Origin of the sequence: Rhodococcus sp. 06-1460-1B, from assembly GCF_002258475.1 — a bacterium.
GTDB classification, from domain to species: domain Bacteria; phylum Actinomycetota; class Actinomycetes; order Mycobacteriales; family Mycobacteriaceae; genus Rhodococcoides; species Rhodococcoides fascians.
Genome location: NZ_NOYS01000044.1, coordinates 1 through 52,484, shown reverse-complemented (window position 1 = coordinate 52,484; position 52,484 = coordinate 1). Strand labels below are relative to the sequence as shown.

44 protein-coding genes and 1 pseudogene are annotated in these 52,484 nt (G+C 63.5%); 25 read left to right on the top strand and 20 right to left on the bottom strand.

Annotation, left to right across the window (positions count from 1 at the left end; genetic code table 11):
• Positions 1–340 precede the first annotated feature (340 nt).
• Genes CH268_RS27020 through CH268_RS27010 form a run of 3 tightly spaced genes read right to left on the bottom strand, consistent with a single transcriptional unit; the run spans position 341 to position 2,555 of the window.
• Entirely contained in the window at positions 341–742 is a 402-nt protein-coding gene (locus CH268_RS27020) for a RidA family protein (RefSeq protein WP_032372898.1), read from the bottom strand.
• The gene (locus tag CH268_RS27015) at positions 739–1,536 is read right to left on the bottom strand and encodes an IclR family transcriptional regulator (protein WP_052056490.1); all 798 of its coding nucleotides are present in this window, start codon (positions 1,534–1,536) and stop codon (positions 739–741) included. Before CH268_RS27015 ends, CH268_RS27020 begins: the two co-directional genes overlap by 4 nt.
• A complete protein-coding gene (locus CH268_RS27010; protein WP_094666404.1) occupies positions 1,533–2,555 on the bottom strand; it encodes a sugar kinase in 1,023 nt (340 codons plus the stop codon). The genes CH268_RS27015 and CH268_RS27010 overlap by 4 nt, the downstream gene beginning before the upstream one ends.
• Before the next feature lie 114 nt (positions 2,556–2,669).
• Here CH268_RS27010 and CH268_RS27005 point away from each other — a divergent pair, with 114 nt between their 5' ends.
• Genes CH268_RS27005 through CH268_RS26990 form a run of 4 tightly spaced genes read left to right on the top strand, consistent with a single transcriptional unit; the run spans position 2,670 to position 7,654 of the window.
• Complete coding sequence (locus CH268_RS27005) at positions 2,670–3,953, top strand: alanine racemase (protein ID WP_094666402.1); 1,284 nt, start codon at positions 2,670–2,672, stop codon at positions 3,951–3,953.
• A gap of 13 nt (positions 3,954–3,966) precedes the next feature.
• Entirely contained in the window at positions 3,967–5,580 is a 1,614-nt protein-coding gene (locus CH268_RS27000; protein ID WP_094666401.1) for an N-acyl-D-amino-acid deacylase family protein, read from the top strand.
• A complete protein-coding gene (locus tag CH268_RS26995; protein WP_094666399.1) occupies positions 5,577–6,215 on the top strand; it encodes a bifunctional 4-hydroxy-2-oxoglutarate aldolase/2-dehydro-3-deoxy-phosphogluconate aldolase in 639 nt (212 codons plus the stop codon). The genes CH268_RS27000 and CH268_RS26995 overlap by 4 nt, the downstream gene beginning before the upstream one ends.
• Complete coding sequence (locus CH268_RS26990) at positions 6,212–7,654, top strand: GntP family permease (protein ID WP_094666397.1); 1,443 nt, start codon at positions 6,212–6,214, stop codon at positions 7,652–7,654. Before CH268_RS26995 ends, CH268_RS26990 begins: the two co-directional genes overlap by 4 nt.
• Here CH268_RS26990 and CH268_RS26985 read toward each other — a convergent pair.
• Together CH268_RS26985 and CH268_RS26980 are read right to left on the bottom strand one after the other, a co-directional pair.
• Entirely contained in the window at positions 7,571–8,797 is a 1,227-nt protein-coding gene (locus CH268_RS26985) for a hypothetical protein (protein WP_094666416.1), read from the bottom strand. The two genes, CH268_RS26990 and CH268_RS26985, sit on opposite strands and share 84 nt — an antisense overlap.
• 58 nt (positions 8,798–8,855) lie before the next feature.
• The gene (locus CH268_RS26980) at positions 8,856–10,037 is read right to left on the bottom strand and encodes an NAD(P)/FAD-dependent oxidoreductase (protein ID WP_094666396.1); all 1,182 of its coding nucleotides are present in this window, start codon (positions 10,035–10,037) and stop codon (positions 8,856–8,858) included.
• 267 nt (positions 10,038–10,304) lie between these two features.
• On the opposite strand from CH268_RS26980, the gene CH268_RS26975 reads away from it, so the two are divergent.
• Together CH268_RS26975 and CH268_RS26970 are read left to right on the top strand one after the other, a co-directional pair.
• Complete coding sequence (locus tag CH268_RS26975) at positions 10,305–10,574, top strand: hypothetical protein (protein ID WP_032364406.1); 270 nt, start codon at positions 10,305–10,307, stop codon at positions 10,572–10,574.
• 166 nt (positions 10,575–10,740) lie between these two features.
• Positions 10,741–11,148 carry a VOC family protein gene (locus CH268_RS26970; protein WP_032372903.1) on the top strand — a complete coding sequence of 136 codons (408 nt, stop codon included), beginning with the start codon at positions 10,741–10,743 and terminating at the stop codon, positions 11,146–11,148.
• A 6-nt stretch (positions 11,149–11,154) separates the two neighbouring features.
• Here CH268_RS26970 and CH268_RS26965 read toward each other — a convergent pair whose 3' ends face one another.
• Complete coding sequence (locus CH268_RS26965) at positions 11,155–12,129, bottom strand: sigma-70 family RNA polymerase sigma factor (RefSeq protein WP_032383227.1); 975 nt, start codon at positions 12,127–12,129, stop codon at positions 11,155–11,157.
• Between the two features lie 90 nt (positions 12,130–12,219).
• Here CH268_RS26965 and CH268_RS26960 point away from each other — a divergent pair, with 90 nt between their 5' ends.
• The 4 genes and pseudogenes from CH268_RS26960 to CH268_RS26945 all read left to right on the top strand — a co-directional run bounded on the left by CH268_RS26960 (position 12,220) and on the right by CH268_RS26945 (position 16,926).
• Entirely contained in the window at positions 12,220–13,200 is a 981-nt protein-coding gene (locus CH268_RS26960) for a GTP pyrophosphokinase (RefSeq protein WP_027497694.1), read from the top strand.
• A gap of 50 nt (positions 13,201–13,250) precedes the next feature.
• The gene (locus CH268_RS26955) at positions 13,251–14,723 is read left to right on the top strand and encodes a DUF2079 domain-containing protein (RefSeq protein ID WP_176458072.1); all 1,473 of its coding nucleotides are present in this window, start codon (positions 13,251–13,253) and stop codon (positions 14,721–14,723) included.
• 138 nt (positions 14,724–14,861) lie between these two features.
• Positions 14,862–16,004: pseudogene (locus CH268_RS26950) on the top strand (sulfite reductase subunit alpha); the annotation flags it as partial.
• A gap of 79 nt (positions 16,005–16,083) precedes the next feature.
• The gene (locus tag CH268_RS26945; protein WP_094666392.1) at positions 16,084–16,926 is read left to right on the top strand and encodes a TY-Chap domain-containing protein; all 843 of its coding nucleotides are present in this window, start codon (positions 16,084–16,086) and stop codon (positions 16,924–16,926) included.
• Between the two features lie 4 nt (positions 16,927–16,930).
• On the opposite strand, the gene recD is transcribed toward CH268_RS26945, so the two are convergent.
• Genes recD through recC form a run of 3 tightly spaced genes read right to left on the bottom strand, consistent with a single transcriptional unit; the run spans position 16,931 to position 25,397 of the window.
• A complete protein-coding gene (recD, locus tag CH268_RS26940) occupies positions 16,931–18,793 on the bottom strand; it encodes an exodeoxyribonuclease V subunit alpha (RefSeq protein WP_094666390.1) in 1,863 nt (620 codons plus the stop codon).
• Complete coding sequence (locus CH268_RS26935) at positions 18,790–22,122, bottom strand: UvrD-helicase domain-containing protein (protein WP_094666388.1); 3,333 nt, start codon at positions 22,120–22,122, stop codon at positions 18,790–18,792. The genes recD and CH268_RS26935 overlap by 4 nt, the downstream gene beginning before the upstream one ends.
• Positions 22,119–25,397 carry an exodeoxyribonuclease V subunit gamma gene (recC, locus tag CH268_RS26930; RefSeq protein ID WP_094666386.1) on the bottom strand — a complete coding sequence of 1,093 codons (3,279 nt, stop codon included), beginning with the start codon at positions 25,395–25,397 and terminating at the stop codon, positions 22,119–22,121. Before recC ends, CH268_RS26935 begins: the two co-directional genes overlap by 4 nt.
• Positions 25,398–25,546: 149 nt before the next feature.
• Here recC and CH268_RS26925 point away from each other — a divergent pair, with 149 nt between their 5' ends.
• Both CH268_RS26925 and CH268_RS26920 read left to right on the top strand, forming a co-directional pair.
• Complete coding sequence (locus CH268_RS26925; protein ID WP_094666412.1) at positions 25,547–25,897, top strand: VOC family protein; 351 nt, start codon at positions 25,547–25,549, stop codon at positions 25,895–25,897.
• Positions 25,898–26,062: 165 nt separating this feature from the next.
• Positions 26,063–26,761, top strand: a complete 699-nt coding sequence (locus tag CH268_RS26920) for an excalibur calcium-binding domain-containing protein (protein WP_094666410.1) — start codon at positions 26,063–26,065, stop codon at positions 26,759–26,761.
• Here CH268_RS26920 and CH268_RS26915 read toward each other — a convergent pair.
• Positions 26,758–27,267 carry an O-acetyl-ADP-ribose deacetylase gene (locus CH268_RS26915; protein ID WP_094666384.1) on the bottom strand — a complete coding sequence of 170 codons (510 nt, stop codon included), beginning with the start codon at positions 27,265–27,267 and terminating at the stop codon, positions 26,758–26,760. The two genes, CH268_RS26920 and CH268_RS26915, sit on opposite strands and share 4 nt — an antisense overlap.
• The gene (locus CH268_RS26910) at positions 27,264–28,190 is read right to left on the bottom strand and encodes an ADP-ribosylglycohydrolase family protein (RefSeq protein WP_094666383.1); all 927 of its coding nucleotides are present in this window, start codon (positions 28,188–28,190) and stop codon (positions 27,264–27,266) included. Before CH268_RS26910 ends, CH268_RS26915 begins: the two co-directional genes overlap by 4 nt.
• 62 nt (positions 28,191–28,252) lie before the next feature.
• On the opposite strand from CH268_RS26910, the gene CH268_RS26905 reads away from it, so the two are divergent.
• The 8 genes from CH268_RS26905 (at position 28,253) to CH268_RS26870 (ending at position 38,325) form a co-directional block, all read left to right on the top strand.
• Entirely contained in the window at positions 28,253–28,927 is a 675-nt protein-coding gene (locus CH268_RS26905; RefSeq protein ID WP_094666382.1) for an NUDIX hydrolase, read from the top strand.
• A gap of 48 nt (positions 28,928–28,975) precedes the next feature.
• The gene (locus CH268_RS26900; protein ID WP_094666381.1) at positions 28,976–30,136 is read left to right on the top strand and encodes a hypothetical protein; all 1,161 of its coding nucleotides are present in this window, start codon (positions 28,976–28,978) and stop codon (positions 30,134–30,136) included.
• A gap of 91 nt (positions 30,137–30,227) precedes the next feature.
• Entirely contained in the window at positions 30,228–31,526 is a 1,299-nt protein-coding gene (locus CH268_RS26895; protein WP_094666380.1) for a T3SS (YopN, CesT) and YbjN peptide-binding chaperone 1, read from the top strand.
• 91 nt (positions 31,527–31,617) lie between these two features.
• A complete protein-coding gene (locus tag CH268_RS26890; protein ID WP_032364396.1) occupies positions 31,618–32,637 on the top strand; it encodes an AurF N-oxygenase family protein in 1,020 nt (339 codons plus the stop codon).
• A 61-nt stretch (positions 32,638–32,698) separates the two neighbouring features.
• Entirely contained in the window at positions 32,699–34,297 is a 1,599-nt protein-coding gene (locus CH268_RS26885) for an FAD-dependent oxidoreductase (RefSeq protein WP_094666379.1), read from the top strand.
• Between the two features lie 174 nt (positions 34,298–34,471).
• Complete coding sequence (locus CH268_RS26880; RefSeq protein WP_094666408.1) at positions 34,472–35,281, top strand: hypothetical protein; 810 nt, start codon at positions 34,472–34,474, stop codon at positions 35,279–35,281.
• A 714-nt stretch (positions 35,282–35,995) separates the two neighbouring features.
• Positions 35,996–36,688, top strand: coding sequence for a DUF2786 domain-containing protein (locus tag CH268_RS28050; protein ID WP_176458071.1), 693 nt, complete (start codon positions 35,996–35,998; stop codon positions 36,686–36,688).
• Positions 36,689–36,708: 20 nt separating this feature from the next.
• Positions 36,709–38,325 (top strand): AMP-binding protein, encoded by a 1,617-nt coding sequence (locus tag CH268_RS26870; protein ID WP_048319965.1) that lies wholly within the window; start codon positions 36,709–36,711, stop codon positions 38,323–38,325.
• Between the two features lie 9 nt (positions 38,326–38,334).
• Here CH268_RS26870 and CH268_RS26865 read toward each other — a convergent pair whose 3' ends face one another.
• Positions 38,335–39,930 carry an ABC-F family ATP-binding cassette domain-containing protein gene (locus tag CH268_RS26865; RefSeq protein ID WP_176458070.1) on the bottom strand — a complete coding sequence of 532 codons (1,596 nt, stop codon included), beginning with the start codon at positions 39,928–39,930 and terminating at the stop codon, positions 38,335–38,337.
• A gap of 190 nt (positions 39,931–40,120) precedes the next feature.
• On the bottom strand, positions 40,121–40,798 hold the full coding sequence (locus CH268_RS26860; RefSeq protein WP_094666377.1) for a SanA/YdcF family protein: 678 nt from the start codon (positions 40,796–40,798) through the stop codon (positions 40,121–40,123).
• A 314-nt stretch (positions 40,799–41,112) separates the two neighbouring features.
• Between CH268_RS26860 and CH268_RS26855 the strand changes: the two genes are divergently transcribed.
• On the top strand, positions 41,113–42,486 hold the full coding sequence (locus CH268_RS26855; RefSeq protein WP_027497711.1) for a dicarboxylate/amino acid:cation symporter: 1,374 nt from the start codon (positions 41,113–41,115) through the stop codon (positions 42,484–42,486).
• Positions 42,487–42,546: 60 nt separating this feature from the next.
• On the opposite strand, the gene CH268_RS26850 is transcribed toward CH268_RS26855, so the two are convergent.
• From CH268_RS26850 to CH268_RS26835, 4 genes are all read right to left on the bottom strand, one after another.
• Complete coding sequence (locus CH268_RS26850) at positions 42,547–42,942, bottom strand: hypothetical protein (RefSeq protein ID WP_094666376.1); 396 nt, start codon at positions 42,940–42,942, stop codon at positions 42,547–42,549.
• Between the two features lie 13 nt (positions 42,943–42,955).
• Positions 42,956–43,513: a DUF3558 domain-containing protein gene (locus tag CH268_RS26845; protein WP_255182519.1), complete on the bottom strand. Its 558-nt coding sequence runs from the start codon at positions 43,511–43,513 to the stop codon at positions 42,956–42,958.
• A 73-nt stretch (positions 43,514–43,586) separates the two neighbouring features.
• Positions 43,587–44,276 (bottom strand): DUF998 domain-containing protein, encoded by a 690-nt coding sequence (locus tag CH268_RS26840; RefSeq protein ID WP_255182518.1) that lies wholly within the window; start codon positions 44,274–44,276, stop codon positions 43,587–43,589.
• A 137-nt stretch (positions 44,277–44,413) separates the two neighbouring features.
• Positions 44,414–45,163: a superoxide dismutase gene (locus tag CH268_RS26835; protein ID WP_255182517.1), complete on the bottom strand. Its 750-nt coding sequence runs from the start codon at positions 45,161–45,163 to the stop codon at positions 44,414–44,416.
• Between the two features lie 360 nt (positions 45,164–45,523).
• Between CH268_RS26835 and CH268_RS26830 the strand changes: the two genes are divergently transcribed.
• Positions 45,524–46,177 (top strand): DedA family protein, encoded by a 654-nt coding sequence (locus CH268_RS26830; protein ID WP_094666372.1) that lies wholly within the window; start codon positions 45,524–45,526, stop codon positions 46,175–46,177.
• Positions 46,178–46,180: 3 nt separating this feature from the next.
• Here CH268_RS26830 and CH268_RS26825 read toward each other — a convergent pair whose 3' ends face one another.
• Positions 46,181–46,441 carry a LuxR C-terminal-related transcriptional regulator gene (locus CH268_RS26825; RefSeq protein ID WP_027497717.1) on the bottom strand — a complete coding sequence of 87 codons (261 nt, stop codon included), beginning with the start codon at positions 46,439–46,441 and terminating at the stop codon, positions 46,181–46,183.
• 174 nt (positions 46,442–46,615) lie between these two features.
• Between CH268_RS26825 and CH268_RS26820 the strand changes: the two genes are divergently transcribed.
• Entirely contained in the window at positions 46,616–47,860 is a 1,245-nt protein-coding gene (locus CH268_RS26820) for a TetR family transcriptional regulator C-terminal domain-containing protein (protein ID WP_094666371.1), read from the top strand.
• Positions 47,861–47,878: 18 nt separating this feature from the next.
• Here CH268_RS26820 and CH268_RS26815 read toward each other — a convergent pair whose 3' ends face one another.
• Entirely contained in the window at positions 47,879–49,090 is a 1,212-nt protein-coding gene (locus tag CH268_RS26815) for a Fic family protein (RefSeq protein ID WP_094666370.1), read from the bottom strand.
• 132 nt (positions 49,091–49,222) lie between these two features.
• Between CH268_RS26815 and CH268_RS26810 the strand changes: the two genes are divergently transcribed.
• The gene (locus CH268_RS26810; RefSeq protein WP_094666369.1) at positions 49,223–50,443 is read left to right on the top strand and encodes a hypothetical protein; all 1,221 of its coding nucleotides are present in this window, start codon (positions 49,223–49,225) and stop codon (positions 50,441–50,443) included.
• The gene (locus tag CH268_RS26805) at positions 50,440–51,831 is read left to right on the top strand and encodes an outer membrane protein assembly factor BamB family protein (protein ID WP_094666368.1); all 1,392 of its coding nucleotides are present in this window, start codon (positions 50,440–50,442) and stop codon (positions 51,829–51,831) included. Before CH268_RS26810 ends, CH268_RS26805 begins: the two co-directional genes overlap by 4 nt.
• Position 51,832: 1 nt before the next feature.
• Here the strand turns inward: CH268_RS26805 and CH268_RS26800 are convergent, their stop codons facing one another.
• Positions 51,833–52,336, bottom strand: coding sequence for a hypothetical protein (locus tag CH268_RS26800; protein WP_255182516.1), 504 nt, complete (start codon positions 52,334–52,336; stop codon positions 51,833–51,835).
• Positions 52,337–52,484: the final 148 nt, after the last annotated feature.

Genomic DNA, 52,484 nt, shown 5'->3' with positions numbered 1-52,484 from the left:
AAGCGGATGGCTGATACATCGAATGCTTTCACCAAATAAAATTCGGCACTGACATTCATCGACACACTGTTGAGTTCTCAAAGAACACGCACACACCATGGTTACCGTGTGAACGGCAACGTCCGGGGCTTACACGCTCGAACCCCAGACATGGCTGATAACCTCTGCCTTGTCTGGGTTGTTCAGGACGTACTCCGTACAACCTCGTTGTCCCGGTTTGTGAAGACCGGGTCGGTGTCCGTGTCGCTCTGACTCGACAAAAGTTACGCGAAGACCAACGCTTACGCAAATCGCCTGGTCAGATGTAATTTTCGTGTGAACATCTAGGTCGGGCGTGCAGTCAGACGACGGCGATGGCGTCTATCTCGACCAACATCTCCTCGCGCGGGAGTCCCGTGAACACGGTCGTGCGGCTCGGCAGCACGTCGCCTGTCGTGTGCGCCGAGACGAACTCGCCATAGGCGTCGTTCATGATCGAGAAGTCCTCACGCTTGGTCAGGTACACGCGCAGCATGACGACGTCGTCGAACGTCGCGCCGCCGGCTTCCACGATTGCCTTGACGTTCTCCAAGGTTCGAGTGGTCTGCGCGGCGACGTCACCTGGGAACAGGTATTCGCTCGTCGCCGGATCCACCGGGCCCTGACCGGAAACCTGCACGAACGGCCCTTTCCGCACCCCCTGGGAGAAGGTGTGTGCCGGGGCCGGGGCACCGGTGGTGCGGATTTCGATCTTTTCGCTCATGATTTTCCTTCCATCGAACTGTCGTTTGTCAGTGAGCGGTCATGTCGATCGGGCGGCCGCCAGCCCAGTCCTTCGGAAATTGCCGCTGCCGTGCCGCGCACTGCGGGCAGCGCAGCCAGTACCTGCTGATGGTCGAGCAACATGTCCGGTACCGACATGGACACCGCGGCCACCACGTCTCCGGTCCCGTTGCGCACCGCGCAGCCGATGCAATTGACGAAAGACTCGTGTTCTTCACGGTCCTCCGCAAAACCCTGCTGGTCCACGAGCTCGAGCTCGCGCAGGTACTGCTCCGGTGTGCTGATCGTGCGTTCCGTGAACGGCGTGTACGTGATGCGTCGAGCGATCTCTTCTCGTTCGGCGCGCGGGCGGCCTGCGACCAGTATCTTTCCCACCGCGGTGCAGTGCAGCGGTGCCGGCCGGCCGACGCGTGAGTACATCCGCACGCTCTGCTGTGCGTCGAACTTGTCGATGTAGATGACCTCCCCCGCCTCGTACGTGGCCAGGTGCACCGTCTGGCCCGTGTCGGAGTTCAGTGCAGCGAGATGCGGTCGCGCGACGGTGCGCACGTCTCGCTGCTCGAGCGCGTGATTTGCGAGCTCGAACAGCCTCGAACCGAGTTGGTACCGGTGATCTGCTCCATGGCTGACAAACCTGTCCGATTCCATGGTCCGAAGCAGTCGCAGCACCGTCGTCTTGTGTACACCGAGGACTGCGGCGAGTTCGTCGAGTGACTTCGATCCGTCCCCGAGCAAACCCAGGATCGTAAGCGCCCTCGACAAGCTCTGGCTCACAACGCCGCCTCGGTGTGCACCGCTGCCACGGCCGCGTAGTCGAGTGTCGCCCACGCATTGTCGTCGATTCCGGCCAGTGCTGCCAGTTCGTCGTGCGGCAGGACTTTCGCAACATCACCGTGGCCGGTCAATGCGCCTGCGGCACAGAGATGTCCGAATCGCACACGCTGCGCCGCGCTGTATCCCATCAGGAACGCGGCCAGAAAGCCGCCGGCGAAAGCGTCACCTGCACCGATCTTTTCGACGACGTCGAGTGTCAATGCGGGGACGTCGACTCGCGCGACTCCCTCGAATGCCGTCACCGTGTGCGCATCGTTCTTGATCACCAGATGACGGGGCTCGGGAAACATCTCGCGTAGTTCCACTGGACTCGAGGTCCCGAACACCGAAGCGGCCTCGTCGGCACCCATCGACACGATGTCGCTACCGCGGACGTGCTCACCGAGGACGCGGGCCGCGTCGTCCGAACGCCCGGCCCACAAGGCCGGCCGATAGTTGAGATCGAAGCTGATAGTGGACGGGCCGGCCATCAGGCTTCGCGTCAATTGTTCCGCAGTGGGTGAGATGGCGACGGTGATGCCGGTGAAATGGACGATGTCGGCGCAGTCGATCGCCGCTCGCACCTCGTCGTGAATATCGTTGGGCGAGAGCGCAGTAGCAGCCGAAAGAGACCGGTAGTACGTCATCGCGCTGTCTCCCAGAGGCAGGTCGTGACGGTGATCGGACCCCGATCCGCGCTCCTTGATGTAGAGGCCCGTCGGCCGCCCGTTATCGACGATCACGCCCGCCGTGTCCACACCAGCAGCGTCGAGTTCCGCGACCAGATATCGGCCGAACCCGTCGTCACCCACCCGCGAGACCCACGCAGCCTCGATTCCCAGTTGGACGAGGACACGAGCCACGTTGGCTTCCGCACCTCCAGCCGTCCGATGGAACGTCTCCGACCGTTCCAGTGGGCCAGGGTCCGCGACGAGGACAGCGAGGCCTTCGCCTACACACACCACCCGGGGGGCTGCCATGTCCGTCTCCTCGAACTCTTGCGGGAATGCATCGTTGGATGCAGACTACAAATGAAAGACACGATACGCAACCGTCGTTGCATATAGCGCAACGCAGAACTCGAGGAGACTGACGTGATCGACACTGCCGGAGTCGAGGCGCTGAGTCGACGACTCCTGGGGCCCGAACACAAATCGCTTCCAGCGAGATCGTGGGGACAGAGCGCCGAGAGCTTTCTGGCCACCGCGCCGCGGCTGTCGGAGTTCACCACCCCAGTACTCACCCTCGACAGGACACGCATCGCATCGAACGTCGATGTGATGGCGCAGTGGACCGAGAAGGCGGGCGTCCTCCTGGCACCCCACGGCAAAACGACCATGGCTCCCCAACTGTGGAAGCAGCAACTGGATGCGGGCTGCTGGGCCATCACCCTCGCTACCGGTTGGCAAGTTCAGGTGGCACGCGCATTCGGTGTGGAGAGAATCGTTCTCGCCAATGCCGAAGTCGATCCTGTTGCTCTGAACTGGGTTGCCGCCGAACTGGACTCGCATCCCGAGTTCGAGTTCTACTGCTGGGCGGACAGCGTCGCCACGGTGCGAGAGATGAACCGCATCCTTGCCGACCACGGCGATCGACCGGTGTCCGTCGTCGTCGAACTCGGCGGCGAGCACGGACGAACCGGCGCGCGAACGACCGAGGAGGCCGTCGCAGTAGGACGGGAGATCGCCGCGTCACCACGCCTCGCACTGGCCGGTGTGGGCGGCTACGAGGGTGCCCTGAGCCACGACCGTTCCGAGGCCGGTCTCGCGGCAGTACGCACCTACCTCGACACTCTCGCCGCACTGCATCGCACCTTCGATGCCGAAGGACTGTACGGCGATCACGCCATTGTGACCGCAGGCGGGAGCGCGTACCAGGATCTGGTGGTCGAACGCCTGCATTCTCTGACCTCGGGCAACGGCGTGCGCACCGACGTCGTGCTCCGATCCGGGGCCTATGTGGCGCACGACGACGGCTTCTATTCGCAGATCTCACCGCTGACTCCCGCCCGAACCGAGACGCCGTTGGTTTCTGCGATGCACGGATGGGCGCGAGTGGTGTCACGCCCCGAGCCCGGCCTCGCATTGCTGGACGCAGGTAAGCGCGACTTTCCTTTCGACGAAGGAATGCCCGTCCCGCAACGTGTTCGAGGTAATGAAGTCCTGGATCCGGCCGCGGAGGTGACGGCACTCAACGACCAGCATGCTTTTCTTCGACTACCGGCAGACGACGCCGGCACACTTCCGGTGGGGGCGGTGCTGCGGCTCGGCCTCTCGCACCCCTGCACTGCGTTCGACAAATGGCGTCTGATCCCCGTCGTGGACGACTCGGACAGCGACGACCCACTCGTGGTCGATCTGATACACACCTTTTTCTAGGAAGCAGAACTTGATGGCGGACACACTATTTCGCGGGTTCGACGTCATCGACGGCACCGGTTCCGCGCGGCTGCGTCGGGACGTTCTCGTCCGTGATGGCACCATTGCAGCACTCGTCGAGCCCGGAAGCCTTTCCAGTGCAGACAGAATCGTCGATGCAGCACCAGGTCACGTCCTGTCCCCCGGCTTCATCGACATGCATGCGCACTCCGATCTGGGGTTGCTGACCGATCCTGGGCACTTCGCCAAGATCAGCCAGGGTGTCACCACCGAGGTGATCGGACAGGACGGCATCGCGTACGCGCCCATCGACGATGCGACGTTGGACGTCATCCGGCGACAGATCGCCGGGTGGAACGGCAATCCCGTCGATCTGGACTTCTCCTGGCGAACGGTTGCCGAGTATCTCGCCCGACTCGACCGAGGCATCACCCCGAACGCCGCATATCTGGTTCCGCAGGGAACGCTGCGCTACCTGGCCGTCGGTGCCGATCGACGTCCCGCAACGCCGTCCGAGATCACCCACATGCAGGAGTTGCTGGCGCAGGGCCTGCAGGACGGTGCCGTCGGAATGTCGAGCGGACTCACCTACACACCCGGAATGTATGCTGGCACAAGCGAATTACGAGCACTGTGTGAGGTAGTGGCAGACTTCGGCGGGTTCTATGCTCCCCACACCCGGTCGTACGGCGCGGGTGCACTCGACGCCTACCAGGAGATGCTCGATCTCTCCAGAGAAACCGGATGCGCCCTGCATCTGACCCACGCAACGATGAACTTCGGTGTCAATCGTGGGCGGGCACGCGAATTTCTCGATCTTGTCGACTCCGCGATCGCCGACGGCTGCGACGTCACGCTCGATACGTATCCGTACCTCCCCGGGGCCACGACTCTGTCTGCGCTGCTGCCGAGTTGGGCGATGTCGGGTGGGCCGGACCGAGCGCTGGAACGACTCGACGATCCGGCCGAGCGTCGCCGCATAGCGCAGGACGTCGATGTCGACGGCTCGGACGGCTGCCACGGAGTCACCGTCGAGTGGGAGACGATTCAGCTCAGCGGAGTATCGAACCCGGAACTCGACCGGTACGTCGGTCGCACGATGGCCGACATATCGGCGGACGAAGGGCTCGAGCCGGTCGACGTGTTCTTCGACTTTCTACGCCGCGACGCTCTGGCCACGACCATCCTGCAGCACGTCGGGCACGAGGAGAACGTTCGCGAGATCATGCAGCATCCGCGCCACATGGGCGGCAGTGACGCCATTCTCGTAGGCGAAAAGCCACATCCGCGTGCGTGGGGAACGTTCCCCCGCTATCTGGGCCACTACGTGCGGGACGAGCGACTGCTCTCACTCGAGGAGTGCATCAATCACCTCACGGGTCGTCCGGCTGCACGGTTACGACTGCGCAGGCGCGGCACGATCGCCGTGGGTCATGCTGCCGATCTCGTGGTGTTCGACCCGGACACCGTTCGAGACACCGCCACGTTCGAGGAGCCCAAACAGCAGGCCGAGGGAATCAGCCACGTGATGGTCAACGGCTCGTTCGCGATAGACGATTTCCTTCCCACCCACTCCTTGGCAGGCCATGCCCTGCGTATGGACTCAGCCAGAAAGCAGACGTCGTGAATGCACTGACGGCAATTCTCGAAGACCGCGCACTCGCTGTGGTGCGCGCGCCGCGCATCTCGGATCCCGCCGCACTCGCACACGCCCTGGCCGGCGGCGGAATTCGCGCCGTGGAGCTCACGTTCACCACGCCGGGAGTCCTCGACCTCATCCGCGCCGCATCCGATGCGGGTGCCATCGTGGGGGCCGGAACGGTCCTCACAGCCGATCAAGCCCGGGCCGCCCTGGACTCGGGTGCCAGTTTCGTCGTGACACCCGGGCTGCGGTCAGACGTCGCCGCCGTGGTGACCGCCGCGCGCATACCGCTGATGATGGGGGCACTCACCCCGTCCGAGGTGATGACCGCGCTCGACCTCGGTGCAGACGCGGTGAAGATTTTCCCGGCGCGCACCGTCGGACCGGCCTATTTCAAGGATCTGCTCGGTCCGTTCCCGGATGCACGTCTCGTCCCGTCCGGCGGCGTCAACGCCGCAAATGCCGCGCACTTTCTGGCAGCCGGAGCAGTGGCTGTAACTGCCGGCACGGATGTGGTGCCGCCGAATTCTGTTGCTACCGCTCAGTGGGACGACATCGCAGCACGGGCCCGGGCATTCGTCCACGCCATCGAAACCGCCAACGAGAAAGAACTGTCATGAATTCTGCCGTCGACTGGCTGAGAACCTCGACACCCGGCCTTCTGGTGCTGTGCGGTATAGCAATCGCCGTGTTGCTCGTCGTGATCATCAAGATCAAACTGGAACCGTTCGTCGCACTGCTCATCGTCGGACTCGGCCTGGCCCTGGCTGCCGGTCTTCCGGTCAATCAAATCGTCGGAACCGCGATCAAGAGCAACGAGTCGTTGCTCGAGACCGGCTTCGGCGGAATTCTCGGGCATATCGCCGTCATCATCGGCCTCGGCACCGTACTGGGGGCCATACTCGAAAAGTCTGGCGGCGCACAGGCGTTGACCGCCAAGTTGCTCGGAATCTTCGGTGAGCGCGGCGCACCCGTCGCGATGGGCCTGCTCGGATTGATCTTCGGTATCCCGGTGTTCTTCGACATCGGCATCTTCGTGCTCGCCCCGCTGGTGTACGTCGCCGCGCGCCAAGGCGGAAAGTCGCTGGTGCTGTACGCGTTGCCGATGCTCGCCGGCTTGTCGATGACGCACGCATTCTTGCCGCCGCACCCCGGGCCGGTGGCACTCGGTGGACTGCTCGAGGTCAATCTCGGTTGGCTGATCCTGTTCGGCTTCATCTGTGGCATACCCGGATTCATCGCTGCGGGCCTGGTATGGGGAAACTGGATCGGTAAGCGCGTCATCGTCGAGGTTCCGGACGACTTCATCAACGATGGGGACGACTCGCCCCGCGACTCGAACGGTGGCGCCGGTGCCGTCACCACTGCACGACCGGTAGTCACGACGCCTCCCTCGGTGGGCACCATCGGCGCGATCATCGCAGTGCCGCTGGTCCTCATCCTCGGTGCCACCTTCGGCAGCATCCTCCTCGACCCGGGCAATCTGCTCGAGGTGCTGACATTCTTCGGCACTCCGGCCGTCGCACTTCTCATTGCCGTGCTGATCGCGTTCTACGTTCTGGGTATACGCCGCGGGTCCACCGTTCAGGAGCTGAGCAAGCTCACAGGTGAGTCGTTGCGCCCGGTGGGCATGCTGTTGCTCGTCGTCGGCGCGGGCGCTTTCTTCGGAAAGGTCATCTCTGCCACCGGGATCGGCACTGCACTGGCCGACACCATGGCGGCGGCAGGTCTACCGATCATCGTCCTGGCGTACATCATCAGTTGTGCACTGCGTGTCGCACAGGGTTCGGCCACCGTCGCGATCGTCACCACCGGTGGCATCGTGGGCCCACTCGTCGCAGCGCAGGACTATTCGGCCCCCGCCGTCGCATTGATCGCCATGTCCATCGCAGCGGGCTCGATCATCGCGAGCCACGTCAACGACGGAGGCTTCTGGATCATCTCGAAGTTCTTCAACCTCACCGTCAAGCAGACGCTACAGACGTGGACCGTCCTCGAGACGATTCTGTCCGTGGTCAGCTTCGCGGTCGCCGGCATTCTCTTCGCGATCATCGCCTAGCTCGACGGCGCGGTCGGGTGTCGACGTGGGCACCTGATCGCGCCACTGGGAGTGCACCTGATCACCGACGAAGTGCGTGTTCTCTGCCGACATCTCCCGGCTCCCCGACCGTCCGACGAGATCGTCTATTCGATCGTCCAGGCTGTGGGCGCGAGCCATGGCGTCCGACGTACGTGCCTCACCCTCCGAAGATTCGACCAGATCGGCCAAACGAACCAGCGCAGCAACTCGTCCCGTCAACTGGGTCCATACGACTTCCAGTGCGCGGCGACGTGATTCGACCTGTTCCGCCGTGTCCTCGTCGACCATCGTCCGACCTATACGGATCAACTCGTCCCCTACCGAGCGCAAAGACGTTGCATCGACCGAGACTTCGGCGAGCTCGACGAACAGATCGACCTGGCTTCGCTGAAACTCGAAGTACGTCGACTGCCACGCCGGCGAGCGATGTATGCGATCGAACGAGGTGCCCGCGAGAAACAGCAGCGTGTCGTAGCGGTCCGAGAATCGGTCGTCTTTGCGATCGATCAACTGATCGACCACCCCGGCTGCCCACTGCACCCGTTTGTCGATGGGCGTTCTACGTGCAAGCGTGCTGACTCGATCCTTTGCGGCGTCCGCCAACGTCAGACCTCGCTCGGCGAGCACCCCGTATTTGATGGGTGCGGGCGTGTGCATCAGTGCATCGAAGACCGCGTCGCGCTGTTCCAGGTCGAGATGAATACCTTCGCGACGTTCCTTGCGTGCCGCGCGGACGCCGTTGGCGTAGTGCCGGTTCGACATCACCACCGTGGTTCGCAGATGCTCGATCCGCTTGTTCGACTCCGCGACTCGCAACTTGTAGACCAGGGCCGCGCCGGGCTTACCCGACGAATCCTTGGCACGCCATCGATCCCGCTCGTCCACCAACTGCCGCAAGGTTCCGAATCCCCCGACCGACGGGAGAGAACGCCCCGCACGCCACCGAGCGATGAGCACCGTTCTGGTTGCTTCATCGACCCTGCCCGCCGCGACGGCCGTTGCGGCGGCGTCGGACAACGGCTCGGAATGGCCGGGTAGCCGACAGTCGGCACAGAGGCGATGCACCCGGTCATCGAATCGAGCGCGCTGCTGTGCCGAATCGCCTGCATCGAACTGAGACATCATTTCTCCTCGGTCGCACCGCGGTCCGGCGTGCTCGCCGTCGAGTGTTCCAGAAAGTTCAGATCAACCCCTTCAGGGTTTCCTCCGTGTGAGGCTTCTTCTCGGCCAGCAAGGTGCGCGCCTCGTCCAGCCCCTCCCAGACATTCCACATCAGTACCCCGCGCACGACGGCATCGTCGTCGAGGTAGTAGACGACGCCTTCCTTGCCGATCGTCTTCCAGTCCTCCACCGTGTTCAGCGACGTTGCCACCGTTCCGATTGCCTGGTAGCCGTCGTCGTACACGTCGGAGTAGAAGTACGGAGTGTAGGTGTAGGCCGCGCCGGCACCTGCCATGTTGCGACCCGCCGCTTTGCCCATCTCGGTTGCGTTGTCCACGTGCTCGATGCGTCGGCGACCGAGAATGGCGTCCGGATAGTTGGCCACGTCGCCGGCCGCGTAGATGTGCTCGTCCGCGGTGCGCAGGAACTCGTCGACGACGATGCCGTTGTCCACCTCGAGACCTGCCGCCTCGGCCAGGTCTGTGCTGGGCCGGACACCGAGGCCGAACACCACCCCATCTGCTTCCACCGCGGACCCGTCGTCCAATTGCAGCTGGACACGAGCCGACGCCTCCGCACCCGACGTGACCTTGGTTCCTCGGCGCACGGTGACCCCGTGATCGGAGAACCCTTTGTCGAATCCGGCGGCCAGCGAGCGGGGGAACATGTGGCTGCCCACGACGTCGTCGGACGTGACGAGCGTGACTTTGACACCCTGTTGAGACAGCGCTGCTGCGATTTCCGTTCCGATGTAGCCGCCGCCCACCACCGCTATATGCTCCGCGGTCTCGGTCAGTTCCCGCAACATCCGGTAATCGGCGAAGGTGCGGAAGTAGATCACTCGCGGACTGGGCGACAGGTCGATTTGCGTCGGCGCTGCGCCGGTTGCGAACAAGAGCGTTGCGTACTCGTGGTTCTCGCCGTCCGCTGTCGTGACCGCCTGCTTCGACCGGTCCACCGACGCGATACGCGTACCCGTATGGACCTCGGCACCGGTGTCCGAGGCGGTACCGAGCGGAACCTGATCACGGCCGAATTCGCTGTCGGTCCACAACTTCTTCGACAACGCGGGGCGCGTGTACGGCTCGTCGGAGTCGGCTCCGAAGATCCCGATGGAACCCGTTGCGTCCTGTTCACGAATCCCACGAGCAGCACTGTCGGCAACCATTCCGCCGCCGATGATCAGGTAGTCGTATCGCATCGCTCACTCCTTGCACGTGGGGGTATCGACGACCTGGCTACCCGGAACCGCGTGAGCGCAACCACTCCGACGCCTCGGTTCGGAAGGCCGGAACAAATCGAACCGAACGAACTGTATGCAGCATCACACCCCGTAAAGGTTGGCCCAGGCCCGTCCAGTGGGCATCTTGGTTTGCGAGACGAAACATCGCGTTCACACATTTTGGGTTGTAACGGTTCGGCTCGGACGAACGACTCACACCTCAGGACGCGAACAAAAGGAGACGATGTGACTGTTCAGATCGATTCGCTCGCAGCCGGCACCAGCAATGCCGACAATGCGATCGCAGACGTCGACCAACTCTTCGACGAAGTTTCAACGCTGGACGCCAACATCCTCGACGCCATCGAGCGCCGCACCCGCTTGGCGCGCACCCTCGCTGCCGTGACGCCCGACGCTACCGTGTCGGACACCACAGCAGACCCCTACGCCGATCTCGGCAACGACGGCCGAGTTTTCTCGCGGATGCTTTCCCGCCTCGCGCAGATCACCCGGTAACGTCCTTCCCCCTTTATTTCGCAGTCCGCGGCCCCGTCGAGCACGTCTCGGCGGGGTCGCGTTGTGTCTGGACACGGCACCGGTGAATTTGTCGACGGACCGTTGTCAGTACCGGCACGACCGTTGTTCGACGGTCGTGCCGGTACCCGACGAATAGGTGTCATCCATGTCCCGTTTGCTGTTCGCCAATATGCCCGTCCGCGATGTCGTGGCCACCCGCGCATTCTTCGAGGGTCTCGGCTTCGAGTTCAACGACATTTTCAGCGACGAGAACACCGCCTCGATGATCGTCAGCGACCAGGCGACGGTGATGTTTCTGGCCACATCGAGGTTCGGGGATTTCATCTCCGATTCGATCTGCGACACGACGTCGGCTCGTGAGGTACTGATGTGTATTTCGGCCGACAGCCGCGCCGAGGTCGACTCACTCACGGACGCGGCCATCGCTGCGGGTGGATCGAAGTGGATGGAACCGCAGGATCATGGGTTCATGTACGGCCGAGCATTCCGTGATCTGGACGATCACGTGTGGGAAGTGATGTGGATGGACCCCTCGGCCGTTCCGACGAGCTGATGTCGCTCAGAGGCGGTCGGGCAGTCCGAATCGATCGAACAGCGACAGATCGAAGAAGCAGGCGACATGCCCGACGCCTCGAGCGTCGACGTCGAGAACGTGTAGTTGGAACGGTCGATGTATTCCGTCCTCGCCCACCATGTAGAGCCCGTACGCAGGTTGACCGTTCGCTGATGTTGCCACCATCCGCATGTCGCCCGCTCCCTGTGCGGGGCAATTGTTTCGGATGAGAGATCCGATCGTCTCGGCTCCCTGATACCAGCCGACGAACGGGGGCATCTCCCACACCGCGTCCGAGGTGAAGAGTGTGACCAGCCGGTCGATGTCGTAACGCTCGAAGCACTCCACGTACTGGGCCAGGAGCTGGCGCAGTTCGGCAGATTCGATGGGTTCCACGTTGTCCAGTTCCGGAGCGATCTCGTCGAGTCGCTCGCGGGCCCGCTGCAGGAGGCTGTTGACCGCAGTGGTCGTCGTGGCGAGAACCTCGGCGACCTCGGAGGCCTTCCACTGCAACACCTCGCGCATCAACAGCACTGCGCGTTGTCTCGACGACAGATGCTGCAGCGACGCGACGAACGCGAGCCGAACCGACTCCCTCCCCACCACCAACGTGGCCGGGTCGTTCGAGTCGGCCAGATCCGAGTCGGCAATCGGTTCGAGCCACGGCACCTCGTTGTTCTGCACGAGTTCGTCGGTCGGGCCCGAACTCGGCGCGCCCAGCCCGGTAGGAAGCGGACGCTTGGCTCGCCCCTCGAGGGCGGTGAGGCACGTGTTCGTTGCGATTCGATACAGCCAGGTGCGCAGCGACGATCGACCCTCGTACTTGGCGTACCCCCGCCAGGCCCGGATGTAGGTCTCCTGGAGCATGTCCTCGGCGTCGTGGATGGACCCGGTCATGCGGTAACAGTGCGCCAACAGCTCGCGACGGAACGGATCGAACTGCGCGACGAAGTCGTCGTTCTGCACAGATGCCACGGTCATGCGGAAGAGCTTAAACCGGGTTCGGTCGCATCGACGGCCGATCGCGCGCCACCGCCGGGATTGGTCGGGCCTCTGGGTTAACCTCGGCTCGTGACATCGCTCAGCAGCATCGACGACTTGGTAGAAGAGCTGTATCTGCATCGTCGTCGCGCGTGGGAAGCCGCACTCGTCACCGCACAGAATTTTCTGGAGACCATCGCCGACGAGATACTCGAAGATGTCGACCGAGACAGACTCAATGCCCAGACCGCGCGGATCAAGGACCCTGGTAGATCTGCCGACAAACTCCGTCGATATCTGTCCGAGGGACGCATCAGCGAACCGCACGACGCCGACGCCGTGGCCGACGCACTGCCCGATCTGGTCGGCATCAAGGTGCTGTGCAAGACCCCACGGGACCAGCTCTCGTTCGTCACCGCACTCGAGCGCGCGTGTACCGATCCGAAATGCTCGGTGCGGTTCGCGCAGCCGCCCACCGACTACGTCTCGTTTCCCAAGCCGAGCGGATACCGGGCATATCACGCTGTGCTTGTCGTACGAGTGGCCACTCATCAGGGCGACCTCGACGTGAAGGTGGAGGTTCAGGTCAAGACTCGGCTGCAGGACGCGTGGGGCGAGCTGACCCACGAGGACATGTACAAGCCCGGTGAAGCACTCAAACCGACCAAGAAGCACACGGATTACGCCGCGCACATGGCGCACCTGCTCGATCAAGTCGACGCCATGGCCGACGATCTCGCCGCGCAGCTCGACTCGCTGACCGCCGCCTCGAAGGACGGCAGCGTGGTGGCACCCGACCCGATCCCCAAGGACCCCGACTTCATCCGGGCACGCGTCACGCGCACCGGCCCTCGCTACGCCCTGGCCGTCGGTCCGGACGGGCGCCGTGGGCTCGTCCCCGCACGGTCGGTCAAAGCCGTGATCGGCTCGACCGATCGCATCGCAGTCAACGATTACCTCGAGGTGGGCGACTACATCGACGTCGTAGTGGAGGACTCCGAGGACGCGCTGTACTACCACCTGACCTCGCAGCCGCCGCGGCGCACGCAAGGAAAGAAACGCAAGCGCTGACCGGCGTTTCTCAGGAAGATCTCACGTCGGTCCGGTAGACATGCCATCTCGTGACCACTACCGAGAAATCCCAGGTCGTCACCGACGGCGATAGCGTCGCCGCAACTACGACCGGCACACGTGCCATCGGCCGTCTGCGCAGGAGACTCCGGTCTCCCGATGTGATGGTCCCGACCGTCGCGTTCGTACTCCTTGCATCGCTGTACTCGACGATGTCCGTTCTCGGCCACCGTCAACTGCGCACATCGGGCTTCGACCTCGGAATATTCGTGCAGCAGGTCGCGTCGTACTCGCAGTTTCGGGCTCCGACCTCCGATCTGCTGGGCACCGGCTACAACACCCTCGGTGATCACTTCTCGCCGATCACGGCCCTGCTGGGTCCGGTGTATCGCGTCTTCCCTCATGCCGAGACGCTGCTCGTCGCTCAGGCGGTTCTGTTCGCGCTCGCGGTGATTCCGATCAGCCGATTGTCGGTGCAGAAATTCGGCACTGTCGTCGGAACAGTGATTGCCGGCGCGTTCGGCCTGTCGTGGGGCGTACAAGCCGCGCTGAACTTCGACTTCCACGAAGTGGCCTTCGCGATGCCGTTACTGGCGATGTCCCTGGTGGCTCTCGTTCGCGAACGCTGGGTGCCCGCTCTGGCCTGGGCTCTTCCGCTGGTGTTCGTCAAAGAGGACATGGGTTTGACGGTCGTCGTCATCGGCGCACTGGTTGCCCTGTTCACCACCGGCCGCACGCGCATCCTGGGCGCGATGACCGCGGTGTGGGGGCTGACCTGGGTGATAGTGGCCGTCAAGGTGATCGTTCCGGCGCTGAGCTCCGACGACTCGTACGGCCAGGGCTCGAAATTGCCGCCCATCGGCGAAGGGATCGCCGATACCGCGCACGGGCTGGTTGCTGGAGACTCCCGTGCCGCAACGGCGTTTCTGCTGCTTTCCGTCACGGGGTTCTTCGCGCTGCGCTCTCCACTCCTGCTGGTCGCAGTACCGACGGTTGCCTGGCGTTTCCTCAGCGACAACACCAACTTCTGGAAACCGATCTACCACTACAACGCCATTCTGATGGTGATCGTCTTCGTCGCCCTGATCGACGCCTTGGCACGCAGCGAGCGCCACGCCCAGCTGACCGAACGAGGTCGACGAGCGATCGTCGCCTTCGTCGCTGCTTTCGCATTGGTGGCACTACCGTTCCTGCCCATGTCGCGGATGGTGCACGCCGAGGAGTGGCGTGTCGATCCACAAGCAGCCACTGCCCGCGACATCTCGGCGTGGATCCCGGCCGGTGACCGCGTTGCAGCGTCGAACAACCTCGTGGCACAACTCGTTGCCGACCACGACGTCTCGGTGTTTCCGCAGCGACCGACCGACTCGACCGTCCCGGACTGGATCGTCGTCAACCGAGAACGGCCCGCGGGTTGGCCGACCGACGAACGCGGCGATCGGCAGGCGATCGACCGGGCACTGACCACCGGATACGACGTCGTCTACTCCGTGGACGGTATCGAGGTGCTGCACCGCAACTGATCGGTCCCTACTAAGGTTTCGATCAGTTCGGGCATTTCGATACCGCGGGGTTCTCGAACTCTCGACATTCGACCGATCACGACAGCTACGGCAAGGTAGGTACAGGACATCGACGCTCGAACCGGCGACCTCGGCACCACCCGAACAGCATCGAAGCGGTCACCGTGGAATCGGAAGAATCCGTACCGCGCGCAGGTGTCGAGCAACCGATTGCTGTCCGGTCCCACCTCTGCGAAAGAAGTACGACACTTCTCGATCGACCTCGGTGACAGCGGAATCACCTACGAGGCGGGAGACGGATTCGGCGTCAAACCCGTCAACGACGCCGCACTGGTCTCGGCCGTGATCGACCGTCTCGGTGTCCCCGCAGACACGGCCGTCCACACCAAGTCCGGAGAAATCAGCCTCGCCCAGGCCCTGACCACCGAATACGAAATCGGCATACCGTCGATGGACCTGATAGAAGCCATCGCCGAGCGGGCCGGTGACGCCGAACTGGACCACGTGCTGCAGAACGGCGACCGGGCGTCGTTCGACGCGTGGACATGGGGACGCGACGTCGTCGACGTTCTCGACCTCGATCGGTCGGGTGCTCTCGACCCCGCCGAATTCCTGGGCCTGCTCCGTCCCCTGCAGCACCGCGTCTATTCGATCTCGTCGTCGCCGACAGCGCACGAAGGAAGCGTTCACCTCACCGTGTCGACCGTGAGATACCGATCGGCCGAGCGAGATCGCGGCGGGGTGTGCTCGACGTACCTGGCAGATCGCGTCGGCAACGCGCAGGAAGCGGGAGTGTTTCTCTCGGCCAACAAGTCGTTCCGACTCCCTTCCGACGACACTCCGATCATCATGATCGGTCCGGGCACCGGAGTAGCACCGTTCCGTGCGTTTCTGCACGAACGTCGGGCTCGCGGTGCATCGGGCCGAAACTGGCTGTTCTTCGGAGACCAACATCGAGCGAGCGACTTCCTCTACGAGGACGAACTCACGGACTTCGAGCGTGACGGTCTGTTGACCAGGCTGGATCTGGCGTTCTCGCGTGACCAGTTCGAGAAGATCTATGTGCAGCACCGCATGCGCGAGGCCGGAAAGCAGCTGTACGGCTGGCTCGAAGAAGGCGCACAGATCTACGTCTGCGGAGACGCGTCACGCATGGCGCAGGGAGTCGACGAGGCACTCCACGAGGTCGTCGCCGAACACGGTGGGCGCTCCTCCGACGCCGCGGAGGACTACGTGAACGACCTCAAGCGCGCCAAGCGCTATCTGCGCGACGTCTACTGACGGGCCGTTCTTGTCGGACCCCCTCGCTACCGTCACGGGCACAGCAATGAAGTTCTCGTCCGAGTAGAGGGTGTGCACCGTGAACGCAGTGCAGAACGACCATTTCGACTCCACCACCGCGCGTGCATGGGGCACGTTCACCGAGAATCTGCACGCGCACCTGCGGTCGCTGCCGACGCGGGACTACATCACTGTCACGGCCGCGCAGGCCAGCCCCGGCGAGCGTGGGCTCCGGCCGTACATCGACATCGCAGCAACTCGAGACGGGGCTCTGGTGTCGATCGCGTCGCTGCCCTCCCTGCTGTATCCACAGGCACCCGAGTCGGTCACCCTCGACGTTCAGTTGCTCGACTTCGGGTGGCTGGACCGCGGCAAGCCCGTCGCAGACGGGTCGGTCATCGATCTCACCCGAACGGATTCGAGGGCCGACGCTGCTCTCGTCGCCGAGATGGTGACCCGGGCGTTCCGCGAGCTGTGGAACGTGCCCCACCCGTCGTTTCTCAGCGTGTGGGGCGTCGCCGCAGACGGAGCCGCCTCGGGACCGATCGACCTCCAGCGCGGAATCATCGGCGCCCGATCCAGCACTGCCCAGGAAGGTCGTGTCGACTCGACACCGACCGATCCCCCGTCCGACATCACCGACGTTCCCGACGAACTGCGATCACTGCATACTCTGTGCCAATTGACCGGTCGAAAGGTCGACGCGCAAACAGTGCACTCGGTGTGCGTGGGGGCGGACATCGACGAACTCGGTGTGCACGCGCTCGCCCTGCATCGCTCGGCGGCCGCACACTCCGACCGCAGCGCAGCCGAGGGAACAAGGCCCTCGATCGCGGTGTGGACGGGACTGGCCCGAACCTGGCTGTTGGTTGCCCGCAGTATCGCAGCTGCAGCCGGATCGGACCGGCACGCCTGTCGCTGAACTGCTACAGAATCCTTCGACGCAAACCGCTGGCCCGCAGGACCTGCCGTTCGACTCCGGCTCGGATGGCCTCCTCGGTGCCGATCACCCGTACATGCGACCGCGCACGGGTGATCGCGGTGTAGAGCAACTCGCGAGTGAGCAGAGTCGATGCCTCGGCGGGCAACAGAACCGACACGGTGTCGTACTGGCTGCCCTGGCTCCGGTGAATCGTCATCGCGTACACGGTCTGGACGGCAGAGAGGACGTTCGGGTGAATGAGAACGTGGCCGCGACCCCGCGCGAAAGCAGCCATCGGAGTTCCGTTCTCACCCGACACCACAACACCCGTGTCTCCGTTGTAGATTCGCGCTTCGTGATCGTTGGCCGTCACCAGCAGCGGCTGACCGGGGTACCAGTAGGCGGGGTCGAGGAAGGCCTTGTTCGCTTCTCCCACCCACTCGAGTGCCAGCCGATCCCACAGCGCAACGCCCCACCGCCCCTCACGGTGCGCGCACAGAAGTCGATGCTTCTCCAGTCCCAGCAGCGCGGCGGCGGCGTCACCGCGGGTTGCCGCCGCTGTGACCTCGGCGGCGGTGTCGACCACGTCGGCCCGCAATGCGTCGGTGTCCTCGGGTGCATGGAACGAGATCTGGTCGTCACCGGATTCGAGTAGTTTCATCACCTCGTCACCGCGGCCGTCTCGAACTGCGACGGCCAGACGGGCGATCGCGCCACCGAATCGTCGACCGCGGCTGAGCCGAACCACTCCGCCGCGCAACCTGTCTCGCTCGAACGCACTGAGCGCCGCCTCGTCCGGATCCTCGGCTGCGTCGAAATCCGCGTCGACCAGGTGCGCCAACACAGGGTTCTCGGTGCCGGTGACCGGCCGTGCGACGAGGTCGGCCAACACTGCTCCGGCGTCGACGGACGTCAACTGATCGGGATCGCCCACGAGTATCAACCGCGATTCCGGTCGAACTGCTTCGAGCAGGCGACACATCATCGTCAACGACACCATCGACGTCTCGTCGACGACCACCACGTCGTAGGGCAGTCGATTGTGGGAGTCGTGACGAAACCTCGTCTTGCTGCCCGGTTTCCACCCCAGCAGGCGATGCAGAGTCATTGCTTTCAGTTCTGCCGGGAGACCCAGCAGTCCCGCTTGCTCGGCCACCGACTCCTGCAGACGGGCGGCAGCCTTGCCGGTGGGGGCGGCAAGACCGATTCTCACATCGCTGCCGTGTTCTCGAACCAACAGCGCCAGAATCCGAGCCACCGTGTGGGTCTTACCGGTGCCCGGCCCGCCGGCTATGACAGTGGTCCAGTGCGTCGCCGCCAGGGCTGCTGCAATGCGTTGTCGATCGGGAGGGGTGGTGGGTGCGCCGGATTCGTCGATGAACAATTCGGCCAACGCACGGTCGATCTTTGCACCGTCGACGACGGGGTGCGACTGCGATCGAGCGTCGAGTATTCCTCGAACTGTGTTCTCCTGCAAGTGATATCGATCCAGGTACAGCAGTTCACCCAGGTCGGTGCGCACCAGCTTCAGCGGCGTCAGCGGCCCATTGACGCTGCCGACCACGAGCGGGCTGACCGCCAACCCGTCGAGAACGTCGGACAGATCGGGCCAGGGAAGAAGGCTCGGATCCACGTCCGATTCCTCGTCCACCGTCACATCCCGCAGGCGCTGCAGGTCCAGACATATCGATCCGGATCGCACTGCGCGCACCGTCAGAGCCGTGGCGAGCAGCACCAGTTCGGAGGCTTCCCCGGCCAGGGCACCGAGCCGCAACGCCACGTGCACGTCGGCCGCTGTCAGTACACCGGCGTCGTTGAAGGACCGCAGAATTCCGCTGCCTCGCAGCGCCGTCGAGACACTCGTCATCGTTGTACCTTTCCGGCGAGCAGATCCGACAACTCGACCACCAGTGCCGCGGGCGGATCCCAGTCGAACACACCGCAGCCGGCCGGAGTCTGCGGCCCCACCATGCCCCGAACGAACAGGTACCGTACTCCGCCGAGATGCGTCTCCGGCCGGTAGTTCGGTTGCCGCCATCGCAAATATCTGTGCAACGCAACGGCATACAGAATGGCCTGCAGCGGATAGTGCGATCGCATCATCTCCTGCGCCATCTTCTCGCGCGTGAAATTACCGGTCGTCAGATCGCCTCGGGCCAGGCGGTTGGTCTTGTAGTCGACCACGATGTAGCGAGGGCCGGGTACCCGAAGAACGGAGTCGATACTTCCGGTGAGAAAGCCGCGCAGTGGGGTGGCTTGCACTGAATCGAGCAGATCGGCGTAGTCCGCGAGGACATCCGCCGGGTCGAGATGTCGACGCAGCAGCTGCGCAACCGATGTCAGAGTCACGCTCGAGTCCACCGGGTCGTCGCCTCCGGCCAAAGGCAGTTCGAAATCCAGCTCGGCCAGGTGGTCGTTCGGCGCGATGTCGGCCAGCGTCCCGAAGCCCAGCGGTGTCTGCATCACCGGCAACAGGGCGGCTGCCAGAGCCGTCGGATCGACATCTGCCATCCGTGAGGCAACGGCAGCTCTGCAGCGTTGCTCGAGTTCGGACAGTAGATCGGCTGCGGAGGTATCGACGTGTTCGAGGGCCTCGTGCACCAGCGTTCCGAATGCGGCACCGGCCGGCATTCCGTTCATCGGTGACGCGATCCCGTCCACGGACTCGTCCGGGTTCGCGCTTCCCAGCGGAGGTTCGACAGGCTCATCCGCTTTCTCGGGCCTCTCGGCCTCACTGGTCACCCCCACCTCCGGCTCGACGGGCGACGCATCGTGCGCGTGAGCCGTCAAGGCCGAGTAGGACGTTCGACGCCACAGCAAATCCAGAGCACGCCCGAAGCGAGCGGCAGTGACGTCGCGGTGTTCCTCCTCGGGTCGAACCCACTGCTGATCCGAGGGTGGTGTGGGGCCGACTGCCTCGATCGAGATCAGATCCGCTGACGGACCGACCCAGGATTGCACGCGGTTGGCGGTAGTGGCGTCGTCGAGCACCTTGTACGACGGCTCCGGCTGCGCAATCCCCGGAATGCGGCCGAACAGCATGCGGTGCAACGACGACGTAGCAGTGTTGCGTCCCGGTGCCCACCACAACACCACCTGGCACTGGGCTCTGGTGAGTCCCACGTACAGCAGCCGTAGTTCTTCTCCGGCTTCTTCACGATCGTTGACAAGCTTTCGTGCTGCGTAGCCGGCCCCGGAGGGACCGCCGACGTCCCGGATGCGATGGCCGTCCTCGTGCAGCAGCAGGGTCGACGGTGAGCTGAAGTAGAGCGTGTCCCAGGCGTACGGAAGGTAGACGACGGGAAATTCCAGCCCCTTGCTCCCGTGCGTTGTCATGATCTGCACTGCCGCCGAGTCACTGTCGAGCCGGCGACTGCGATCGGTGGAACCGCCGGCTGTCGGCTCCTTGATTCGATCGGTGAGCCACCGAGTGAGAGCGGTGATTCCGTACGATTCGGATACCGCTGCGCGATTGAGCAGTTGGGCGATGTGCCGCAGGTCGGTCATCGTGCGCTCCCCCGCCTCGACCGCGAGCAACCGAGCATCGAGACCCGACTGCGCCGACATCCGCTCGAACACTGCCGCGAAACCCGCCTCGTCGAACAGCACGGAGTACTCACGCAGCCGGCTGCTCACCTGCGACAGAGCGTCCTCGGCCCCGGAATCGAGTTGGGCGGCAGTCCAACCGAGCAAAGGTGTCAGGGCTGCGAGTCTGACGCGGTCGGTGCGGTGCGGTTGTTCGATCGCTTGCAGTAGCCACAACCAGTGTCGAGCACTGTCGGTGCCGAAGACGCTGGTGCTGCTCGACACCACCGACGGCACACCCACTGCGTCGAGCGCATCTCGAATCAGCGCAACCTGTTTGGTCGTGCGAGTCAACACCGCGATGTCCCGCGGTTCGACCGTCCTCGGCCCGTCCGGCCGGTCCATGACGGCGTTCCCGGACAGGAGCGTCACGATCTCGGCCGCCACATCTGCAGCCACCCGAGAGCGGAGTCGATCCACCGCCGGAAATCCCGAACGCAACGGTCCTGCTCCGGTTCGGGGCAGATAGCGCAGCCGCAACGGAGGATGTCCTGTCATGCGCGAGAACGGGTTCCGCGCTTCGACGCGATGGACGACGATGTCGTCGTGTCCGAGGGCGGCACCTCCGTAGAGATGGTCCAACGCGTCGAGGAGCCCGGAGTCGCTACGCCAGTTCGCCGTCAGCTCGTACAGATGATCGGCCGACTGCACCGCATCCAGATAACTCAGCACTTCGGCACCGCGGAAAGCGTAGATGGCCTGCTTCGGATCTCCGACGAGGATCAAAGTCGTGTAGCCGTGAAAGGCCCGGCGCAGGATGTCCCACTGCATGGGGTCGGTGTCCTGGAATTCGTCGATCAACACGACACGGAACCGGTCTCGCACGCGCGCGCATGCTGCCTCCCCGTGCACGGGATCGGACAACACCGAGTGCAGCAGTCCGAGTAGATCGTTGTAGTCGCGGATGCCGAGAAGACGTTTGCGACGCTCGACCTCACGGCGGGCCTCCCGAGCGAACTGCACCCGCAGGGCGGCTTCCCGGTTGCCGTCGTCACCGTCGAGGTCGTCGATGTCGGGGTACAGGATCGACTGTTGATCTCCGACGGCTGCCGCGGCCAGTTGTTGGGCGTCGCGTCGCCCGAACGGTGGTGCCTCGTCGTCGCCGCTGAACATCTGCAGATACAGATCGTCGACCACCTGCTCGAGCAGATCCGACACCGACTCGACGAACGTGGATTCGGGTTCGCGCTCACCCGCGATACCCAGCCCGTCGAGCATGCGTTGGCAGAAGCTGTGCGTGGTGACGATCGTCCCGGCGTCGAAGTCCGACAGCGCTTTACGCAGTCGCCGGCGCCGCCTGTCCACTTCCTCGTCGTCTGCCGCGGCGAGAAAGGCGACGAGAGGGTCGCGCGCACCACGCGCAGAGTCCGGATCACCGAGGTCTCGGGCGATCGACGCGAACCGGCTGCGGGTGCGATCGCGCAGTTCCTGGGTCGCGGCGCGACTGAACGTCACCAGCAGTAGATCCGAGATCTCGGCCAGTCCTTCGGCGATGTACCGCGCCGCAAGTCCGACGATCGCGTACGTCTTGCCCGTTCCGGCGCTGGCCTCGAGCACGGTCGTCCCGGTCGGCATCGGACCGAGGAGGTCGAATCCGCGTGCGGCGGTCATGCGTTCCCCATGTTCTCTGCGGTCAGCAATGGATCCCACAACCGGCGGGAGAGAACTCCGAAGCGGCTCTGCTCGTTCGCGGGGTCGGTCTCGTCGTCGAGAGGGCTCGGATCGAGCAACGTTCCGAACGAGAGCGACGGGCCGTGCACGTATCGCAACGATCGGTCGGTGCCGTCACCGAAATCGCCGCGCCACGCCCAACCGGCAGATTCGTAACCGTCCTCGATCGATCCGCCGCCGAACCGCTTCTCCGCGTAGGCAGCTGCTGTCCCGGTCGAGATCGGCAGCGGCGCAACCAATCCGCGATCCCGCAGGTCCACCACGTCGCGGAGTACCGCGAGGGGATTCGGAGGGGTCGTCAGGCGGGACCGGCGAGGCGGACGCATTCCGCTGGCGCGCCCGATGGTGACCGCGCTCCACTCCCCCGGCTCGGACGCTGCCACCGCCAGCAGACGCACCCACGCCGCGAGCCTGTGCTTGGCCGCCAGCCGTGAATAGGACGAACGCACGAGTGTCCGGTCGTGAATGCCGGTGACGGTACCGGTCAGACGTCGCCCATCACCGAGATCGACCACGATGTCGGTGGTCTCGGCCGGGCCTACGTGAAACGGCGCGGCCGCGTCGGCGATGATTCCGACGACTCGGCGGATGTCGGACATCTCGCGTCGACCTTGATGAAACGGAGGCAACGTGCCCCGCCGCCACTCGGCGTCGGCGAATTCGCCGATGTCCGTGCCGGCCAGCACCGCTGCCAACATCCGATCGCCGATGTTCCACCGAGACAACGGATCCAGTTCGATGTCGAGACTGTCCGCCAGATCGTCTTCGAGCTCGGGAACTCGAAACCCGAGACGTTGACGCAGAAATGCCTGAACCGGATTCTCCACGAACGCGATCACGTCGGCGAGTTCCACGTCGCCCGAATTCGCTGGGGGCAATGCATCTGGCAAGAACAACGGCACCGGTACGGACGGTCGCTGCTGAGACACTGCGCCCGCCAACGCCACCGTGTCGAAGCTGAACGGGTGTCGGGCCTCGAAATTCCGAGGATCGAAGGGCTGCAGTGGATGCCGGTGTTCGACGCTACGGCCGGCGGTCACGTCGAGAACGTCCATCAACTCGCGCAGTGGGATCGCGGGCGGCTTGGTCGATCCGTCGACGGGGTCGGCACCGGTGTAGAAGAGCAGTAGCTTTTCTTCGGCGGACATCACGGCGTCGAGCAGTAGCTGTCGGTCCTCGCTGCGGATGTCGCGTTCGCCGACGGCCGGGTCTCGTGCGAGGACGTCGTCTCCGTCGAGGCTGCCGACGCGGGGAAACACCTCGTCGTCGAGACCGAGAAGGATCACGACGCGGTGCGGGACCGATCGCATCGGCACCATCGTGCACACGGTGAGCTCTCCGGTGCGAAAGTTCGCTCGGGTGGGGCGGCCGGTGAGCCGGCCACCGAGCATGGCGCGCACATCCGCCAGCCGCAACTCGGCGGTGTCGCCGTGCTCGGTGGCTTCGGCGATCTCGCGATGCGCTTGCGCCAGTTGCCATTCGTCGGCGGTGGGCACGTCGGCGAGCAGATCGAGGGTGCGGCCGAGCTGCCGCGTCCATTCGGTCACCGGGGCGCGCCCGGACAGCGCCCGTAGTACCGAGGCGAGCCGGTCGACCAGCTCGGCGAATCGGCCCGCAAGTCCGATGTCGTTACTGTCCACGTCGTCGAGGGGCAGCGCGAGGTCGAGATAGTCGTTCCCACTCTCGTCCGCCGCTACCCCGAGGAGGATACGGTCGAGTGCGGACTTGAAGGTGTTCTGCCGAAAGTTGTTCAAACCGAAGGATTCTCGTTGTCGTACCGTCAAACCCCAGCGGGCTCCGGACGTGGCGACCCATTCGCGGAGGCGTTCGAGGTCGTCGTCGGTGAACGAGAACTTCTGCCGCACCGGGCCGCTCGCCGCGAAATCGAGTAGTTCGCTGGCCGTCACTCGCCCCTCGGAAAAGTCGAGCACCGTCGCCACCACATCCAGTACCGGATTGGTGCGACGCAGGCCCCGATCGGCGAGCCGGACCCGCAGTCGATGACCGGGATGCACCAATGTGGCCTGGCCGAAATTGGCACGGATCAGCGGCGCATAGGTCTCGACGTCCGGGCACATGACGAGCACGTCACGGGGTTCGAGAGTCGGGTCGTCGGTGAACAGATGCAGCAGAGACTCGCGCAGCACCTCGACCTGGCGGGCAGGCCCATGACATGCGTGAATCTGCACGGTGCCGTCTGCGAGCGCCGGATCGCCGTCCGTCGTTGCGTGGGAGGGCACTTCGTCGCCGGCGATGTCGGATTGGATCGTTCCGAGCAAGGTCCGCGTTGGTTCGGGCCCTTCGTGGTGCACGGTGTGATCGGTGATCGAGCCGATGGTTGCCTGCAGTTCCCGCACGTCGCGCGACAGACTCGCCAGCAGCGGGTGCTCGACGGCCAGAGCGGTCACGTCGTCGCGCCGTCGGGTGGCCGCCGGGATGTCGGCGAGTGTGGCCCACATCGACGGGCTGGGGTGTGGGATCCAGATGTGGACGTCGCGGTGGTGCGCGAGCGCGTGCAGGATGTCGAGTTGGTCGGCGGTCAGCCGAGTCGGACCGAATACCGACAACCTGGACGGTAGGTCCACCGCGCTCGGTTCCGATCGCAGTGTCGAACACGTATCGGGAAGGCGCTCGGCGGGACTCGGACTGCCGATCCGCTCGCGTACCAGGCTCCATATCCGCGGTTGCCACGTCAGGTCGTCGTCCAGTTCCTGGCCGAGCCCGTCGGTGAATCGTCCGGCGCGCCAGTCGCGCAGCATCTGCGGTCGCTGAGATCCATAGGCGCGGAACAGCTCCGCGATGTGCGCGGCCGTCGACCAGCGGCGCCCTACCCGATGATCGTCCGACCCCGAACCCAGATGTTTGGAGAGCACCGCGGCCCAAGGTTCGGTGCGACAGTCGTCGATCACCGACAGCGCGGTCCACAGCACTCGATTGTGAGACCACGGGTCGTCGTCGGGATCGATGCCGTCGACCTCGGAGATGGTGCGCGCGACCAACCTCGCCGGGCTCGGAAACTCGATGTTCGCGGCTATTCCATCACCGTCGGGAGCGCCCAGGACGCTCGACAGACGTTGGGTGAGCCACCGCTCGACACCTCTTGCCGGCACCGACACGATTTCGGGCACGAAGGCATCGGGCAACGGCTCCGACAGAACATCGGCGAGGGCTGCAGCGAGCGTTCCTGCACGTTCGGCGCGGTGGAGCGTCAACACGGTCGAAGTCCCCTGCCTGCTCGTCTGAGAACGCCCGAATTCGGACTGGTGACGACCCTACTCGAGCCACCGACAAGTTCTGTCCGGTGAGTCGAGCCCTCGGCACCGGTCCGTATGTGCAGAACCCGACAGCAACGGAGGAGAACGACATGTTCAGACACATTTTCGCGGTCGTGGCGGTCCGGGACATCGATATCGCGAACGCCTGGTACGAGAAGTTGTTCGACCGCCGGGCGGACAACAATCCGATGTCGACACTGGTGGAGTGGCAGGCAGCTCCCGGAGCATGGGTGCAGGTGACCGTCGATTCCGAGCGTGCAGGCTCGTCGCTGGTCAATGTGGCGGTCGACGACCTCGAACCGTTCGTGTCGGCGGCCCACTCGCGCGGAATCGACTTCGCCGACATCGTCGAAGCGAACAAGGGCGTTCGGCTGTCCACGGCCACGGATCCCGACGGCAATTCCATCACCGCTATCGGCGGTTTTCGCGAGCACTACTGAGCCGGGGCGTGCCGTCTCGGCTCGAGGTGTAACGACGCTCGCACGCGGTGCGACATGGTGGAAGGAAATGCGACCGCCCGGTTCGGAAGAACGTGGGGTTGCTCCCGTCTCGCGGACACCCTTCGCCGCGACACCGACAACCCCGTGACCCGAGGACGATCCGACATGACCAGTGCCTACCCACCACCGTTCCAGCGCCCCGCACCCGAGCCAGCTCCTTCTCGACGCCCTCTCATCGGTGTGATCATTGCTTGTGGCGCAATCATTTTCGGTGCCGTCTTCTTGATCGGAGCGATCGCATCGTTCGAATTCGGTGCAATACTCGTCGGAGCGTTGATGGTCGCCTCGGGCATCGCGTATCTGCGGTTGTCCCCCGAGCGTGGACGCAAGGGTTGGGCCGTACCGGCGATCGCTGTTCTTCCGGCAATGATCGTCATGGGAATGACGGGATCGACCGAACCCGAGAAGGTGGCCGTCACCCCGGTCGCGGCCGTGCCCGCGCTACCCACCGTGACGACGACCTCCGCACGTCCGACGACCACCACACCGGCACCGACCACGACGACCACGGCCGCACCCACAACAGAGCCCGTCGCCGCGATCGTGGAAATACCGACGACGTCGGAGTACATCCCCGATCCCGAGCCCGTCTACATTCCCGAACCTGTCTACATCCCGGAGCCGGTATACACACCCGAGCCCGTCTACACCGTTCCCGCGCCGTTGGCAGCGGTGCCGGAGAGCGTCTACTACGCAAACTGCTCCGCGGTGCGTGCAGCAGGCGCAGCCCCTATCTACGCCGGCGACCCGGGATACGCGAGCAAACTCGACCGCGACGGGGACGGGGTCGGCTGCGAGAACTAATTCACCATCCGCTGTGTCAGCTCGGCAGCCTCGCGGGAGTATGCGACCAGCATGACGAGGTCCACGGATGCCCGCGCTGCCTTGACGGCAACGACCTGTTGGGTGATGGCGTCGTGCATTGGCCAACCGTAGGACCCGGCCGAAATGAGCGGAAAGGCGATGGATTTCAGATTCATCGACGCCGCCAGCGCCAGGCTGCGCTGGTAGCACAGGCGTAGTAGTTCGGATCTGTCTTCGTTCTTCGAATAGCGCGGGCCGACGGTGTGGATCACGCAACTGGCGCGCAACCTGCCTGCGGTGGTGGCCACAGCGGCACCGGTGTCGAGGCCGTGGGGCAAGGTGGTGGCCCGCAACGCCTTGCATTCCGCGAGGATCGTGGGGCCTCCGGCCCGATGCAGCGCGCCGTCCACCCCGCCACCGCCGAGGAGTCGGGTGTCGGCCGCATTGACGATCGCGTCTGCGGCCACCTCGGTGATATCACCGTGCACTACGTCGATGATCGTCATGCGTCGTCCTTTCTCTCGGCGATCGCGATGGCGATGCGATCGAGGTCGTCGGCGCGCAGCCCCGGGTAGCCGTGGACCAGCTCGCGCCACTGCGTCGGGACCGCCGACGCGCCCCACCGTGCACCGAGAAGTCCGCCTGCGATCGCGGCGGTGGTGTCGGTGTCCCCGCCTGCTCGGACACACAGTTCGAGCGCGGCGGGAAGGGGCAACGATGCGTCTGCCGCGCGATGTATCGCCCACCGGGCCGTTTGGAGCGCGTGCACGACCCAACCGTTCTTCGGGAAGTCGGTCGGCTCGTCCTCCTGAGCGCTGTCGAGCAGCGGCTGCCAGAAGTCCCGGACATCGGGTTCTTCGTGGCGCAGGAAGTCGGCGATACCGTCGTACGTTCCGTGTAGCACCGCGTGCCGGATCGCGTGCGACCACAGTTGACATGCCTGACCGGCACGAGGATCGGAGTGGGTCAGCGCGCTGATCCGCTCCGCAGCAGCCCGGCATCCGGTCACGTCGTCGAGATGGGCCAGCGCGACGGGCGCGGTCCGCATCAACGAGCCGTTTCCACCGGTCCGGCCGGTCAGCGACGCCGCGACCGCGGCCATCTCCGATCCGGTGCTCGCTCTCTGCGACAGCACTTTCCGGGTCTGATTGCCGACGTCGGGAGGATTCACCGCGAACCAGGCGCGGAAGTTCGCTGCCACCTCGTCGACGTCTCCGCCGATCTCGAGAGCGCTCGCAACGCACAGTGCCATCGACGTGTCATCGGTCCATTCCCCCGGGGCCCAGTCGAACGCGCCGCCGCCGATCATCGCAATGGCGGTCTCGTGCGTCGGATATCCGAATTCGTACCCCGCGCCCAACGCATCGCCCACTGCAGTGCCGAGCAGTACCCCACGCGCCCGATCCCGCTGATTGTCGGTCAAGTTCATTCGCTACCCCTTAGATCGTTGTTGATCTAACAATAGATCAGACTTGCGCTAAGCTGCAACCCATGACGTGGACGGACCGAGACGGCAAGGCTCTGACCGATTACCCGCGCCCTTCGGTTGCGGTCGATGTCGCGGTCCTGACGGTCCGTGAACAGCAGCTACAGGTCGTTGTCGTGCCCTCGGAGCGGGGCATCGCGCTTCCCGGAACATTTCTGCGCCCGTCGGAAACCCTGACCGAAGCCGCCGAACGCGCACTCGAGTCCAAGGCGAACATCGTCGATCTGCAGTTCCACCAGCTCAAGCTCTTCGACGAGCCCGGCCGCGACGACCGCGGTTGGGTGCTGTCGATGGCGCACGGCGCAGCAACACCGAGTCGATCACTGCCTGCGACAGCCGAATCGGTCGCCATCGACGGTGTGGAGCCGGGCTCGACGCTGGCGTTCGATCACAGCGAGATGGTCACCGAGGCAGTGCTGGACCTACGAGCTCGCTACGCGCGAGAGATCGACCCTGCAGGATTCCTGGATTCCACCTTCACGCTCCTCGAACTGCGGTCGCTGTACGAAATCGTCTTCGATCGCGCGTTCTCCAAAGACACGTTTCGCCGCCACGTCATCACCGCACTCGAGGGAACGAGCAGGACGACGACGGCAGGTGGCGGTCGCCCGGCCGAGCTGTATCGCCGGGCACCCGATGCTGCACTCGCCGCTTCTGCGGACTCGTTCCTTCGCGGCTAGAGGCGTCACGCGACGAAACCGGACATGTCAGCGGATAAGCTGCGAGCCATGGGATCGAAGCGGCCTGCCAACCGCGGACAGAAACGTGCAGAAAAGACCAAGGCCCGGCAACGGCGTCACCAGCAATCTCGGCCGGCACCGACCGGTGTCGTATCCGAGCGGATCAGCGATCTGATCGACGGTTTCGTCGAGTGGCTCGACGAGAGCGAGATGTCGGAGCAGGCCGAGGCAATCTCACGGTTGGTGTCGTCGACACTGACCCAGTTGTCCGGTGCGCGCCACGGGTTCTCCCCCAGCGCGTGGATTCCCGCCGATGCGCACCTGCTGGTGGATGCTGCAGAGCGCATCCTGCAGGAGGAATCGGAGACCGCCGAGGACACGGCAGTGAACCTCGTTCTGACGTCACTGCAGTATTTGACATTCCTCGACGAGACCGATCTGTGGGACGGCAACCCCGAGGACTACGCACACTGCATGGAAGACCTCTCCGACTTCCTCGAGGGCGACGAGCCCGACATGCTCGACGCAGACGACATCGATCTGCCGAACGTCTCGCTCGACCAGGAGCTTGCGGCCATTTCGGCTCTGCCGCTATTGCCTGCGCTCGATGACATCGTTGCTCGCGTCGCCGACGGACTGGCAGTGTCGGACGACGTCCATCTCCGCACCGCCGTCGGCCCGGCTCCACTCGACCCCGCCGGACTCACCGAGTCCTCGGACGTTGCAGCCGTCGATTACTGGTCGACGGCCATCGCGACCGAACTGGTCCGGATCGACGGCGACACGGCCAAGCTCGGCGACAACGCCCCGTCTCTGGCCAAGCGTGAGGCGGAGACCGTTCATGAGCTGGTTGCCGAACACGTCCGAGTGCAGCTGTCCGGAGACGCCGACGCCCCCGACGTGTCCCGTTCGCTGGCCAACACGTTCGCGGTTCAGACCCTGCTGGCCGCGATGACCGACGAGCTGCCTCTGAACAACGAGGGCGAGGACTACGCCGATTTGGAAGGTGAGGACCTGCGGACGGCGCAGCTGATCGACCACCGGGTTCGATCTCTGATCGAGCAAGGCATTCTCGTGCGGATCGAAGAGGTCCTGGCGGTTCCACATGCGCTGCGTCCCGCTGTTCTGGACGGCGTGGCCGAGGCACACCCTTTCGGGGCGCTGGACGAGGAGACGCACGAGCCGCTCGAGGACTCGGCGTCGTCGTGAACGCACTCGCGCGCGCCGAGACTCTGTCGGTGCTCGCCGCTAGCGTGACCGACGCCGCGTTATCTCAGCGCGATTCGGGTAAGGAGCCGACATGAGCGATTCACTCGAGTTCGACTTCGACGTCGACTCGGCATGGATGCACTTCCAGCGCCGGCTCGGCGAGTACGTCAGCGCCATGCGCGACGGTGACGCCTTGGTGATCGAGTCTCGATACGACAGCACGGACGGCGTTCCGGACACCGCGGCCTGCGTCCAGTTCTACGCCTGGGATCTCGACATGGTTCGCTGCGAGCTGCCCGCCAACGAGCACCTACACAGTAGTCGCGCCATCACCGACGCTCAGCGAGAAGCACTGAACGCGTTGGGCTTTCGAACGTCTCGGGATTCCGAGCCGACGCCACCCCACGTCGACCGCAATCGTTCGTGGTCCGATGATCTGGCGAAGAAGACGGTCGCGGTGTTCCGCGATATCTGGGGCCTGCCGCACCCGTCCTTTCTGAGCTCGCGGGCCACCGGACGCTACGACGTGCCGAGCTTCGAGGCCACCACCGAACCCGTCTCGACAGTCGTTCCACTGTGCGTGCAGCCGAAAGGGAAGGACCACCTGCAGCAACTGGTCGACCGTGCACTCGAACCCTGGTTCGGCTTTCCACCCGATCACGACCCCGACGGCGACATTCCACTGAGATTCGTCAACGGCACCGCGTACGTCACGGTCAAATCCACCGAGCCGGTCGTCGAGATCAACTCGACGTTGGTGCACGCGGTCACCGGTCGCACCCGTGCAGCCGAGTTGCTGGTCGATCTCAACGTGCAGCTTCCCGATGTGATGTTGCATCTCGTCCAGGACTGCATCGTGGCCCAGGTACGTGTCAGCGGATCACCGTTCGTGGCCGATCACCTGCTGTGGGCGGTCCGGATGCTCTCGCACGTGTGGGAGCAGGTCGACGACAAGTTCGCCGAGGACTTCGGGGGCAGGCTCGGCGAACCGACCCCTCCGGTCCTCGAAGGTGACGACTTCCCGGACGGTCTGCTCGCGTTGATAGAGCTGATCGCGGATTCGCCCGATGCTGTCGAGCCACGCACCGTCCTCGAGTGCTGCTCTTCGGACCGTGACGTGGTCGTGTCGTATCTCCGCATCAGCGCCGAGCAGGAGGCATCGTGGCGCGGCATGGCGGTAGCCGCGGACCTGGGCGACGAACACTGCGATGTGGACGAGGCGGATCGCGAAGCCGCGAACTGGGGCCGCGCAGTGGCTGCCCTGCGGGAGGTGCTGCGGAGCACCCCCGAACAGGTCACTCCTGTGGTCGATCCGTCGGCGATCCAACTGCAGCTGTTCGAGACCGACGAAGTCGCGGAGGTGTCCGACGAGCGTTCGGACGATCAGTAGCGCCATCCGAACAGAAAAGTTTCGACGGGCTTCCCTTTCATGTTAACTGGGGTTACATTAACTCCATGTTCGCATCACGTTTGGAGAAGCCATGACACTGACGACCGGCACCACGTCCGTTTCGGTGGACATCGACGCCACGGACGAGCAGCAGTACAACGAAACACTCACGTTGCTGTCCGAGGGTTCGGTGCACAAACACTTCGATCCTTACGTCGACATCGACTGGGAATCCGAGAAGTTCGCGGTTCCCGCCAATGATCCCCGCTGGGTACTGCCCGCCAAGACCGACCCGATCGGGGGTCATGACTGGTACAAGTCCCTGCCGCTGGACAGGCAGATCGAGATCGGTATGTGGCGTCAGGCCAATGTCGCCAAGGTCGGCCTGCAGTTCGAGAACATTCTGATCCGCGGCATGATGCAGTACGTATTCTCGCTGCCCAACGGTTCGGCCGAGGCGCGCTACTGCACCCACGAATCCATCGAAGAGTGCAACCACACCCTGATGTTCCAGGAGATGGTCAATCGGGTGGGTTCCGACGCTCCCGGCATGAGTCGACCGATGAAGATGCTCTCGCCGTTCATCCCCCTGTTCGCGACGCTGCTACCCGAGTTGTTCTTCGTCGGGGTCCTCGCAGGCGAGGAACCCATCGACCACATCCAGAAGTCGGTGCTTCGCTCCGGCGAAGAGATCCATCCGATCATGCAGAGCGTGATGGCCATTCACGTGGCCGAGGAGGCTCGCCACATCTCCTTCGCGCACCAGCTCCTGCGTCGTCGTGTGCCCAAGATGTCCAAGATCGGACGCTTCCTGCTGTCGCTGGCCTTCCCCGTCACGATGCGCATTCTGTGCGACGTCATCGTCATCCCGCCGAAGAAATTCTGGACGAAGTTCGACATTCCGAAGAGCGTCAAGAAGGACCTCTTCTGGGGAACCGAGCAGTCGCAGCACGCTCTGCAGGACTACTTCGGTGATGTGCGCATGCTGGCCACCGATACCGGAATGATGAACCGGGCGGCTCGCCTGATGTGGAAGCTGTGCGGAATCGACGGCAAGGCATCACGTTTCCGTAGTGAGCCGGACCGCAGCTCCAGCCAGTTCGCCGCATAGCCCTCTCGACACCCCACGCGCCAGTTATCCGTACAGCAGCGCCCGCCGTCAGGAACCCCACATGCCCCACGTCGTCACCCAATCATGTTGCAGCGACGCGTCATGCGTCTACGCGTGCCCCGTCAACTGCATACACCCCACCCCCGACGAGCCGGACTTCCTGACGGCGGAAATGCTGCACATCGACCCGCAGTCGTGTGTCGACTGTGGTGCCTGTGTGTCGGCCTGCCCGGTGGACGCCATCGTTCCCCAGGCCAAACTGACCGAGGCTCAACTTCCGTTCCTGACCATCAACGCCGACTTCTACAAGCAGGAGCGGCCGCCACGGCCGATTCTGGCTCCGGTCACGCCGGCCGCCTCGGTGTCGAGAGATCGCCAACCGCTCCGGGTGGCGATCGTCGGGTCCGGACCGTCAGCGATGTACGCGGCCGACGAGCTGCTCACGCAGCCGGGGGTCAGCGTCGATGTCTACGATCGGCTTCCGCAACCGCACGGTCTGGCACGCCTGGGCGTTGCACCCGACCACCAGAAGACGCGTCAAGTGTCACGGCTGTTCGAAACCATCTCGGCGCAAGAGGGATTCACCTATCACCTCGGCGTCGAGGTAGGAAAAGACGTGACGCACGACGAGTTGATGGACACCCATCACGCCGTGATCTATGCGGTCGGAGCGTCGTCGGATCGCGAACTCGGTATCCCCGGAGCCGAACTGCCCGGGCGCACGTCGGCGACCGACTTCGTCGCCTGGTACAACGGCCATCCCGATCACGCTCACCGCACGTTCGATCTGTCACACGAACGAGCGGTCGTCATCGGCAACGGCAACGTCGCACTCGACGTGGCCCGGATCCTGACCATGGACCCCGACGCACTCGCCGCGACCGACATCGCCCCCCACGCCTTGGAAGCGCTGCGCCACAGTGCCATTGGAGAGGTGATGGTCGTCGGTCGGCGCGGCGTGGCGCAATCCGCATTCACCGTGCCCGAATTCGCGGGACTGCTGACCGTCCCCGATATCGATCTCACCGTCGACCGCAGCGAGCTCGCACTGGATCCGGTGACGGTACGACTGGCCGGCACCAACGACCTGCCTCACGCCGTCGCCCAGAAGCTGCAACTGCTGCGGCACGTCGACGAGTCACCCGAGCACATCGACGGCCGAAAGCGCATCACACTGCGCTATCTGCTGTCCCCCACTCGAATCCTGGGCACGGATCGGGTCACCGGGGTCGAGTTCGAGCGCATGGGTCTGACCGCCGACACCGACGATGTGGTGCGCAGCACCGCCACCGGCGAGATCGAAACGATCGACGCCGGCCTCGTCCTCACCTCCATCGGATACCGCGGCGTCGCGCTGCCAGGGATTCCGTTCGATCACGCAGTCGGCATCATCCCCAACCTCGGCGGCCGCGTACTCGAGGAAGTGGGCGGATCCCCGTCGACCGGTACGTACGTCACCGGGTGGATCAAGAGAGGACCTTCGGGCTTCATCGGCACCAACAAATCGTGTGCTCAGGAGACCGTCGGACATCTGGTCGACGACTTCAACGCAGGCCGCCTGACCGATCCGATCGATCTGCCGAGCGCATGGACGGCGAGCTCGGGTCGAGGGTCGCTGCGGCGCTCGAAAGACAAATTGCTGGCACTGCGCCGATCCTGACCGCTCGGCTCCGACACCCCACCCGGCCGGGATCAATGCGACTGTCAGTCGTTCTGAGTGCAACAAAGCCACATTCATCCGGTCCGGGCGTGAGGTTGAAGCGTCGACCATCGGGGTAGATTGGGGTGTATCGGCCACCGATTCGCGGCGGGCCAACACCTCGAGGAGACCGAGATGCCGGGCCTGCGTCGCATCACAGCCACAGCTGCTGTCCCATTTGTCGGAATTGCCATGGCGCTCGCGTGCGCCGCACCGGCGCAGGCTCTGCCCACACCGGGCGACCTGGCAGATGTGCCGGCACGGACGTCGATCTCGTACGAACACGTCCCGACCGGTACGTACGTCGGCAGCGCGGAGGACAATTCGGCGCGCCCGGGGTTGTCGACGGTCAAGCTCTACATGGCCGACTACGTCGTGCGCTTCGGAGACGGTTCGCCGCGAGATCGCGACCTGGCCGCACGCATGGTCCAGGTCAGTGACGACGGTGCCGCCTCGGTACTCGACAACAAATATCCCCAGGCCATCGATTCGACGGCAACCGAGTTCGGACTGTCCTCCACCTCGCGGGGCGGTTTCTGGGGCAGTTCGTACACCAGCACAGCCGACACCGTGCGATTCCTGGCGGCGAAGAAGCGAACAGACCCCGCCAGCCCGGTCCTCGGCTGGATGAACTCCGCCGCACCGGTTGCAGACGACGGAACCGTGCAGGACTGGGGCACCCAGCAACTACCCGGCGTGACCGGTAGCAAATGGGGATGGGCCGACGACGGATCGAGCGTGGTTGCGTCCACGTCGATCGGTGACGAGTTCGTCGTGGCTTCCAACACGTATGGACCGCGCCGCTCACAGACCGACGACGTCCTGGCAGCGCTGGGCGGCGTCGAGTTGACGGCACCGCCCGCTGCTTCTCCTGTACCGAACCTTCCCGTGATTCCCGGCCTGCCGTCGGTGGAAGAACTGCTGCTGATGCTCGCTCCTCGCTGACATGTTCGAATAACTTGTCGGACCCCTCCCCTACTCTGCGATTCACCGAAAAGTTCGGGGACCACACCGGGGGACGTGGAGGGGACGACGATGAGTCGTATCGATCTGGACAGCTTTCAAAATTTTCACCGCACCGGTCAAATCCGGCCGGACGCGGATCCGGTTCGCCTCGTCGAAATGGGCCTTGACTACGCCACTCGAGGGTCAGGGTGGAAGGCGTACGTTCGGCTGGTTGCAGACCGTCTCGCGAAATTCGAGTGCACGCCCGAAGTCGATCCTGCGTACGCCGTATCAGCACGGATACTCGACCTCTCTGTCGACAGGTTGTTCGAGATCGGTTGGCAGCCGGCCGAACTCGCGCACGCTACTCGAAAGATGGCCGGGGGCGCGGCCGGGATGCTCGTGGTGGAGGCGATCGCCACCCATGCGGGGCGTTCCTCTGCCCTCACCAACGCACCCGATTCCTGGCGAGAGCAACTGATCGATCTGAAAATCGATTCCACCGCAGGCGTGTCCGTCGAACGCCTCCGAAGGTGGTGTGCGAGACCTCGGGTCTCCACGTCCGACTCCTGGAACACGGTGTTGACCGTCCTCGGTCATACGACCTCACTGGGTTCACTCGACAAGCTGGTTCCCATTCCATCGCAGTGGTCGTCGGTTCGATCCTCGCCCGCACCGTCATCGGCCCGCAAGAGTGGCGTCTCGGATTCCAAGATGCTGGGCAAGATCCGGGGGTTACTGGCAAAGGCGGAGTCCACCCAGTTTCCAGCCGAGGCCGACGCGTTTTCGGCGAAGGCTCAAGATCTCATGACCCGCTATGCCATCGACCATGCGCTGCTCGAGTCCGACAACCCGCGCGGTTCGATCGGCGACGTAACCACCCGCCGCATCTTGGTCGACAGTCCGTACTCGGAGGCCAAGTCTCTTCTCCTGCACAGTGTTTGCGAAGCAAATGGTGCCCGAACCCTGTGGTACAAGCGATTCGCTCTGGTCAACATCGTCGGGCTCGAAGTCGATCTGGATTTGTGCGAGCTGCTGTTCACATCGCTACTCGTGCAGTCTTCTCGCGCACTCGACGAACTCGCCGAATCACCGGAAGCCCGAGGTCGCAGCTTCAGAAAATCTTTTCTGATCGCGTACGCCCACCGTATCGGCCAGCGCTTGCTGGAAGCTCGGGAGCGAGCTACAAAGGCGGCGTCGGAGCATCACGGTAGCGCCTTGCTGCCGATCTTGGCCGAGCGCAGCGATGCCGTGAACAAGGCATTCACGGCCATGTATCCGTCGACAACGGAGGTGCGTATCGAGGCACGCGATCATGCGGGTCGACGTGCAGGCCGTGCCGCCGCCGAACGCGCCGACCTTACCGGTGGGCGCGAACGTATCGACAAATCAGATCTGGCCTCGTAGTGCGCGCTACATTGGCTGGCATGACCGGTCTGGATACTCCGCTGACACCACTTCGCTTTCTCGAACGCGCTGCGGAGGTTCATCCCCACAAGATCGCCGTGGAGGATGGTCCGCGCACCTTCACCTACGAGCAGTTCGCCGCCGCCGTCACCCGGCTCGCGCATGCACTGCGCGCGTCGGGGGTCGGCCACGGCGATCGGGTGGCCTACATGGCGTCGAACTCGGCAGAGCTACTGTTCGCGCATTACGCGGTGCCACTGGCCGGTGCCGTTCTGGTCGCGATCAACACCAGGCTCTCGCCGGACGAAGTTCGGTACATCTGCGATCACTCCGGTTCGGTTCTGTTGGTGGGTGATTCGGCACTGCTGGCCGGTCTCGGAACAGATCCCATCGCAGATTCGGTCACCGAGATCGTCGAGACCCCCTCGGTGGACGGCACGTACGACAGGCTGCCGCACACCACGCGATACGACGCGTTCCTCGAACGGGGCACGGACGAACCGATGGATTGGGAGGTCGACGACGAGACGTCGACCATCACGATCAACTACACCTCGGGCACCACCGGTCGACCCAAGGGCGTGATGTACACCCACCGCGGTGCTTACCTCAATTCCCTGGGGGAACTTCACCACCAGGGATTCGGGGTCGACACCCGCTATCTGTGGACTCTGCCGATGTTCCACTGCAATGGGTGGTGCACCACGTGGGCGGTCACGGCCGCGTCCGGCACCCACGTGTGCCTTCGCGGAGTGCGCGGCGACGCCATCTGGTCGGCCATCGACAACGGCGTCGATCACCTTGCCGGTGCGCCGACCGTGTTGACCACTCTCGCCACTGCTGCACAGGCACATTCACTCGATCGACCGTTGACCATCGTCACTGCGGGAGCTCCTCCGAGCCCGACGATCATCGCCAAGATTCGAGCATTGGGAGCAACGCTCGTACACGTCTACGGCCTCACCGAAACCTACGGTCCGTATTCGGTGTGCGAGGCGAAGCAGGAATGGCTCGAACTGGACGCCGACGAACAGGCCCGTCGCTTGGCTCGACAAGGAGTCGGCATGCTCACCGCAGACCGTCTGCGCGTGGTCCGCGACAAGCCTGGCCCCGGTGGGGTTTTGATCGATGTCGAACCCGACGGCACCGAAATGGGTGAGATCGTCATGCGCGGCAACAACGTCATGAAGGGGTACTACAACGACACGGCCGGAACGACACAGGCTTTCGCGGGCGGCTGGTTCCATTCCGGTGACCTCGGGGTGATGCATCCCGACGGCTACGTTCAGCTACTCGATCGCGCCAAGGACGTCGTCATCTCCGGCGGCGAGAACATCTCCACCATCGAGGTGGAACAGGCACTAGCGAGCCATCCTGCCGTCGCGGATGTTGCGGTCATCGGGGTGCCCGACGACAAATGGGGAGAGCGGCCGAAGGCGTTCGTAGTGCTGGTGGCCGGCGCGGACGTGTCGGAAGCCGAGCTCGTGGCGCACGTGAAATCGGCCATCGCGTCGTACAAGGCTCCTCGCAACGTCGAGTTCATCGTCGAGCTGCCGAAGACATCGACGGGCAAGATCAGGAAGAAGGAGTTGCGCGACGCCGAGTGGGGCACGTCCGCGTCCAAGATCAACGGATAGCAACTCTGGTCACGCCATCTGCACACCGGCGATTTCGGTGACGCCGCCCTTGCCGTCGAACGACAGCTGCCGAAATGCCACCTTCTCGACGAAGAACCTGTCGTGGCTCACCAGAATCACAGCACCGGGGAAGGCCATCAGCGCACGTTCTAGCACCTGGGTGCTCTGTAGGTCGAGGTGGTTGGTGGGCTCGTCGAGCACGATGACGCCTGCGCCGAACAACAGGCACTGCGCCAATGCAACTCGTGCCTTCTGCCCTCCGGACAGCACGCCGATCTTCGATTTCAGATCCATCTCGGAGAACTGCAGCAACGTGAGAAAGCGGTGGACTTCTTTCTTCGTCGCCGTCAGAGCGAGACTGCCCGGCATCGCGTTGACCGAGTGCGAGACAGTGTCGTCGAGATCGAGATCGGCGAGCACCTGGTTGTAATAGATGAAGGACGGTGCCTTGGTCTTCCATTTGATCTTGCCACTGTCGGGTTGCTCGGCACCGACGAGGATGTCGACCAGCGTGGTCTTTCCGCATCCATTGGGCCCAGTGATGGCGATACGGTCACCGCGGTGCACGGTGAACGAGATGTTCTCGAAGAGTCGTTGTTCGCCAAAGCTTTTCGAGATTCCCGTGATCTCCGCGAGGTTGTCGTGCACATGCAAACCGCCGTAGATTGCGGTGACCACCGTGTCGACCGGGCGGGGGCTCTTGCTCTTCTTGATGTTCGCCAGTCGACGTTTGAGCACTCCGCTGGGGTTCTTCACTGCTTCCTTACGATCACTGATCGCTTCTTGCTCGTAGGCCAGCAGCTGCTGTTCGTTGCTGAACTCACGTTCGAGGTTCTTGAGTCGAAACTGCTTCTGCTGCACGTATTCCGAGTAGCTACCGTCATAGGTCTGCAGGTGATGGTTCTCGATTTCGACGATGCTGGTGACGACCTGCTCGAGGAATGCGCGGTCGTGCGAGACAACGAGTAGCGCACCGCGGAAGTCTCGTAGCCAGCGTTCGAGCCACGCGATTCCGGCAACATCGAGGAAGTTCGTCGGCTCGTCGAGGAGCAGGACGTCCGGGGCCTCGATGAGGATCTTGGCCAACGCCGCGCGGTTGCGCCAACCACCGGACAGTCGATCGACGGGCAGCTCCCGTCGTTCGGCGTTGAATCCGAGCATCGACAACACGGTGTCGATCTGTTGGTGGTAGGTCCAGCCAGCACTGTTCTCCATGGCGTCGAGCAGTTCAGCCTGGCGGTCGACGAGCTTGTACATCTCCTTCTCGTCCAGGTCACCGCCCAATGCGGCCTCGACCTCGGCCAACTCGGTCTCGATTGCGTGGACAGCACCGAAGAGAGATTCGAGCTCCGCTTGAATGCTGCGGTCGCCGTCCAATTCGGAGAACTGCGAGAAGTAGCCGATGCGAGCACCCTCGGTGACGTCGACGGTCCCCGAATCCGGGGTCTCTCGGCCGAGAAGAAGCTGCAGCAGAGTGGTCTTGCCTGTGCCGTTGCGGCCGATCAGACCGATGCGATCGCCGTCGGCGAGGCGGAAGAACACCTCACGCAACATCACCTTCTGGTCGTATCCCTTGGCAACGTCGTTCAAGCGAATCCAGCTCAAGCGTCCACTCCTGTAAAGCACGGGGTTCGCTGAGTCGTCGAACCGACTCGCTCACTGTAGTCGCGTCTGCGCGAACACTCCGCGTCGCCGATCAGTTGACCAGCCGCGGATCAGCTCCCCGGACTCGACATGCAGGCGCCGATCGGCGTCATACTTCCCAATCTGAGGAGCCGATCTCCCACGGGCACACTTATCGCCCTGTGATTGTCGCAAGTGAATCGTTCGGCGGGGACACGACGACTGGGTCGCGCCCTGACCACAGATCGAGAACTGCTTTGGGGCGTGCCAACAACTCTCGTGCGTAGTTCCGCACAACAGCGAGCGTGTTGCAGTCGATGCAGCCGGCAGTCACACCGTCGATCTCCAAATCCATGTCCTCGCACAGTGCGACGGCACGGGAGACATGAAGGGGTTGACTGATGATGAGTCCACGTTCGACGCCGAACGTCTCTTTCGCGCGGGCGCACGTGTCGTAGGTATCGATGCCGTGGTCGTCACCAACGATGACGTCAGGGTCGATTCCATGCTCGATCAGGTACTCGGTCATAGCCTGAATCTCGTTGCCGGACTTGCCGTCTGCATCACCGGAGACAAGGATTGCCTTGATCTTTCCTGCCTCCATCAACTGAATGGCGGTGTCGAGCCGACCGGCGAGAAAGCGCATCGGTTTGCCGTCTCGCACCTGGGCACCGAGAACGATCCCTACCGGCGCGTCCGGTGCGTCGTCGACGTCGTAGACCTTGCCCGCCGTCGCGTACGCAACCCATCCGGCCGACGCCAGAACGACCGCAACCAACGCTGCGACAACAGCGCACATCGCTTGTACCAGTCGCCGAACCAGTCCTCGAGGCTTCGTCTTGATACTCATGATCTCGTTTCGTCGGCTGCGGAGAACTCAACGTAACTCACGAAATCGGGGAACCGTCGATCGCGCAGCGCACCCTCATCGATTCCACAGTGAACCCTCAGAAGAACCCTGCCCGTCGCGGCGATTGTCGGACGAGTACCGTCTTACCAGTGAATCCGCTGCTGACCTCTCGACGCTACGTCGACTTGCGTCTGCAAGCCAGCGCTACCTGTTGACGGTCCTCTAGACCGCAACCTCTCCGTCGGGCACATCGGCCCGATGAGCATTCTCTCGCCCACCTCTGTCGGCGTCTCTTCTTTTCGAAAGGCATAACCATGTCTGCGCCCAGCGCTACCCGTACGCGCCGTGTCCCTACCTGGGCAACCGCGTTCGGTCCACAAATCGTTGCCGGTCTCGTACTCGGTGTCGTGTTCGGGCTGATCGCTCGATCGATGCCCGACGCGGCCGATGGCAACGAAAACTGGTTGGTCGGTACCCTCTCGACCATCGGTTCGAGCTACGTAAAACTACTCACCGTCGCGGTCATTCCGCTGGTCTTCACGGCCATCGTCAGTTCCATCGCCAATCTTCGTGAAGTCACGAATGCTGCGCGTCTGGCAATCCAGACGCTGTGGTGGTTCGCCATCACGGCGTTCATTGCAGTGATCATCGGCATCGTCATCGGTCTGGTCGCCCAGCCCGGATCGCGGACCAGCGCTGGGGCGGACTCGGCAGGAGATCCGTCCAGCGTCGGATCCTGGTGGTCGTTCCTCACCGGTTTGGTGCCGAACAACTTCCTCGCGCTCGGCGCGAAGACCACGGTTGCCGAGAGCGGTACCGCGACCACGTCGTTGAGCTTCAACATCCTGCAGTTGCTGGTGATCGCCGCTGCCATCGGTATCGCTGCACTCAAGGTCGGCAAGAAGGCCGAGCCCTTCCTCGCGTTCAACGCCTCGTTGCTGGCCATTGTCCAGAAGGTGCTGTGGTGGATCATTCGCCTCGCGCCGATCGGCACTGCTGCTCTGATCGGCAATGCTGTGGCCACCTACGGCTGGGACGCGATCGGTTCGCTCGGGGTGTTCACCGTCTCGATCTACGTCGGCCTGGCTGTTGTGTTCTTCGTGGTGTACCCGTTGATCGTTCGCGCACATGGTCTCTCGGTGCGCGCCTTCTACTCGGGCGTGTGGCCGGCGACCCAGCTCGGTTTCGTCTCGCGATCGTCGATCGGCACTCTGCCTCTCACCGAGCGTGTCACCGAACGCAACCTCGGCGTTCCGCGTGAGTACGCCTCGTTCGCGGTACCGCTCGGGGCGACGACGAAGATGGACGGTTGCGCTGCAATCTATCCCGCCATCGCAGCACTGTTCGTCGCGCAGTTCTACGGTATCGACCTGACCATCACCGACTACCTGCTGATCATCGTCGTGTCTGTGATCGGTTCAGCGGCAACAGCAGGAACGACAGGCGCGACGGTGATGCTGACTCTTACGCTGTCGACCTTGGGACTGCCTCTCGCCGGCGTCGGCCTGCTGCTTGCAGTGGAACCGATCGTCGACATGGGCCGTACCGCGGTCAATGTCACCGGTCAGGCTCTGGTGCCGACCATCGTCGCGAAGCGCGAAGGCATCTTGAATCTCGAGCGCTACAACGCTCCACGAAACGGCGATCCCTTCGTCGACGAGGAAGCCGAAGTGGAACTGGCTCGCTAGCAGCACGTTTCGAACGACCGATCCCGACGACCGAGCAACTGGGTCGTCGGGATTTTTCGTCTATCGCGGTGGCGACAGCGCTTCGACTATTGCCGCGGTGGCACTGTCCACGGCCTCGACACTCGCGAAATAGTGTCGAAAGAACTCGCGCATGGTCTTGATGATCTCGATCTGCTGCTTGATCGCAAAGCGGGCGGAGCCTTCTTCGCCGACAGCAAGGCGATGGAATTTGGCTCCGAGTTGTTGGGCTGACGGCAGATTGCCGAACGATTCAGGCGACGACAGGCCAACGGTCATTTCGAACATCTTGTCCAGTTTTTCGAGGTAGTCAGAACACGCCTTGTCGCAAGCCACTGCGACATCAGGGTCGACTTGGAGTTCGCCGGCACCTGCCTTATCGCGCAACGATCGCCAATAGGCAAGGCTGTCGGCCAGACCTAGAGTCCTGTCGGTCACTGGGGCGCGCCTTTCATGTCGGCAAGTAGGACTGAAGGTCCTCGGAATGCTTGTCGACTTCGGCGCAGGGATCACCCAACAAGTCTTTCGAACCAATCTTGTGAAGGATGAAGATTATGAGGTTGCCGCTTGCCTCGAGCGCGATACTGCACCCCTCTGGCGGGTTGCCGTCCTCGGAGAGGTTGAACTGAACTGCTGCGCGAGGGCCTACGCGCACTGGAACCTGATTCTTGTTCTGCGGACTACCCATGAATTGATCGAGCGAGTTGATCGAGGACTGGATGATGAAGAAGTACCACGGCGTTTCGGTCGGCCCATCCCACGCACAGTTCTTCCAACCGGGGTATGTCGTGATTCCTGCGAAGTCGGGTCGCTCCGTACTCACGTCCAAGCCGCTGGCTGTCACCGCAGATTTCGGGATAGTGCATGGATCGAATGGCTCTCGTGGACCCGGTGTCACCGCCGACGTGGATGTGTCCTCGCTCGCGACCGGGCTTTCGTTCGTCGAGCCAGCGCATCCCGTCAGCAACAGCACCGCGCTGCACGCCACAGCAATTCGACGTCCAGACATCACACGCATTCATTCAACCTCTCGACGCCGACGGCACTGACAGGTTGGACGCACGCAACGCGCGATCGGTTCCCTAGACGGGCTGCGAGGCCTCGATCTCCTGCGACTTCACGGAAGCAGGACTCCTACGTTCGGCTGCCCACACCCACAAGGCCAGCGAGATCAATGCGATCACTTCGGCAACGACGAGCACGCGCTCCACGTAGCCGAGGGTGACCACCCGATACCAGGGTCGCGTGCCGACGGCACCGACAACGAGTGCGTATGCGATCGGGAGCAGCGTGCAGACGGACAGCACGCTCAGCCACAGTGTCGTTCGTGCCCGGACAGTCCATGGCCCCTGCCGAATCCAGGGCCGCGAGAACGCGAAGACCGCGACGGGGATGCTGACGAACGCCACGGCCGCACCGAGTCGATGGATCGTCCCGCCGAGGCTCAGTGACGCGCCGTTTGACCAATCCTGCTTCGGCACGGCGACAACGGCAACAAGGCCGATAGTCCACAGCATCAGACACAAGGACGCTACCGAGGTGGGTCGGGTGAGCCGTTGTCGCACCGCGGCCAGCAGAGTGAAAGCAGAACCCAACGCGAGCAGGACGACCCCGATCGAGAACACCCACTGCTGTGCGCCGAGTCCGTATTCACTGATCGTGCGCCGAAGGTGCGAAGGCGTCTGCCATGCAGTGTGGGCATCGAGAACCAGAACGACCAGCGCTCCCAACACGATCGACACGGTGCCGACCTCGGCCGGACGAATCGACACGAAGACCCCTCTCTCGGACGACGTCGGTCGCGTCCGACCTCCATGTTGCCCGAACCGTTGCTCGAACCCCCTTGGATCTTTGTGCGCGGAAACTCGGTCTCTGCTACGAATTTCCGCGCACATGCGGCGAAGCCGCTCTACTCGGGAACAGAGCTGACGGTGAACGGCTCGACCGGTTCTCCCCCACGCTTGTCGAACTGACTGTTGACCACCAGTAGTCGATCATCCACTGCTGCAACGGTGGTGGGGTAGGCAAACGATGGGTCCGTGATTTCGCCGGTGACGGATCCGCGCCGGCCGTCATCGTCGAGGTCGACCTTCGAGATCAGACCGTCGCGATTGCGGACGACATACAGCGTGTCGTCGTCCATCTCCATGCCATCGCCGTTCGTGAGCGTCGCTCCACCGAGATCGACCTGTGTGACCTCCTTGGAAGTCTTGTCGATGCGATACAGATTTCCGGTACTCGATTGCACGACGATCAACGCCGATTCATTGTCGTTTTCGACAATGCCGTTGGCGTTGAAGCCCTCGCCATACACGAAGGGAGTGCCGTCGAAACTGGCGAATGTCTCCAGCGGGCCATCTTGGACGCCGGCCATCATCTGCTCAAACGGAATCCGGTACAGCACTGGACTTCGAGAATCGGTGACGTACGCATCGCCATTGTCGGCGATCGCGACGTCGTTGAGGAATGTCGCATCGGCACCGAGGCCGTTAGCGAAGGTGGCAGCCAGGCCACCGGTGCCCCTGTCGTATACCCACACCTTGCCGGTCGCCCCGCCTGCGATGACCAGATACGAGGCACGGTCAATTAAGTCGTCGTCGTCAGCTGTGTCGATCCCCGCAGCACCAGTGCGTCCGTCCGCACCGCCGGGCAGGAACACCGATACATCCGGCGATCCGACGGTTCCGCGGAACACGGCACCGTCGGAAGTGGAGGTGACGTAGAACGTGTCGTCGGCGGCCGTGATGCCTTCGGGGAACACTCCTGTGCCCGGCAGGTTGTAGACGCCGGCGTTCGATGGGCCGGACGACGACGGAGCTGACGATTCAGTGGGAGCGGAAGCGGGGGTCGGCTCCGGATCGGAGGACCCGCAGGCACCCAGCAGGAGTGTGGCGGCGGCAACAACGGGCAGTACCTGGAGGGCTCGTTTCACCCTCGCAAGTGTTCCATATGTCTCAATTTCTTGGCATTTCTCCTGGTGAGCAGATTTTCGGTCGAGACGTTTCGTACAGTCGTAGTCATGAGTGAGCTCTCCACCCTTGCCGCGACCAGCACTGAACTCGGCGGAATCGCCGGGTGGGCGGTGAATTTGATGGAGGCGATCGGCGGTCCCGGTGCCGGTATTGCCGTCGCTGCGGAGAACTTCTTCCCGCCGCTGCCCAGCGAGATCATTTTGCCGTTGGCAGGCTTCACCGCATCTCAGGGCGGGATGACGCTCTTCGGTGCGTTGTTCTGGACGACGGCGGGATCGGTGCTCGGCGCTCTGGTTCTCTACTGGCTGGGCATCAAACTCGGACGTGACCGGATGTACGCCATTGTCGAGAAAATGCCGTTCGTCGGAACCGAGGATCTGACGAAGGCCGAGGACTGGTTCACCAGACACGGTCGGTCGGCGGTGTTCTTCGGCCGCATGATCCCGGTGGTTCGCTCGGGCATCTCGATTCCGGCCGGTGTGTCACGGATGCCGGTACTGCAATTCACGTTGTACACCACGCTCGGCAGCCTGATCTGGAACTCGATCTTCGTGCTGGCCGGATACTTCCTCGGCGAGAACTGGCACTACGTGGAGAACTACGCCTCCGTGTTCCAGTACATCGTCATCGGCATCGTTGTGGCGCTGATCGCGTGGTTCGTGGTGAAGAAAATGAAGTCGAGGCGCGTCGAGGTCGCGTGAACCTCACAGATCATCGATATCGATGAAGCCGTCCTGCAGAGCCCTCGCCAACAATGCCGCTTTGGTGGGTGCCGTGCGCCCCACCGCGGAGTACTTGGCTCGGATCCGGGACAAGTGGGTGTTCACAGTTCCCATCGACAGATAGAGCGCACGCGACGCCTCCGACTTGGAGTCGGACACCAGCCATGTGGTGAGCACTTCGATTTCACGAGCGCTGAGCCGTGGATCGGAGCCTTCGTGGATGCGGATGTCGAGAATTGTCATGAAAATCCTTGATATCGGGCACCACCGCTGTCCCGGCGGCGCGAACACAGCACATCACACCGCACTCTTTCCGTTGGGTCACTCCGGTTGATGACCGAGGTCGCTCTCACCCGAGAGTGAGTACTGTCACCGGCACCGTCACGGTCGGTCTCACCTCGGTAAAGTCCGTTACCCATGAACGAGCTCGACGCGACTGCCACCCATTTCGTCGAGGCGGCCGTCACATTGTTGGTCGCGGATCCTCGAAGGATTCTCGAACGCGGTCTGCGCGTCGAGGACGTCGTCCACGCATCCGACTCGTCGACAGCGACGTTCTTCCGGAAGTTCAGCACCAAGGCCGACTTTCTCGACAAGGTGGTCGAGCATCTGTCCCGCACGCCGCTGCCCACCGACGTTCACGAGACTGTTCGGACACAGGCGACGGCCAGCGGTGCATCGATTCGCGCGACGGTGTCGGCGCTCGTTGCGCTTCACTTTCCGGCGCTCGTCGACCGGAACAGAGTCACCGAGTCACTTCTCGACCACGTTTTCAGCGGGCCTTCTTCTCCGACACTCGCCAGCGCTTACCGCGTCCGAGACGAAGCCGTACTGGCCGCATTCGAGGCACTGTTCGATCCCGACGGTGGGGCCTTTCGCCGTCCCTTCACAGCCCGGTCGTTCGCAGTGACGGTCAACGCAATCATCGATGGATTTCGCCTCCGGAGTCAGGCGGACGCTCCGTCCGTATCGGCCGAGGTGATGTCCGACGCGGTGCTTGCCTTTCTCGGGGCCGTCGTCGACACGTCCGGACGTCATCAGCACCTCGATGACGTGGGAGAAATGGATTCACCGGTCGAGGAACGCCCGCTTCCTCGCGATCCTCGCGCTGCGATCGTCACAGCTGCGCGCGACGAGTTCGGAAAGCGTGGCTACTTCATGACGCGAATGGACGACGTCGCCGACATCGCAGGAGTGCCGAGGACGGCCTGCAAGACACTGTTTCCGACCAAGCCGTCCGTCATCGTTGCGGCCCTGCAGAATCGGGTCGATCATCTTCGCGAGTCGGTAGCCGACGACCAGTTGCTGGGCCTCGATGAACTCACGATTCTACGAAATCACATGCTGCGGTGCGCGCAGCTCGCCGCCGACGAAGTCGAATTCATGGACGCTCTCCTCGTCGCCGTCGCACACGACACGTACGGCGAGCCGGAGGGGTTGATCTCGATCAAGGAGAAACTCAACCTGCCGGCAATCATCGGGCCGGTCATCGCGCGGGGTCAGGACAGCGGGGTGTTCCGAAAGAGCTCGAGCCCAGTCGATCTCGCAGCAGGCATCACCAATACGCTGCTGATGCGATGCTTCACACGACGACAGAACAGCCCGCAGGACAACGCGAACTTCGTCGCTGACCTCCTCCTCGACGGTCTCGGTGTGCACTGAGCATCGACCGAGTGCGTGTTATCGGACCCGCCGGATGCCGTCCGCGAAGTCGTCGAGAGCGGCAAGTATCTCCTCGGCCTGCCACACCCTGTTTCGTCGCCCCTTCGACGTCTGGTGCAAAATTCCCACCTCGATCAGCTTGTCGATTGCCCGCTGAGCCGCAATCTCGCTGACGGCGAAAGTGTTTCGTACGTAGGCGTTGTCGACGACCGGTTGCGCCACCAGCGCGTCGAGTAGTTTCCACACAACCGAGTCGCTGCGTGCGACGACGCGATCGGTGTACTCGGTTCTGACGTCGGACAGCTCGTCTACCAATCGCCGCCCACCTTCGACGGCGTGGAACGTGGCAGCGGTGAGGCTTCGCACGATCGCCTCGACATCCCCGGCGCGGTAGGCATCCAGACTTCGGAAGTAGCCTGCGGTGTCCGTGAGGAGCCCAGCAGACAGTGGAACCGTCACTCGCTCCGTCACTTCTGCCCTCCGCAGCATCGCGTGGACTATGGCTCGGCCCGTTCGCCCGTTTCCGTCCGTGAACGGGTGAAGCGTTTCGAATTGCGCATGCGTGACGGCGATATGCGGGATGACGGGCAAGTCCGAACGAGCTGCGAACTCGAACAGGTCGGCAAGTGCACCCGGAAGCCGGTCGTGGTGCGGTGGAACGAAAGTGGCACGGTGCGGGCCTATGTCCGATCCCCCGATCCAGACTTGCTGAGTTCGCCATTGCCCCGGGAACGGATCGCCGTTGGACTCCATCAGCGATCGGTGCATCTGAAGCACGCTTGCTTCTCCGATCGATGATCCGACCTCGAGTGCTGCTTCCATCGCACGGACGTTTGCCGACACGATCGAGGCGTTCCGCGTTGTGGGCGCACCCAATTCGGCGAGTGCAAGTGCCCTGGCTCCCACGGTCAGATTCTCGATCTGCGAGGACGCTGAGCTTTCCGCTCGCAGCAGAACCGAACTCATCGGTGCGAGCTCGACCGAGGAACCGAGTTGCACCGAGGCGTACTGGTCGAATCGAACGATCTCACGGAGGGCGTCCTCCGACTCTGCGATCAGCTGCGCAGGCAGGTTCAGCTCTACCTCTGCAATACGCGGCGGTACAGCTGCTCGATAGTCACCCTGATGCAGCCGCCTCTGGGCGCGCGACGTGTACGAATCGGCGACACGCCACGGCCGGCTCTCGAAATCGACCGCAGGCCATCGGCTCGCGGCCTGATCATCCGCCATCGATGAACCATACCAAACCTTACTATCCTAAAGTTTGGTATGGCGCGGCCAGGCTAAGCCCTCGCTTAGCAAAACGAATGGTATGGATATTGCGCGACGTTCGTCGCACTTGTGCCGAACGGAGCGAGGGTCATGGACGAGGACACGCAGTCCGCAGAACGCAGCCATTCCGCGCTGCTCAACACCCTCGTCATCGTATCGGTAGTGGCATTGGGTGTGGTCGCAGCGGGATTGACCACCCCGGCCGAGGAGCCCGAATTAACCTCGCTACCAGAGACTTCGGAGACGCCAACCCCCGAGCCACCACAACAGGAGTACGTCTACGTCACTCCGGAGGTCGATCCGTCGGCGAGCATCCCCGGATGCGACACCGTCGAGGCTCCCACCGAACCGTCGTACTCCAGCTTGATCAGCACTGGTGAGGAGTCTTACGACAACCCATCCGCGCCCTGGTACAGCGGCCCCAAAGCCCATCTCATGTCCGAGGCGCTGATGGCCGCACTTCCCTCGAACGTCTCTGCGTCGAACTCACTGTACTTCGGGCCGATTCCCACATCGGAAGGTCAGGACTTCGTTCTCGACTCGGCGAACGCGTCGGTGCAGCTGTCCAGGGGCGAGAACCCTGAGTACCTCAGCGTTGGTGTGGGACCGCGTGATTCGGCGGAGCCGCCGGCATGCGTCGCGGGCCAACTCGACGAACGTCGGACAATGCCGGACGGCACGGTGGTCGATACCGACGACACCTGGAGCGAAACCAACGGTGCTCGCACCTACACGCGGATGGCCACGGCGTACCACTCGGACCGCTCGACTGTATCCGTCTACCTGGCCGGAGGAGACGAAGAAAACGCGTTCACCCTCACACTCGACGACCTCGTCCGCGTTGCTACAGATCCGAACCTGCGAATCTCGGCTCCGGTACCTCCTGGCACGCCAGGCAACGTCGCCGAGTGCAGCGCCGGTTGGGACGACAGTTCATCGGCCTCCTTCTCCCCCGACGAGACCCGGAGGCTCAATGACGCTCTCCGGCGGGCAGATGCGGCGGCGCTCGGTCCGACACCACCGTTGGGTGCGTTGCACACCAGTGAATTCAGTTCGGGGCTTTGTCAGACGGTGAACAGCACTGCCGGGCAACTCACGATCAGCGTTGCCCGGGCCGCGCCTGACAACGAATCCGATTCGACGACAACGGAGGAGCCCCAGCTCGTGTCGCCGGATGAGTACGGACCAGGCTCCTCGGTTTCCGTCGTCACGCCGTCAGGGCTCGAGATCACGGTGTCGACAACTGAACTGGTGCAGGATCCGACACTGCTCGAAACCCTCTCGAACACAGCAGGATTGGACCTTCGATGACGCGATGGAACGGGACCACAAAATTGGTCGTTGCGGCGATCGTCGCGACACTGTCGGTCGGTGCTGCGGTAGCCGTTGTGGCACAGGACCGATCGACGACCATCAAGAAGATCACCGACTCCTCGGACGACTCACCCGGGTTGGCGTGGGCCGTCGACGCGGCGGACATGGGGTTGGAGGGAGCTACCTTCGCCTCTCCTCGCACCGGTTCCATGTATGCCTGGGGTCTCGGCTCGATAGTGATCGGCCACACAGCTCTCACACTGGCCGTCGTGTCGTCGGAATCCGGCAACAACGAGGCCGTCATGGTCGGAATCGACACCACCGACGGCACAGTTCTGTGGAAGACCCCGGCCCCGGACCTGGCGGCGTGCGCCGACGAGCCGCTCGACGGACGACTCGTGTGCCACCAGCCCATCTGGGGTGAGACTCCGGGCTACGTCACCTTCGATCCGGTCACCGGCGAATCGCGAAACTACCCTACTGATCTTGATCTTTTCGCCGTCACCGTTGCGAACGACCGTGTCTACACGACATCGGGCAACCTCGAAGACGACGACGTACTCCTGCACCGCGGAACGCTTGAAAATCCGAGCGCCGACTGGACGGCTCCATTGCATGCGTGGGCCGGTTGGGAGGACGACTACGCCACCGCGCTTGAGGTAGATGGACAGATCGGAACGTTCGATGTCGGAGGCGATTTCTCCACGTTCGACGCCTCGACCGGCCGGCAATTGTGGAAGACGGACAGCCTGGAGGATTGCCTCGGAGCAGTGGGACGCACCATGGGCGACCTGGCCATTGCCTCGCTACAAGACTGCGAGGGTACGGGTTCCGAGCCGAAAGGGTCCGTCGCCCTCCAGCTGGACGGCACGGTCCTCGCACGTTCGGACAGTCCTGTCGTGCAACAGCCTTCGATCGACGAGCCCACCGACGCGTCGATCCCAATCGTTCTCGGCGATGCGGCCTTCGATCGCACCACAGGTGAGCAACTGTGGCGCGACGACGCCTTGTCGTACGACTCTCCCGGAGACGAACTCAACGAGCCCCGCACGTACGCCACCCTGAGGTACATCATCGGCCATGTCGGGTTGCTGCAGTCATCCAGCGGCACCACAGCGCTCGATCTGCGAGACGGCGAGCATCTGTGGCAGGCCGACCTGAACGGCAACGTTCTCGGACACGATGGCGATCTGGTGTTGACCTCGGCCGGCACAGATCTGTCCGCGGTCGACATCACCACCGGTGAGACCGCGTGGACTGCGTCCACATCGATGATGTTTCCGGACGACGAATCGATGAGCTTCGAGATCCTCGTCAACGGCACCGACGGGAGTTATCTGGTGCAGTCAGGCTCGAAACTGGCCATGTTGCAACCACTTCCCTGACTCAGTCCTTCGGAACGCGGTACCGGCCACCTTTGATGATGAACACCACGTATCCCAGAATAGCCAGCAGGTACAGCACCGTCGGTACCGCGAGAACCCAGACGCTGACCGAGTGGCCCACCGTACTACCGGACACCCCGACGATCCACGCGAGCAACAGGGCGGTTGCCGCACCCATCCAGTCGAGATCCTCTGCCATTTTGCGATTGAGCGTGGGCCTGTTTTCGGGCGCAGTCCAGTAGTCGTGCATTCGCCGACTCGGCAAGTTCACGAGCTGGGCCGGAAGTCTGGGGAGCCACCACCCGACACTCGCGAAGAACCCGATCAGCACGAACCCGATGCCACCCGTGGTGAGCAGAAACGATGACTTGGACTCCACGCGGTCGACCCTTCCGGAGCCGGTGAAGTGTGCAGGTAACACGTCACCTGCAGTCACGGCGACCCACATGAGGGCACCGATGAATACAAGAGTTGTCAGCGACAGTGCAACGCGCGAGTACTTCATCCCGCTCTACATTAATGCCTTCGGCAGTGGTGTGGTTGAGTGCCACAGAGGGGCTGTTGCATTTTGTGTGAGCGGTAGTTCGACGTTGTAAAGGGGTGGCTCGGGTTCGATGCCCGGGTCACCTCTTTTTCGGCCCTGGGGTGCTCAT

Bases quoted from the DNA above. Each gene is read 5' to 3' on its own strand.
- CH268_RS27020 (WP_032372898.1), bottom strand. From the start codon at position 742: ATGAGCGAAAAGATCGAAATCCGCACCACCGGTGCCCCGGCCCCGGCA.
- CH268_RS27010 (WP_094666404.1), bottom strand. From the start codon at position 2,555: ATGGCAGCCCCCCGGGTGGTGTGTGTAGGCGAAGGCCTCGCTGTCCTC.
- CH268_RS27000 (WP_094666401.1), top strand. From the start codon at position 3,967: ATGGCGGACACACTATTTCGCGGGTTCGACGTCATCGACGGCACCGGT.
- CH268_RS26990 (WP_094666397.1), top strand. From the start codon at position 6,212: ATGAATTCTGCCGTCGACTGGCTGAGAACCTCGACACCCGGCCTTCTG.
- CH268_RS26985 (WP_094666416.1), bottom strand. From the start codon at position 8,797: ATGTCTCAGTTCGATGCAGGCGATTCGGCACAGCAGCGCGCTCGATTC.
- CH268_RS26980 (WP_094666396.1), bottom strand. From the start codon at position 10,037: ATGCGATACGACTACCTGATCATCGGCGGCGGAATGGTTGCCGACAGT.
- CH268_RS26970 (WP_032372903.1), top strand. From the start codon at position 10,741: ATGTCCCGTTTGCTGTTCGCCAATATGCCCGTCCGCGATGTCGTGGCC.
- CH268_RS26965 (WP_032383227.1), bottom strand. From the start codon at position 12,129: ATGACCGTGGCATCTGTGCAGAACGACGACTTCGTCGCGCAGTTCGAT.
- recD (WP_094666390.1), bottom strand. From the start codon at position 18,793: ATGACGAGTGTCTCGACGGCGCTGCGAGGCAGCGGAATTCTGCGGTCC.
- CH268_RS26935 (WP_094666388.1), bottom strand. From the start codon at position 22,122: ATGACCGCCGCACGCGGATTCGACCTCCTCGGTCCGATGCCGACCGGG.
- CH268_RS26925 (WP_094666412.1), top strand. From the start codon at position 25,547: ATGTTCAGACACATTTTCGCGGTCGTGGCGGTCCGGGACATCGATATC.
- CH268_RS26920 (WP_094666410.1), top strand. From the start codon at position 26,063: ATGACCAGTGCCTACCCACCACCGTTCCAGCGCCCCGCACCCGAGCCA.
- CH268_RS26915 (WP_094666384.1), bottom strand. From the start codon at position 27,267: ATGACGATCATCGACGTAGTGCACGGTGATATCACCGAGGTGGCCGCA.
- CH268_RS26910 (WP_094666383.1), bottom strand. From the start codon at position 28,190: ATGAACTTGACCGACAATCAGCGGGATCGGGCGCGTGGGGTACTGCTC.
- CH268_RS26905 (WP_094666382.1), top strand. From the start codon at position 28,253: ATGACGTGGACGGACCGAGACGGCAAGGCTCTGACCGATTACCCGCGC.
- CH268_RS26900 (WP_094666381.1), top strand. From the start codon at position 28,976: ATGGGATCGAAGCGGCCTGCCAACCGCGGACAGAAACGTGCAGAAAAG.
- CH268_RS26895 (WP_094666380.1), top strand. From the start codon at position 30,228: ATGAGCGATTCACTCGAGTTCGACTTCGACGTCGACTCGGCATGGATG.
- CH268_RS26890 (WP_032364396.1), top strand. From the start codon at position 31,618: ATGACACTGACGACCGGCACCACGTCCGTTTCGGTGGACATCGACGCC.
- CH268_RS26885 (WP_094666379.1), top strand. From the start codon at position 32,699: ATGCCCCACGTCGTCACCCAATCATGTTGCAGCGACGCGTCATGCGTC.
- CH268_RS26880 (WP_094666408.1), top strand. From the start codon at position 34,472: ATGCCGGGCCTGCGTCGCATCACAGCCACAGCTGCTGTCCCATTTGTC.
- CH268_RS28050 (WP_176458071.1), top strand. From the start codon at position 35,996: ATGCTGGGCAAGATCCGGGGGTTACTGGCAAAGGCGGAGTCCACCCAG.
- CH268_RS26870 (WP_048319965.1), top strand. From the start codon at position 36,709: ATGACCGGTCTGGATACTCCGCTGACACCACTTCGCTTTCTCGAACGC.
- CH268_RS26860 (WP_094666377.1), bottom strand. From the start codon at position 40,798: ATGAGTATCAAGACGAAGCCTCGAGGACTGGTTCGGCGACTGGTACAA.
- CH268_RS26855 (WP_027497711.1), top strand. From the start codon at position 41,113: ATGTCTGCGCCCAGCGCTACCCGTACGCGCCGTGTCCCTACCTGGGCA.
- CH268_RS26845 (WP_255182519.1), bottom strand. From the start codon at position 43,513: ATGTCTGGACGTCGAATTGCTGTGGCGTGCAGCGCGGTGCTGTTGCTG.
- CH268_RS26830 (WP_094666372.1), top strand. From the start codon at position 45,524: ATGAGTGAGCTCTCCACCCTTGCCGCGACCAGCACTGAACTCGGCGGA.
- CH268_RS26825 (WP_027497717.1), bottom strand. From the start codon at position 46,441: ATGACAATTCTCGACATCCGCATCCACGAAGGCTCCGATCCACGGCTC.
- CH268_RS26820 (WP_094666371.1), top strand. From the start codon at position 46,616: ATGAACGAGCTCGACGCGACTGCCACCCATTTCGTCGAGGCGGCCGTC.
- CH268_RS26815 (WP_094666370.1), bottom strand. From the start codon at position 49,090: ATGGCGGATGATCAGGCCGCGAGCCGATGGCCTGCGGTCGATTTCGAG.
- CH268_RS26810 (WP_094666369.1), top strand. From the start codon at position 49,223: ATGGACGAGGACACGCAGTCCGCAGAACGCAGCCATTCCGCGCTGCTC.
- CH268_RS26805 (WP_094666368.1), top strand. From the start codon at position 50,440: ATGACGCGATGGAACGGGACCACAAAATTGGTCGTTGCGGCGATCGTC.
- CH268_RS26800 (WP_255182516.1), bottom strand. From the start codon at position 52,336: ATGAAGTACTCGCGCGTTGCACTGTCGCTGACAACTCTTGTATTCATC.